Raw genomic sequence first — 57,671 nt, forward strand, 5'->3', positions numbered from 1 at the left:
GCCTCGGCCCGGATGACGGGCCCCTTGCCCCGGAGGGTGATCTCCACGCGCTGGCACTGCGAGGACTGGCGCGGGTTCTTCTCGTGGAAGAGCTCCACGTCGACGCGGAGGATCTTCAGCTTGCCGTCGAAGCGTTCGAGCTGACCGACCTTGTCCTCGACGTGCTGTCGGTAGTGCTCGGGGACTTCGACGTTGCGGCCACGGACCACGATCTCCATGAGACCTCCCGGTAGGACGGGCTGTGATCGGTTCCACGCTAGTCGCCGTTCCCGGGTCCCGACAGTCGACCTTGTCGACCACCTCGACCCGGTCCGGGACCACCCGCCGGCGCCTGGGCGGAACCCCGCCGCGGGGTCGCGGCGACCACCGCGGCGAGCACCGGAGTGCCCGGCTCGGGGGCCACCGACGCCAGCTCGGCGGCGGCTCCGGTGAGGGTCGCCCCGCTGGTCACGACGTCGTCGACGACCACGAGCACCACGCCCGGGGGCCGCGGCGGCAGGTCGCGCCGCAGGGCGAACGTGCCGGCTAGGTTCGCCCGCCGCTCGGCGGCCGACAACCCCGCGGAGTCCCGGGCCCGCCCGGCGCGCCGCAGCAGCCGGGCCTCCGACGCCGGCAGCCCCGCGACCCGCAGCTCCGCGACGGCGCGGCCGGTCAGCTCCCGCACGTGGTCGCGGCCGCGGGCGCGCAGGGCGGCCGCCCCGCTGGGCACCGGGACCAGCCACACCGGCCCCGGGACGGCGGGCAGTCCGGCGAGCACCCCGGTCACGGCGAGGGCCAGGGCCGCGCCCAGCGGACGGGCCAGCTCGGCGCGGCCGCGCTCCTTGAACGCGTTGACCACCGGGCGCACCGGGCCGGCGTAGGCCCCCGCGGCCACCGTGGGCGGGAAGCCGGCCGGGAAGCGCCGCGGCTGGGCCAGGTGCGGCACGGTGAGCAGCGCCGAGCACCGCCGGCACAGCACCGCGCCGGGCAGCTCGCACCCGGCGCACAGCCGCGGGAGCAGCAGATCGGTCAGCGCCGCCAGCAGCCCGCCGTCCACTCCCCCAGCGTCGCCGTCCGGACGCCGTCGGCCCAGGGGCGGGGAGGATGTGTGGACAACGGGCTCACACGGGGTAGAACGGCTCGTCCCCGGGCAGCGGCTGCTCGCCGCGGATGAGCGTCACCCAGGTGCCGCCGGCGACCTGCCACTGCCAGATGGTGCCGCCGGCGCTCACCAGCGGCGGCAGTCCCGGAGCCGCGGCCACCCGCGTGGGCTGGCTGGGCAGCCCTGCCGTCGGCACGGCGCTCAGCCCCCACCCGTCCACGCCGACCGTGTAGGGGACGATGCGGTCCTCACCGGCGTCCCCGGCCAGCACCAGCAGGCTGCCCGCCGTCCGCCAGGCCACGTCGGCGACCGAGGACAGCGTCGGTGCCACCGCCCGCAGGTCCCGCAGCGCCACCGGCCCCTCGTCGGAGCGCACCACCGTGCCGACGTGGAGGGCCTGGCGCTGCCCGTCGTCCACGACCACGGCGGCGCGGACGCCGTCGGGCGAGAGCTGCAGCACGGTGGCGCGCCCCAGGCCGGGCAGCGTGGGCGCGCTGACCGACTGCGGGGTGCCACCGGCCGGCACCCGCACGACCGCGCCGCCGTCCCGGATCAGCCAGAACTCCGCCCGGGTCGCGGCGACGGTCGGTGCGCTGAGGGTGGCGCCGGACAGCACGGCCGTGAGCTCACCGCCGTAGTCCCCCGCCAGCAGCGTCGGCTGCCCGTCGCGCTCGGTGGTGCCGACCATCGCGGTGGGCTCGCCGGTGCGCCGGTCGGTGGACACCGCCGCGCTGGTCAGCGCGTAGGCGCCGGTGCCGGCCGGGCCGGGTGCCGGGGCGTTCTCGACCGTGCGCAGCGCCCCGGCCTGGAGGTGGTGGCCGACCGCGCCCACCGGGACGGTGTCGGGGTCGAAGGCCGACCAGGTGTCGGTCGACTGCACCGGCGTCACGCCCTCGATGCGCAGCGGCTGCCCGTCGACCAGGATGTCCACCGAGCTGACCGGCAGCTGCTCCAGGGTCCACACCAGCTGGGCGGAGAGCTCCGCCAGCCGCGACGGCGGCGCGTCACCCAGGCCGGTGAGGTCGACGGTGACGGACTCGGCCGAGACGGTCACGGTGCTGCGCAGCGAGACGCCGGCCAGCTCGTTGTGCACGCCGGCCGCCAGCGCGTTGGACGGCCCGGCGAGCATCCGCTCGACGAGCACGGTCGGCTGCGCCTCCCCGGTGATCAGGTACCGCGGGTCGGGCACCACCCGCTGCCCGGTCGGGTCGACGAAGTAGAGGTCCCGCCGCTCGTAGAGCCGCTCGAAGTCCGGCTCGAGCAGCAGCAGCCCGTCCGGCGGGTTGGTGATCCGCCACTCGCCCTCGACGTCGGCGAGGGTGAACTCCCGGGTGTAGACCTCCTGGGCGCCGACCTCGAACACCCCGCGCTGGTCGATGGTGCCGACCAGGGTCGCGGTCACCACGACCGAGCCGGCGTCGGTGGTGACCGTCGCGTAGTCCTGGCCGAGGACGGTGATCCCGGCCTCGTCCGACCACGAGTTGGCCGGCTCGGGCGCCAGGTGCTCCCGCGCCACCGGGTGGCCGCGGACCCGGCTGGCCCCGGCGTCGAGGAAGCCCCGCACGATCTCCTCGGGGGTCGCGTCCGCCTCCGGTGACAGCGGTTCGATCCCGACGGCGCGGTCCTGCCGGGTGGGCGCCTGGGTGATCGGCACCGTCGGCGAGCTCGTCGGCACCGTCGAGCACGCGCCCAGCAGCGCGAGCACGACGGCGGCCGGGACGGCGACGCGCCGCACACCCCTGGTGCGTGCCGGCCCGCGGCGCGTCACCGCGGCACCCCGGGACGGCGGGCGACCGCCGGGCGCAGCGGCAGGGGCGAGCTGGTGAGGTCCGCGCCGGCCGACAGCGGCAGCGTCAGTCGGAACTGCGCGCCGGCGCCCGGCTGGCCCCACACCTGCAGCCAGCCGCCGTGCAGGCGGGCGTCCTCGAGGCTGATCGACAGGCCCAGCCCGCTGCCGCCGACGGTGCGCACCCGGGACGGGTCGGCCCGCCAGAACCGGTCGAACACGTGCTGGGCCTCCGCAGAGGACAGGCCCACGCCGTGGTCGCGGACGGTCACCGCCGCCGCCGTCCGGTTGGCCGCCCAGGTGACCTCCACCGGGTGGCCGGCGCCGTGCTCGATGGCGTTGCCCACCAGGTTGCGCAGGATCCGCTCCACCCGGCGGGCGTCGACCTCGGCGATGACCTCCGAGCCCGGACCGGTGACGGTCAGCTCGCAGCCGTGCCGCTGGGCCAGGGCGGACGTGCCCGCCACCACCCGGCCCACGAGGGCGCCGAGGTCGGTGGGCTCCCAGTCGAGGACGGCGACCCCCGCGTCGTAGCGGCTGATCTCCAGCAGGTCGGTGAGCAGCGCCTCGAACCGGTCCAGCTCGGTGTGCAGCAGCTCCGCCGAGCGGGCGACGTGGGCGGGGAAGTCGCCCCGGGACTCGTAGAGGATCTCGGCGGCCATCTGCACCGTGGTCAGCGGCGTCCGCAGTTCGTGGGAGACGTCGGAGGTGAACCGCTGCTGCAGCTGCGAGAGCCCCTCCAGCTGGGTGATCTGCCGCTGGAGGCTGTCGGCCATCGCGTTGAAGCTGGTGGCCAGGCGGGCGAGGTCGTCCTCGCCGCGCACGGTCATCCGCTCCTCGAGCTGCCCCTCGGCCAGCCGCTGGGCGGTGCCGGCGGCGCGGCGCACCGGGTCGACGACCAGGCGGGTGACCAGCACCCCGATGCCGACGACGAACAGGGTCAGGGCGATGCCGCTGATCACCACGGTGCTGCGGATCAGCGAGAGGCTCTCCTCCTCCTGGTCGAGGGGGAAGGCGAAGTACAGCTCGATCCGCTCCGGGGCCGCGGTGTCGGTGGGCACCGGGGCGCCGATGAGCAGCGTGGGCCGGGGCTCGTCGGTCGCGTCGGGGATCATCGCGTACTGCGAGAACTGGCCGCCCGAGGCGACGTCGGCGCGCAGCTCGGCCGGGATCGCCGGGTAGACGAACCGGCGGCTGGGGGCCGGCCGCTCGGTGTCGCCGCTGCGGTAGACCATGACGACGTCGAAGTCACCGGCCGGGCCGCCGCGTTCCTTGAGCTGCCTGACCGTGCGGTCCAGGGTCGACCGGACGCTCGCCGCGTCGCCGGTCGCGATGCCGGCCACCTCGCTCTGCGCGTACAGCACGCCGGCCTGCGCCTGGTCCACCGCGGCCTGCCGCTTCACCGACAGCAGCTGGTCGCGGATCTGGCTGAACAGCACCATGCTCACGATCACGACCACGGTGCCGGCGACCACCATCGTGATCGCCCCGACGCGCACGTGCAGCGAGGAGCGCCACGCGTGCAGCGCGCGGCCACCCGCCCGGCGCGCCAGCACCCGCGCCCGCACGACGCGGCGGCGCAGCCCGCGGCGCACCGACGTCCGGTCCGCCGGGCGCGCCTGCCGCGGCGGGGCCGGGCTCACCACCCCGGCCGAGGACGACGACGGCGCGTCGTCCACCGGCGCGGGGGTCGCCTCGGTCGCGGGCCGGGTGGTGCTCACGGTCGAGGAGGCTGCCCGCTCACGGCGCCCCGCCGTCCGCTCACGGCGGCCCGGCCTTGTAGCCGACGCCGCGCACGGTGAGCACGATCTCCGGCTTCTCCGGGTCGCGCTCGATCTTGGCGCGCAGCCGCTGCACGTGGACGTTGACCAGCCGGGTGTCGGCCGCGTGCCGGTAGCCCCACACCTGCTCCAGCAGCAGCTCGCGGGTGAACACCTGGCGCGGCTTGCGGGCCAGCGCGACGAGCAGGTCGAACTCCAGCGGGGTCAGCGCGATCGGGACGCCGTCCCGCGTGACCTGGTGGGCCGGCACGTCGATCTGGACGTCGCCGATGCTGAGGTTCTCCGCCTGGCCGGTCTCCCCGCGGCGCAGCTGGGCGCGCACGCGGGCGACCAGCTCGACGGGCTTGAACGGCTTGGTGACGTAGTCGTCGGCCCCGGCCTCCAGCCCCTGGACGACGTCGATCGTGTCGCCCTTCGCGGTGAGCATGACGATGGGCACCGTCGACTGCGTGCGGATGTCCTGGCAGATCTGCAGGCCGTTGCGGCCGGGCAGCATGAGGTCGAGCAGCACGATGTCGGGACGGGTCTGCTGGAACACGCCCACCGCGCGGTTGCCGTCGGACACGAAGGCCGGTTCGTAGCCCTCGCGTCGCAGCACGATGCCGAGCATCTCGGCGAGAGCGGCGTCGTCGTCGACGACGAGGACGCGGCCGCGGCTGGAGCCGTTCTGGGGAGCGGTGGGTGGCACGGCGCCCATTCTGCGCTGACCGCGCGCAAAAGCGGGGACACCCGCCCGGAGGTGCTCCGGACGGGTGTCCCGTGCGTGTCCCCCGTAGCGGGGGTCGTCCCTCAGTAGCGGTAGTGGTCGCTCTTGAAGGGACCCTCCACCGGGACGCCGATGTAGTCGGCCTGCACCTTGGTCAGCTCGGTCAGCTTGACCCCGAGCGCGTCGAGGTGCAGCCGGGCCACGTGCTCGTCGAGCTTCTTGGGCAGCACGGTCACGCCGGGGGCCTGGCCCTCGTAGGCGGCCCGGTTGGTCCACAGCTCGATCTGGGCCAGCACCTGGTTGGAGAACGAGGCGCTCATCACGAAGCTGGGGTGGCCGGTGGCGTTGCCCAGGTTCAGCAGGCGGCCCTCGGAGAGCACGATGATCGTGTGGCCGTCGGCGAACCGCCACTCGTCGACCTGCGGCTTGATGGTGGTGCGCTCGATGCCCGGGGTGCGGGCCAGGCCGGCCATGTCGATCTCGTTGTCGAAGTGGCCGATGTTGCCGACGATCGCCTGGTGCTTGGTCTTCCCGAGCATCTCGGCGGTGATGATGTCCTTGTTGCCGGTGGCCGTGACGATGATGTCGGCCTTGCCGATGACCTCCTCCAGGGTGGTCACCTCGTAGCCGTGCATCGCCGCCTGCAGCGCGCAGATCGGGTCGATCTCGGTGACGATGACGCGGGCGCCCTGGCCGCGCAGCGACTCCGCGCAGCCCTTGCCCACGTCGCCGTAGCCGCAGACGACGGCGACCTTGCCGCCGATCATCACGTCGGTGGCGCGGTTGATGCCGTCGATGAGCGAGTGCCGGCAGCCGTAGAGGTTGTCGAACTTGCTCTTGGTGACCGAGTCGTTGACGTTGATCGCCGGGAACAGCAGCCGGCCCTCGCGGGCGAGCTCGTACAGGCGCATGACGCCGGTGGTGGTCTCCTCGGTGACGCCGGCGATGCCCTGGCCGATGCGGGTCCAGTACTGCCCGTCGGCGGCCAGCGTGCCGCGCAGCACGTCGAGGATGACGCCGTACTCCTCGGAGTCGGCCTCGGTCGTGTCCGGGACGACCCCGTCGGCCTCGAAGCGGGTGCCCAGGTGCACCAGCAGCGTCGCGTCACCGCCGTCGTCCAGGAGCATGTTCGGCCCGACGACGTCCCCGGCCTCGTCGCGGAACTCGAACAGCCGCTGGGTGCACCACCAGTACTCCTCCAGCGTCTCGCCCTTCCAGGCGAACACCGGGACGCCGGTGGGCTCCTCGGCGGTGCCGTCGCCGACGACGATCGCGGCGGCGGCGTGGTCCTGGGTGGAGAAGATGTTGCAGCTGACCCAGCGGACGTCGGCGCCCAGCGCGGTCAGGGTCTCGATGAGGACGGCGGTCTGCACGGTCATGTGCAGCGAGCCGGCGATGCGGGCGCCGGCCAGAGGCTGCTGGTCGCCGTACTCGGCGCGCAGCGCCATGAGGCCGGGCATCTCGTGCTCGGCGAGGGTGATCTCCTTGCGGCCGAAGCCGGCGAGGGAGAGGTCGGCGACCTTGAAGTCGCCGTCGGTCAGTACACGGGTGCCAGTGCTGGCGGTCATGTCGCTCCAGTGATCGGCCCGGCCACCGAGGCGGGCGCTCGTCGGTCGCTGAGGGTCCCGGCTGCCGCCGGGGAGCGAGCATGCCGAGGCTTCGGCGGGGCTCGTGCCGTCGTCCAGGGTACGCGGGGGTGCGCCGGGCCCCCGCCTACTCGCAGCCCACGCCGTCGCCGTCGCCGTCGAAGGTGTCCCGCCAGCCCGGCTCGCCCCGGCGGATGGGCGCCGCGCCGGCCGCCCGGACCGCGCCGCAGTCGGCGTAGCCGACCTCCCCCGGGGGCGCGGCACCCCCGCCGGGCAGCGGCTCGCCGGGGCAGTCCGACAGCACGGTGGCCGCGGCGTTGCGCTCGGCGCGGGTCATCCACAGCCCGTAGGCGGACTTCACCGCGACCTGCCGGGCCACGTAGGCGCAGCGGTAGGACCGGTTCGGGGGCAGCCAGGTCGCGGTGTCGCCGTCGCCCTTCTGCATGTTCAGCGGGCCGTCGACGGCGAGCAGGTTCAGCGGGTCGTTGGCGAAGGCGGTGCGCCGGGCGGCGTCCCAGCCCTGGGCGCCCTTCTGCCAGGCGTCGGACAGCGCGACGACGTGGTCGATCTGCACGTCGTCGCTGGTGTCCTGGCCGCGCCGGAACTCGATGGTGCGCCCGGAGTACGGGTCGTCGAGGGTGCCGGTGAGGACGACGCAGTTGCGGGTCGTCTCGCCGGTCAGGTCGCGGGCCAGCACGTCGTTGCGGGTGTCGCAGCCGTTGTGGTCGACGTCGACCCAGCCGTCGCCGAAGCGGTCGCGCTCGTACCCGGTGCTCGGCGCGCGGCCCTTCACCGCCACCTCGCCGAGCACCGCCAGCGCCGAGCCCGGTGGCGCGGTGGCGATCGCGTCCTGCGCGGCGGCGTCGGACAGCACGCCGGTGGGCGGGCCGCCGGCGTCCGGGGCGAGCAGCTCGCAGCCGCCCAGGGCCCCGGCGAGCGCGAGCCCGGCCAGGGTGGACAGCACGCCGGCGCGGAGCCGGCGCGAGGGCGCGGTGGTGCGGGCGGTCACGGGCCTCCCCGGGGCGGAAGCGACGACGACGACGACGCTAGGCCGACCGCCCGCCGCGCCCGGGGCGCCACGCCCGGGTCAGGGCCTCCCGGGGTCGGTGATCCGGACGACGACCTGCTCGTTGTTGGAGGTGTAGGCCTCGTACCGCACCTGCGCGCCGGTGCGGTCCAGCCACTCCTCCCAGGCACGGAACTCGTGCTGCTCCCAGCCGGGGAAGTTGAAGAACTCGTCGAAGACCAGCACCGAGCCCGCGGCCAGCCGGGGCCCGACCAGCTCCAGCACCGTGACCGCCGAGGAGTAGAGGTCCCCGTCGACGTGCACGAAGTCGACCGTGCCGGGGTGGTCGGCCAGGAAGGCGGGGAGGGTGTCCTCGAACCAGCCCACCACCAGCTCGGCGCCGTCGACGTCCGGCAGCCCGCCGACGGCGAAGGCGCCCGCGCGCACGTGCGGCCGGTAGTCCTCGGGCAGGCCCTTGAAGGAGTCGAAGCCGACGACGTCGCGGCGCCCGCGTTCCCGCGCGATGACCTCCAGCGACCGGCCCTCGAAGACGCCGAACTCCAGGGCGAGCCCGCCACGAGGGGCGATCTGCACCCCGTAGGTCAGGGTGCTCTCCCGGTCGTGGAAGGTGCGGGCCGTCGGCATCGACCGCGCGGCGAACCGCGCCGAGCCGACGGCCGCGTCCCGCTCCCCCGCCGCCAGCAGGTCGCGGCGGGAGCGGAACTCCACCTCGTGGACGGCCGTGATCGCCCGGTCGACCTCGGCGGCGACGACGTCACGGACGACGTCGCGGACCACGTCGTGCACCATCCGCGCCAGCCGCGCCTCGGCCGGTGCGACCACCGTGCGCACCAGCCACCGCAGCGCCGCCCGCGCGACCCTGCCCCGCTCCGACCGTCCTCGCGCCATGCGTCCGCCTTCTCCTCCCGGCGGCCGCCCCCGGGCCGGCGCCGGACCCTCCGGCGAACCTAGCGGTTCCCCGGCCCGCGCCGCCCCGGGTGCGCCCCGGTCACGGGCTGTCGAACAGCCGGCCCCACGTCGCCCGGGAGGTCAGCTCCGGGACGCCGGCCCGCCACTGGTCCCGGGCCCGCTCGCCCTCCCGGGTCAGCCGCCAGAGCACCGCCGCCCCGTGCCGGCTCAGCTCGCGCATCAGCTGCCGGTCGTAGCGGCGGACCCGCACGCCCTCCTGCGAGGGGTCGGTGACCACGGCGGTCTCGAACAGCGACACGTGCCACCAGTGGGCGTCGGCGTCGGCGATGGCGGCCTTGCCCTTCGCCTTGCCCAGCAGCTGCCAGAGGACCCGCTTGACCAGCACCGACTTCGGCATCGACGGCGTCCCGGCCGGCGCGGAGCGCTCCACCGTGTCGGCGTCCACGCCGGGCACCGCCGAGGCGGGGTGGTTCTTCGTCTCGGGGTGGGCCGACCACAGCGCGCGGATCTCCCGCGACACCTGCGCGCCGCCGTCGGCGAGCACCTCCGGGCCGCGCAGGAAGTCCTCGACCGCCTTGAGCATGAGCACCGCGAGCCCGTAGCGCATCGAGACCAGGTAGTTGGCCAGCTGCCGGGCCAGGTGCTCGACGATGCGCGAGCGGTCGAACTCCCCGTGCAGGGCACTGGTGATCAGCGAGTTGCGGAAGCTGAAGTAGCGCGACCAGTCGTCCCAGTTCTTCCACGCGAAGTCCGCGTGCCACACCCCCGCGCCCGGCAGGGTCACCGTCGGGAAGCCGGCCGCGCGGGCCCGCAGGCCGAACTCGATGTCGTCCCACTGGAAGAAGACCGGCAGCGGGTAGCCGACCGCCGAGACCACCTCGGAGGGGATCAGGCAGGTCCACCAGGCGTTGTAGGCCGCGTCGACCCGGACCTCCTGCTTCTCCTCGGTGACGTCGGCGTTGGTCAGCGCGTCGGGCACGGGCAGGCCGGCCCGCAGGATGTCCAGGTCGGCGGACTCGGCGCCGACGTGCAGCCGCTCGGGGTGGAACAGGTTGAGCATCTGCCCGCCGACGAGGACCGGCCTGGTGGCGGCGTCGGCCAGGCCGGTGAGGCGCACGGCCGTGTCCGGCTCGAGCCGGATGTCGTCGTCCATCAGCAGCAGGTTGACCCGGTCGACGGTCTCGTTGCGGATCGCCTCGTAGATGCCCCGGGTGAAGCCGCCCGCGCCGCCGAGGTTGGGCTGGCGCACGTAGCGCAGGACCGGCCCGAAGGCCTCCTGCAGCTGCGGGAACGCCGCGCGGGAGTCGACGGTGTCGGTGCCCTGGTCGACGACGTAGACCGCGCTCAGCCCCGACGCGACCTCGACGTCGGCGGCGAGGGTCTGGAGGGTGGCGATGCAGTCGTCGGCCCGGTTGTAGGTGCAGATGACCACGGCCGTGGCGCGCCGGCGGCGGACCGCGGGCACCGTCCAGCGCACCTGGGTGACGGTCAGCGGGGCGGCGGCGGTCTCGAACTCCAGCCACAGGGCGCCGCCGTCGACGAACCGGTCGATGGCCGCGGTGAGGCGGACGTGCTCGGCGTCGGCGTCGGTCACCCGGGCGGTGGCCACCGTGCGCGCGACGCCCTTGCTGTCGGAGGCCCGGACGCGGACCAGCCCGGTCCCGCTGGCGACCAGGGTGATCCTGACCTGGTCGGCCGAGGTCCAGCGCTGCCAGTAGGAGGCCGGGAACCGGCCGAAGTAGGTGTCGGTCGAGACGACCGCGTGCCCCTCGAGGACGACGCGGTCACGCTCGCGCACCGCCGCCCCCTGCACCGCGACGCTGTAGAGCTCCGCGGGGGCCTCGGCGAACGGCCCGGCGAAGAGGGTGCGCTGCACCAGCAGCCGTTCACCCACCGGGGTCGCGGCGGGTGAGCGGGTCGGGGTGGCGGTGGTCGGCGTCGAAAGGACCATGGGTGCCGGGTACTCCTCTCGAGCGGTGGATGGCTGCGCGGAACGGTAACCGGGGCGGTCGCTGCCGGACCGGAACGGGGCGGCTCCGTCGGACAGTTCACCGGCTGGTGTGCTGCCGTGCCGGTCGGGTGTGGCGCTGCGTCGTCGGATGGTCACCCGATCGGAGGACGCCGCCGCCCCCACGCCCAGACGGCGGACTGGACGAGCACCACCAGGGCGGCGGCCCCGGCGGCCAGGGCGCCGGTCCGCAGCCCGGGCGCCCGGTACTCCAGCACGAGCGAGTGCTCGCCCTCGGGGACCTCGACCGCCAGCAGGCCGGCCGGACCGTCGAGCACCTCGACCGGCCGGCCGTCGACGGTGGCGGTGTAGCCGGGCCAGGCCAGGCGGGCGAACAGCAGGCGGCCCGACTGCGCGGCGCGGTAGCGGACCTCCTCGCGCGCGGCCGTGGCGGAGTCGGCGAGCACGTCGGTGCCGGGCGGCGCCCAGGACACCCGGCCCTCGTCGTCCAGCGGGTCCTCGCGCACCCACACGACCCGCACCGGCGTCTCGAGGGCCACCCGCCACCCGGGGGGCGGGTCGAGGGTGGCGACGTCCGGCCGCAGCGACCGCTGCACGACCAGCGTCGAGACCTCCATCGCGTCGACCAGGGGGACGTCGTACCCGGGGCCGGCCGGCTGCCACAGGCGGTCGAACGCCTCCGGGCAGGTGGCCCCCCGGTAGTCCATGCACAGCTCGGTGGTGAACTCGCGGAACCCGATGCCGCTGTAGCTGGTCACGGTCGGCACGCCGGTCGCCCGGGGCAGGTTGCCGAAGACGATCTCCCCCTCCCGCATCTGCCCGGTCGTGACACCGGCCAGGCCGGCGACCTGCAGGACGGTGCCCTCGTAGGCCGACATGCCCTCGGCCACGCCCGGCAGGTCGTAGGCCGGCTGGACCGGCGGGGCGGCGCCCTCCGGGCGGGGCGGCAGCACGCTGGTCTGGAAGGTGAGGACGGCGGCGGTGCCGAGGACCACCACGGCACCGAGGGCGGGCAGGCCACGACGGCGACCGGCCAGGACGGCGAGCGCGGTCAGCCCGCCGACCAGCACGAGACCGACCAGGTGGACGACGCCGAGGTCGGCGGGCCGCACCGCCCAGGCCAGGTAGTACCCGGCGCCGACGACCGCCGCGCTGACCACCGCACGCCCGCGCACCGCGGTCGTGGCCAGGCCCGCGGAGAGGACGACGGCGAACAGCACCGCGACCGGCAGCCACAGGTACTCGACCAGGCGGACCGGCCAGCGGAACAGCCAGAGGTTGGACGGCGCCAGGGTGGCGAGGAGGTACCAGGCGGCCACCACGAACACGCTGACCAGCGAGCGCGCGCGGCGGCGCAGCCGGTCCCAGCGCAGCCACGGCAGCAGCGGCAGCACGAACCAGGCCAGGTAGGTGGAGGGGACGGTCTCCAGCAGGGCGCCGTTCCAGTTGGTGATCGACGGCAGGTAGCTCGGGGAGCTGGCCGCCGCGAGGTCGCCGAGGTCGGGCACCAGGAAGGTGTCGTTGACGACGTCGGCCAGCTGCTCGCGCGAGGACACCGGGTTGGCGCCCAGCAGCGGCAGGAAGACCAGCAGGGCCACCGTGCCGACACAGATCCCCAGCACGGCCAGGTGGACCAGCCGGCGCCAGCGGCGGCGGAGGAGCAGGTCGACGCCGAGCGCCGCCACGACGACGGCCAGGCCGAGCGGCCCGTACGGGTTGCCGGTGGTGACCGCCAGGAAGCCGAAGACGAACGGCACGACCGGGCTGCCCCGGCCGCGGGTGAGCCGGTGCGCGGACCACCAGAAGTGCGTGACCCACGTGAAGGCCATGAGCCCGGCCGGCCAGCCGGAGGCCTCGTACCAGAGGGTGAACCCGGCCACGGGGACGGCGGTCGCGACGACGGCCGCCGGCCAGCGGGCCGCGCCGTAGCCACGGGCGAGCAGGAACACGCCCATGGCGAGCACGCCGAGGAACTCGACCATGACGACGAACGCGGCCAGCGACAGGTTGTCGAAGGTCGAGACGAGCACGAAGTTCAGCAGGTTGACCGGGTTCCAGATGCCGGTCAGCGCCTCGGCGGCGTAGTTGCCGCCCACCCACCCGGCGGGGTCCATGGCCGGCCACTGCCCGGCGCGCAGCTGCTGGCCGAACAGGTGCCACAGCGGGGCGAACTGCTCGTGCTGGTCGCCGACGTAGTAGAAGAAGTCGCCGCGCCACTGCGGGATGACGCCCAGGGCCCACACCAGCGCCCCGACGCCGAGGGTGACCAGCCACTCGGGCAGCGGGCGCCTCCGCCGCGGCGCGGCGGAGGCGCCCGCGCCGGCGACGACCTCGGGTGCCGCCACCGGCGGCGGGTGCTCGTGGGTGCCGGCCGTCACCGGCCGGTCTCCCCCGGGACCGTGCCGACGGGCACCGCCGGCCGGCCGGCCAGCACCCGCCGGGACAGCAGGAAGGTCACCGGGATCGCGGCGGCGGCGGCCACCAGGGGCGCGATGCGCTCACCCATGCCCAGCCACTCGACCAGGACCACCACACCCACCGTCGTCATCACGTAGTTGGTCATGTTGGTCAGCGGGAACAGCGCGAACTTCTTCCAGGTCGGCCGGGTGTGGAAGGTCCAGTAGCAGTTGAGGAAGAACGACACGACCATCGCCACCGCGATCGCGCCCAGGTGCGCCGCCAGGTAGTGCACGACCGTGCGCAGCAGCAGGTAGGTGCCGTAGTAGACCCCGGTGTTGACGACACCGACGACGGCGAACCGGAGGACGGGGCGCAGCCGGGCCGGGATCACGACCACGGTGCGGCGTCGCCCGGGACGGGGGTGGACCCGCCGTCGCCGGCCGGACGCGACGAGGCGCCCCGCGCGCTGCTCCCCCGCGGGATCCGGCGCGTGGGGTGCGCGGTCCCGGACTCCGGCGCAGCCGGGGGCGGGGCCCCCGGAGCCCGCCCCGGTGCGGGGTGGACGGGGACGGCCTCGTTCACGCCGTCCATGGCGACGTGGTTGCCGACCAGGACCGTGCTGCGCGCCGGCGCCCGGGTCCGCCGCGGGGTGCCCGTCGGCGCGTGGTTGTCGCTGGACTCGGCGACGAGGAAGTGCGGCCGCTGCTTGGACTCGTAGTAGATGCGGCCGACGTACTCCCCGATCACGCCGAGGAAGAGCAGCTGCAGGCCGCCGAGGCCGATGACCGCGGCCACCAGCGTGATGTACCCGGGCACGGTGACGCCGTCGACGATGGCCGCGATGACCAGGAACGCGGTGTAGCCGAAGGCCAGCGCGGTGACCACCAGGCCCACGTAGATCGCCAGGCGCAGCGGGGCGTTGTTGAACGACATCACCCCGTCGATGCCGTAGTTGAGCAGCCGGCGCAGCGTCCAGCGGCTGGCGTCGCCGCCGTACCGGGACTCGTTGCGGTAGTCGATCGTGGCGGTCGGGAAGCCGATCCAGGCGAACAGGCCCTTGGAGAAGCGGTTGTACTCACCCAGCTGCAGCAGCGCGTCCACCGCGCGGCGGCTGAGCAGCCGGAAGTCGCCGACGCCGTCCTCGATGCGCACCTCGACGAGGGAGTTCACCAGCCGGTAGTAGGTCCGCGAGAGCAGCGTGCGGCCGAAGGCGTCGCCGTCCCGGGTGCGGCGGGCCACCACCTGGTCGTGGCCCTGGTGGTGCAGCTCGAGCATGTCCACGATCAGCCGCGGGGGGTGCTGCAGGTCGGCGTCCATGAGCACGACCGCGTCGCCGCGGGCGTAGGCCAGGCCGGCGAGCATCGCCGACTCCTTGCCGAAGTTCCGGCTCAGGGAGACGTAGCGCACCCGGCGGTCCGCGGCGCTGAGCTGCCGGAGCACCTCGACCGTCCGGTCCCGGCTGCCGTCGTCGACCAGCACGATCTCCAGCTCCACGCCCGTCGGCGCCACCGCCGCACGCACCTGCTCGACCAGTTCCGGGAGCACGCGCTCCTCGTTGTGACAGGGGACGACGACGGACAGCAACATGTCCGCCATCCTGACGGAACGCGGGCCGGTGCGCAGTCGCCTCCCGCGCGCCGGTTCCCGGCCCGCCCCAGGTCAGCGCAGCTGCGTGGTGGTGCGGTACAGGACCGCCGGCCCGCGGGCGCTGACCGGCTCGCCCGCGGGGACGAACGCCGACTGGCCCTTCTCCAGCACCAGCTCGCCGTCGGCGGCGGCCAGCACGGCGCGCCCGTCGGTGCACAGCAGGACCTGCGGCCCCCGGGTGGTCAGGACGCCGGCCTGGTCGTCGAGCTGGACGCGGGTGAGGTCGAAGTCCTCCACGGGCACCGGGTAGCGCAGCCCGCCCGGGCCGAGGACGGGGTGGATGACCGGCACCCGGCCGTCGGTGAAGTCGAGCACCTCGATCAGCGCCGCCAGGTCGACGTGCTTGGCGGTCAGGCCACCGCGCAGCACGTTGTCGGAGCTGGCCATGACCTCCACCCCGGCGCCGCTGAGGTAGGCGTGCAGGTTGCCGGCGGGCAGGAACACCGCCTCCCCCGGCGCCAGCTTGAGGTGGTTGCACATCAGCGAGATGACCACGCCCGGGTCACCGGGGTAGGCCTCCGCCAGCGTCGCCGCCCAGCGGTAGGTGTTGATGAACTCGGGGTCGTGGGCGGCCACGAAGCGGGCCGCGGCCTCGGCGACGGCCCCGACCAGGGAGGTCCGGCGCCGGCCGGAGAGCGCGAGCAGCTGCGGGATCGCCGCGCGCAGCCCGCCGCGGGCCAGCGCGGCGATCGTCGGCTTGAGCTCGGGCAGCTGCAGCTTGGCCAGGCAGTGCAGCGACTCCTCGACCGGCCGGAAGCCGCACAGCGCCTCGAAGGTGGTCAGCGCGAGCAGCAGCTCGGGCTTGTGCCAGGGGTCCTTGAACGTGCGCGTGGGGTCGTCGTGCGGGACCCCCGCGGCCTCCTCCGCGGCGAACCCCGCCGCGGCCTGCTCCATGGTCGGGTGCGCCTGCAGCGACAGCGGGGCGTCGGCGGCGAGCACCTTCATGAGGAACGGCAGCCGCGGCCCGAACCGCTCGACCACCGGCGTGCCGAGCAGCCGCTCCGGCTCCTCGGCGATGGCGCGGTCCAGGGGCCGCCCGTCGGCCAGCACGCTGGGCTGGTCCGGGTGCGCCCCCATCCACAGCTCGGCGTGCGGTCGCTGGGCGGGGGTGGGCTCACCGAGGAGCTCCGGGATGACGGTGCGACTCCCCCACGGGTAGAAGCGGACCGCGCTGGTGAGCTGCCACATCACGGACGAGGCTACTGGTGAGTCGAGCACACCAGGTACGTCGGAACGCACACGTGCCGGATGGAGCGCGCCCCCGCCCGCCTCCCCCCTCCGGGTGGGTCAGAGGGCGTCCATCGGTCCTACTTCGCGCCCCGGTCCGCTCCTCGCCCGCCGAGCTCGCTGCGGTGCTCCCGGGGCTGTCGTCAGACGGCGGACCGCACGTCCGGTGCGCCCAGCCGGGCGGCGTCGGCGGTGCGGTCGTCGGGCATCCGCTGCGACTCCCGCTCGGCCTCGACGCGCGCCGCGTAGTGCTCGACCTCCCGCGCGATCCGCTCGGCGTCCCAGCCCAGCGGCCCGGCCATCAGCTCCGCCACCGCCGGCGCGGACTCGGTGCCCCGGTGCGGCGTGGCGATCGACACCCGCGTGCGCCGGGTGAGGACGTCGTCCAGGTGCAGGGCGCCCTCGGCGGTGACCGCGTGCACGACCTCGGCGGCCAGGTGCGCCGGCGCCCCGGGCAGCGGCCGGCCCAGAGCCGGGTCGGCGCGCACGAGGTCCAGCACCTCGGTCACCTGGTCGCCGTGGCGGTGCAGCAGCCGGTCGACGGCGTCCTCGGGCAGGCCGGAGGCGGCCGCCAGCTCCGCCGCGCGGTGCCGGACGGCGTCCCAGCCGTGCGCGCCGACCAGCGGCAGGTGCGCGGTGCGCGACGGGGGGACGCCGGGCAGCCCGGCGGTGGCGGCGTCGACGGCGTCGGCCGCCATGACCCGGTAGGTCGTGTACTTGCCGCCGGCGACCAGCACCAGCCCGGGGACGGGCGTGACGACGGCGTGCTCGCGGGAGAGCCGGCTGGTCTGGTCGGCCTCCCCGGCCAGCAGCGGCCGCAGCCCGGCGTAGACCCCGACGACCTGGTCGGCGGTGACCGGTTCGGCGAGCACCCGGTTGACCTGGTCGAGCAGGTACCCGATGTCGGCGCTGCTGGCCGCCGGGTGGTCGCGGTCGAGCTTCCACGGGGTGTCGGTGGTGCCGATGATCCACTGCTCGCCCCACGGGATCACGAACAGCACGCTGGTCGGCGTCCGCAGGATGAGCCCGGACCGCTCGCCGTCCGGGAGGTCCCCGACGTCGATCGCCGAGCGCGGCACGACCAGGTGCACGCCCTTGGAGGCGCGGACCCGCAGGCTGGGCGCGGAGTCCCCGAGCATCGCGCCGACGTCGTCGCTCCAGACGCCGGTGGCGGCCACGACGCTGCGGGCCCGCACCGTGGACGACGACCCGTCGGTCAGGTCGGACACCCGCACGCCGACCACCGGGGCGCCGCTGCCCCCGCCGTCGCGGAGCAGCCCGGTCACGCGGGCGCTGGAGAGCACGCGGGCGCCGTATCCGGCCGCCGTCCGCACGACCGCCAGCGTGTGCCGGGCGTCGTCCACCTGGGCGTCCCAGTAGCGGATGGCCCCGGTCACCGCGTCGGAGCGCAGCGCGGGGAAGGCCGCCAGCGTCGCCCGGCGGGACAGGTGCCGGTGGACCGGGACGACCCGCTCGGCGTCCAGCGCGCTGCTGAGGACGTCGTACAGCGCGACCCCGGCGCCGTAGTAGGCGCGCTGCCAGGCCGGCGCCGTGAGCGGGAGCAGGAACGACAGCGGCCGGACCAGGTGGGGGGCGATGGTCTGCACCAGCCGGGTGCGCTCGTGGAGAGCCTCCCGGACCAGCGGGAAGGCCAGCTGCTCGAGGTAGCGCAGCCCGCCGTGGATGAGCTTGCTGGAGCGGCTGGAGGTGCCCGACGCCCAGTCGCGGGCCTCCAGCAGGCCGACCGACAGCCCCCGGCTCGCGGCGTCCAGGGCGGCGCCGGCGCCGGTGACGCCGCCGCCGACCACGAGCACGTCGACCACCTCGTCGGCCAGCCGCGCCCGGTCGGCGCGCCGGCGGTCCGGCGAGAGGTGGGTGCGGCTCATGACCCCACTCTGCTCCCGCCGCCCGCCGGCCGGGGTGAGAGCTGGGTCACGGCAGCGGGGGGTTCAGTGTCCGGCCGCCGTCCCGGCCTTCCGCCGGTGGACGACGCTCATGACCGCCACGATCACGGCCCCGACGACGAGCCCGATGACGGCGCTGGCCAGGGTGTTGACGAGCCAGCCGAGGACGCCGCCGACGGCCCCGGTGGCCTCGTGGACCGCCTCCTCCCAGTGGTGCACGGTCTCGTAGAGGACGTGCAGGCCCAGCTCGTCGCTGCCCACCAGCAGGATGTGCCCGCCGACCCAGAGCATCGCGGCGGTGCCGACCACGGTGATGACGGCGAGCAGCTTCGGCATCGCCTTGACCATCCCCCGACCGAGCGCGGCCACGCCCTTCGCGCTGCGCTGCGAGAGGCTCAGCCCGGCGTCGTCCATCTTCACGATGAGGCCGACGACGCCGTACACGAGGACGGTGATGCCGATCGCGACGACGGCCAGGATGGCCGCCCGGGCCCAGAAGCCCTCGTCGACCACCTCGTTCAGCGAGATCACCATGATCTCCGCGGACAGGATGAAGTCGGTCCGCACGGCCCCGGACACGATGGTGTCCTCGTCCGGGAGTGCCGCCTCCTCCGCACCGTGGGCGTCGTCGTGCCCGCGGAGCTTGTGCCAGACCTTCTCCGCGCCCTCGTAGGACAGGTAGGCGCCGCCGATCATGAGGATCGGGGTGAGCAGCCACGGGAGGAACTGGCTGAGCAGCAGCACCGCGGGCAGCAGGATCAGCAGCTTGTTGCGCAGCGACCCCATGGCGATGCGCTTGATGATCGGGATCTCGCGCTCGGCGGCCAGGCCGTGCACGTACTGCGGCGTGACCGCGGTGTCGTCGACCACGACGCCGGCGGCCTTCGCGCTGGCCCTCCCGGCGGCGGCACCGATGTCGTCGACGGAGGCGGCGGCCGCCTTCGCCAGCGTCGCCACGTCGTCGAACAGGGCTACGAGTCCACCCGCCACGGGACGTCCTTCCGGTCGGTCAGCACGCGTGTGCCGTCTGGGTCGGGGCGGTGCCGCGCGCTCGTCCGGGAGGAGGAGTTCACGAGGACGCCCCCCTCTCGGTGTCCAGCGCCAGGGCCAGGTAGACGGCCGTGAAGTCGGCCACGGCCAGCTGCCGCGCCAGCCGGGGCAACCGGCCGTACCGCTCCGGTTCCCCGTGCTCGGCCAGTCCACTCACCGGCACGTTGGACGTCGCCGCGGTGCGCAGCGCCTCGTGCAGTGCCTCGCGCGCGGACCGGGGCTCGCGCTCCCCGGCGCCGTCGTGCTCACCCGCGTCGGTGTCGCGGATGGTCAGCAGCCGCAGCCGGCGGCCGGTGTCCTCGGCGCGGTCGCGGAAGAAGTCGTCGGCGCCCGCCTCCGGTGCCAACGGGCCGCGCAGCACCGAGCACGCGGCCACCCGCTGGTCGGGCATGCGGAACGTGGTGGCCGGCAGGCCGGCGAGGGTGGCCAGCTGGTCGGCGATCCGGCTCGCGGCGGTACCGGCCAGCGGCCCCTCCGCGACGATCAGCGGGAGCGCGTCGAGCAGCTCCAGCGCCAGGGTCTTGGCCGGGTTGACGAACGACTCCTGCGCCGGGCCGCACTCGCCGGCGACCTCGTCGAGGGCCGCCGCGATCGCCTCGAGGTCGGCCACCCCCGGCGACAGCAGCTCCAGGTCGACCGCCAGCTTCAGCAGCGGGGTGAGCAGCGACCACAGCGTGGTGTGCCGCACCCGCGACCGCGGCAGCGGGACGTAGGGGGCGCGGGCGGTCGAGCAGGCCGCGCGCAGCGGGGCGTCCTCGGCGCCGATCCCGAGCAGCGTCACCCCGCGGCGGGCGGCCTCGTAGGCCGGGGTGACCGCGTACCGGCCGGCCCCGGTGCGGGTGGCCACGACGGCGATGTCGCTGGGCCCGGTCCACACCGGCAGGTCCGGCCCGGGGACGACGTCCACCGTGACCGGGCTGGCCGGGCCGAGCAGCGCGCGCAGCACCGACGCGGCGACCGCGCCCTCGCGGCGGGCGACGATCACCAGTCCGCGGGGGCGCCCCCCGGCGGTGACCCGCTCGAGGTCGGCCTCCTCGGTGAGCCGGGCGGTCTCCCGCACCTGCGCCCCCGCACCCGCCACGGCCGGCAGCAGGCCCCGGGGGTCGCGGGCGCGCAGCACGTCGAGGTCGTCGAGGACCTCCTCGGCCAGCTCCGGCGAGGTCACGCCGGACCCTCGCCGCGGTGCCGCGCCTCGTCGAGCAGGAGGACCGGGATGCCGTCGCGGACGGGGAAGGCCCGGTCGCACGTGGTGCACAGCAGCTCGCCGGCCGCCTCGTCCACCGTCAGCGGGCTGTGGTGGGTGTCGGGGCAGGCGAGGATCTCCAGCAGGGCCGGGTCCAGGCCCAGCGGGCCGGTGGGGGTCGTCATCTGCGCACCATCTCCAGGACTCGGTCCCGCAGCTCGGTCATCCGCGCCGCGTCGGGCGCCTCGACGTTGAGCCGCAGCAGGGGTTCGGTGTTGCTCGCCCGAAGGTTGAACCAGGAGCCGTCGGCCAGGCTGACCGTCAGCCCATCGAGGTCGTCGACGGTCACCCCGTCGTCGCCCTCGAAGGCCTCGCGGACCGCCTTCGCGCGCCCGGCGGCGTCGTCGACGGTGGAGTTGACCTCCCCGGACGCGGCGTAGCGGCTGTAGCCGGCGGTCAGCTCCGACAGCGGCCGGCTCTGCTCCCCCAGCGCGGCGAGCACGTGCATGGCGGCGAGCATGCCCGTGTCGGCCCGCCAGAAATCACGGAAGTAGTAGTGCGCGGAGTGCTCGCCACCGAAGACGGCGTCGGTGCGGGCCATCTCGGCCTTGATGAACGAGTGCCCGACGCGGGTGCGCACCGGCTCGCCGCCGTGCTCGCGGACGATCTCCGGGACCGCCCGCGAGGTGATCAGGTTGTGGATGATCGTCGTCCCGTGGCCCTTGGCCAGCTCGCGGACCGCGACCAGCGCGGTGATCGCCGAGGGGCTCACCGGCTCGCCGCGCTCGTCGACGACGAACACCCGGTCGGCGTCGCCGTCGAAGGCCAGCCCGATGTCGGCGCCGGTGCGGCGCACCTCGGCCTGCAGGTCGACGAGGTTGGCCGGGTCCAGCGGGTTGGCCTCGTGGTTGGGGAAGGAGCCGTCGAGCTCGAAGTACATCGGCAGGACGGTCAGCGGCAGGTCGGCCAGGACGACGGGCACCGTGTGGCCGCCCATGCCGTTGCCGGCGTCGACGACCACCCGCAGCGGCCGGATCTGCGACAGGTCGACCAGCGAGCGCAGGTGGGCGGCGTACCCGGCGAGCAGGTCGCGCTGGGTGACGCTCGCCGTGCGGTCCGGGACGCGGTCGTAGGTGTCGTCCTCGGCCCACTCGCGGATCGTGGCCAGGCCCGAGTCCTGGCCCACGGGGGCGGCACCGGCGCGGCAGAGCTTGATGCCGTTGTACTGCGCCGGGTTGTGGCTGGCGGTGAACATCGCGCCGGGGACGCCGAGGGAGCCGGAGGCGAAGTACAGCAGGTCGGTGGAGCCCAGGCCCGCCTCGACGACGTCGACGCCGCGGCTGAGCACGCCCTCGGCGAAGGCCCGCGACAGGGGCACCGAGGAGTCGCGCATGTCGTGGGCGGTGACCACGGCGGTCGCGCCGCTCTCCTGGGCCATGAGCTCGGCGAACGCGGCGCCGATGCGGCGCGCGACGGCCTCGTCCCACTCGTCGGGTACGACGCCACGCACGTCGTAGGCCTTGATGATCGAGGAGAGGTCCGCCACGCGGGCGACCCTATAAGGACCCCGTCCTCCTCACGCTTCACACGCTCAGCGCGAGTCCCCGGACGGGGCCGGGTCCTTGCTCAGGTGATGTCGGGGAGGACCCGCAGGTGGCCGCGGCGGGTGCCGCTGCCGTCGTCGGCGGGGTTGCGCGGGGGCTCGGGGCGGGCCGCCTCGCGGACGGCGTCGGCCAGCGCGAGCAGGTCGTCGCCGGTCGGGCCGGAGTCCTCGACGTCGATCTCGTGCCGGACGACCTCCCAGCCGCGCGGCACGGTCAGCCGCTCGGCGTGGAACTCGCAGAGGTCGTAGCTGTGCGGCTCCGAGAAGGTCGCCAACGGGCCGACGACAGCGGTCGACTCCGCGTACACGTAGGTCAGAGTCGCTGCCGCCGGTTGCGCGCAGCCGCTGCGCGAGCAGCGACGTGACTGCCTCACCACCGGTTCCTCACGCCCCGCACAGTAGACGCGTACCCGGGTCGTTGGCATCAGGCACACCGCGGATCGCGCCCGTGGCGACAGCACCAGTCCCACCCTCCACGAGGGTCCCGTGCACCCCTCCAGGACGCCCCGGCGGGTCCGCCCGGGCGCGACCGGCGGCCCCGGCCGCCGCCGCCGTACGCTCCACTCGCCATGAGCCGACCCGCCCGTTCCCGCCGCGACCGGCACGGCCGCGGGCTGCGCGGGCGCCTGGTGCCCGACGGCGTCCCGCTGGCCCGCAGCCGCGGCGAGCAGTTCGACGACCTCGTCCTCGACGCGGTGGAGGACCTCGAGCGCCGGTGGGAGAAGGAGCTGGCCGGCGTCGAGTTCGCCGTCGAGGACGTCCCGTGGGTGGAGCACACCAGCCCCGACGAGGTGGTGCTCGACGCCGACGTCCTGGACGACGGCAGCGTCCCGCTGGCCCGCGTGCTGCCCGCGCACCGGGAGGGCGGACGCGAGGTGCCGCCGCGGATCGTCGTCTACCGGCGGCCGCTGGAGCTGCGCGCGCACGACCGGGACGACCTCGCCGACCTCGTGCGCGACGTCGTCGTCGACCAGGTGGCGGTGCTGCTGGGGCGCGACCCGGAGGAGATCGACCCCACGGGCTAGCGCCGGCTCAGCGCTCGGGCACCTGCACGGGGCTGCCCAGCTCGGCGGCGATGCCCCGCGCGTCGGCCAGCCGCGCCCGGCAGAAGGCGAGGTCCAGGCCGTCGCCGCGGTCGGCGCGGGTGAGCCGCCCGGCCAGCTGCTCCAGGGCGACGGCGTGCCACAGCAGGCCGACGTCGGGCTCCTCCCAGCCGGCGGTGCGGTCGAGCACCACGCGGGCGATGCGGGCGCGGTCCTCCTCGTCCGGCGTGCTGGCCCACAGGGTCAGCAGGTCCCGGTGGCGCGGCCCGGAGCGCACGCCGGCCCACTCCAGCACCACCATGCGGCCGGTGTCGTCGAGGACGGCGTTGGCGGCGCGGAAGTCCCCGTGGGTGACCTCCGACAGCGGCAGCTGGGCGGCCGCCGCCCGCACCGCGCGCAGCTCGCCCAGCCGGACGCCGCCGCGCACCAGCCGCCCGGTGGCGCCGACCGAGGTCCGGGCGCGGCGCAGGGTCGGCGGGGCCGGCGGCTGCCAGGGGCTGCCCGGGGGCGCGGGCAGCGGCGCGACGCGCATGGCGGCGTCGACGGCGGCCTCGGTCCAGCGGGGACCGCCGCCGGGCACGGGGTGGACGCGGCGGGACAGCAGCCACCGCCCGTCGTCGGCGGCGGCCAGCACCTCCGGGACGCCGATCTGCCGCTCCTCGGCCCAGCGCCGTCCCCGCAGCTCCGCCCGCAGCCGCCGTCGTCCGCTCTCGGTGACCGCGAGGTCGACGACCCGGTCGGCCAGCACGCCCTGGACCACGCCCAGCGACGCGGTGAGGTCGGTGACCCCGGTGAGCGGCTGCTCGACGCCGAGCTCGGCCAGCAGCGCGCCCACCCGTTCCCGCGCCGCACCCTCCGCCGCTCCCCCGCTGCTGCTCACCCGTGGAGCCTCCCAGCCCGCCGCCCACCCTGCACGGAGGGCGACCGGAGGGGGCCGGCGCCCCTGGGATGCTTGCGGGGATGGACTCCTCCGCGCCGGCCGCCGTGCCCTGGGTCGTGCTGGGCGTGGCGCTGCTGGCGCTGGCCGGGGTCGCCGCGTGGCTGCTGACCGGCCGCCGGGGCCGCCCCGGTGCCGGCTCGCCGGTCCGGCGGGAGCCGCCCGTCCCCCGTCCCGCGACGCGCTTCCCGCACGACGACCTGCCCGGGTTCCTCGACGCGCCGCCCGGCACCCCGCCGGTCCCCGCGGCGGTCGCGCCCCCTGCCGACCCGGCGCCGGAGGCCGAGGACCCGGACGGCGGGTCGGGGTCCGGCCGGGTGGTGGCCGGGATGGCGGCGGTCGCGCTCCTGCTCGTCGGCGCGCTCGCGGTGGTCGCCGCGGGCACGCGGGACGACGACGACCCGCCGGTCGCGGCGGAGCCGAGTCCCCCGCCGCCCGCGGCGTCGCCGACGGCGGGGACGCCCACGCCCGTCCCGGTGCCGGAACTGCCCGGGGTGCCGGCCGACCCGCTGCCGGGCGAGAGCGGCGCCGGCGCCCTGGCCGACCGGTCGGTGCCCCTCGGGGAGGACGGCGTCACCGCCACGCTCGCCTTCGAGGGGATCGTCGTCGCGCGGCACGCGGTCGGCATCACCGTCGCCGAGCCCGTGGTGAGCGTCACCGCCACCGGCGACCCGGCCGGGGACGGCGCGGCGCTGGCACACCTGGCGCTGCCGACCTGGAACTGCGTGGCCGACGAGCCCCCGCCCGACCCGGAGGAGGCCGGCTGCGTGCGGTCGACCCCCGAGTACGCCGACCTGCCCTCCCCCGCCCTGCAGGTCACGCGGGACGGCGACGACGTCCGGCTGACCGGCCGCTTCCCCACCTACACGCGGCCGATCGCCACCGCCCCGGCCTACACGGGACGGGTGTACGACCTGACGGTGACCGTCTCCCCGGCCGGGCCGGTGCGCGACGGCGGCGCGGTCGCCGAGGCGACGCTGTTCCTCGGCACCGACCGGACGACGACGGCGCGCGAGGGGTTCAACGTGGTCCGGTACGCCGGCTGAGCGGCCCGCCGGACAGCGTGAGCGAGACGACCGGCGCCCCCATCTCGTGGGTCAGGCCGCCGACGTCGGAGGTGCCCCACCAGGGCCGGCGGTCGGCGCCGTCGACGAGGGTGAGCAGCCCGGCCCTGAGCCGGTCGCCCTCGGCCAGCACGGCCAGCTCGACCTGACCGATCGCGGCGTGCAGGCGGGCGGCGGCGCGCAGCAGCAGGCGGGTGCGGCGGTCGGGCTCGCGGGCCAGCAGCTGCGGCAGCCACCGGTCCAGCTCGCGGGGGTCGCGGCTGCGGTGCACCGGGCCGGCCTCGTCGAGCGCGTCGACCAGGCGGGTGCTGCGCGCGGTGGAGAACGCCGCCTCCGGCCGCAGCCGGCCGAGCTCGCGCAGCGTGGGGTCGCCCAGGGGCAGCCCGGTGAGGCGCAGCGTCCACGGGCGGCGTCCCCGGTCGAGCAGGTCCAGCACGCCGGCGGCCAGTTCCCCGGCGGCGGCGTCGTCCCGGGCCGGCAGGCGGGCCGGTGCCGTGCCCGCGGGCACCGGGGCGTCGTCCCCGAGGAGGGTGACGGCGATCCGCGGCCCCCGGCCGGCGAGCACGAGCGGGGCCAGCGCGGCCGGCCCGCCGACGCGGTCGGGGTCGCGGTCGACGACGACGGCGACCGGCCGGGAGCCCGGCCGGCGGTGGGCGGCCGCGACGTTGAGCACGGTGGTCAGCCAGGGGCTCCGGGCGGTGACGGGGGCGCGGACGGCGGCCTGCAGGGGGACGGCGGCGCGCAGCTCACCGACCACCTCGGCCCGGCCGGTCGCGACCCTGGTCAGTGGTCCCCGCGTCGTCACCCCCGAATGGCACCACAGCCGCCGACGGCGTCGCGTCGGCGGCTGTGGTGGAGCTGCGGTGGTGTCAGGTCGTGCCGTGTGCCGTCCCCTGCGCAGGGACGGGGTCCTCGTTCAGATGGCGCGGCGACGCAGCCGGCGGCGCTCCCGCTCGGAGAGCCCGCCCCAGATGCCGAAACGCTCGTCGTTGGCCAGCGCGTACTCGAGGCACTCGGCCTTGACCTCGCAGCCGGTGCAGATCTTCTTCGCCTCGCGGGTCGAGCCGCCCTTCTCGGGGAAGAACGCCTCGGGGTCGGTCTCGGCGCACAGCGCCCGCTCCTGCCAGGACTGGGCGTCGGCCTCCAGGCCCACGCTCCAGAGCCCGGCGAAGGCCTGGCCGGCACCCTCGACGCCCCGGTCGGCGTTCCGCTCTGACGCACTGACGTAGTCGCTCAACCACGACACCTCTGCCATGACGATGCGTCCCCTCTCGCTGTCGTCCCGATGTGCGCCCTCCGGGACGATCCCGGGCCGCTCGGCACTTGCTGACACCGCCGGAATTACACGCGTGTCGTTGCGTAGGCGTCAACTTCGCGCGGTGTAAGCGGATCGCCACACCAGCCTCACCCGTCACGTCCTGTTCGTCACATCTCGTCACACCCCTCGACACGCCCGTCGAACAGTCGACAACTGCCCATGGGGCACGATGACTTTCGTGCGAATCGTCGTGCTCGCCGGAGGGGTCGGCGGAGCCCGATTCCTGGCCGGCCTCCGTGCTGCCGCCCCCGATGCCACCCTCACCGCCGTCGTCAACACCGGGGACGACGTCACGATGCACGGGCTGCGGATCTGCCCGGACCTCGACACGGTCATGTACACCCTCGGCGGCGGCATCGACCCCGACCGCGGCTGGGGCCGGCTCGGCGAGAGCTGGACGGTCAAGGAGGAGCTGGCCGCCTACGGGGCCGAGCCCACCTGGTTCGGCCTGGGCGACCGCGACCTCGCCACCCACCTGGTGCGCACCCGGATGCTCGACGCCGGGTACCCGCTGTCGCAGGTGACCGCGGCGCTGGCCGACCGCTGGGAGCCGGGCGTCGAGCTGCTGCCGATGAGCGACCAGCGGGTCGAGACCCACGTCGTGGTGGCCGACCCCGACAGCGGGCGGCAGCAGGCGATCCACTTCCAGGAGTGGTGGGTGCGCCACCGCGCGGCGCTGCCGGCGTCGGCGTTCGTGCAGGTCGGCGTGGACGCCGCCCGCCCCGCCCCCGGGATCGCCGAGGCGTTCGCCGCCGCCGACGCGGTGCTGCTGGCGCCGTCGAACCCGGTGGTGTCGATCGGGACGGTCCTCGGGGTGCCGGGCCTGCGCGAGGCGCTGCTGGCCACGCCGGGCCGGGTGGTCGGGGTCTCCCCCATCGTGTCCGGCGCCGTGGTCCGCGGGATGGCCGACCGCTGCCTGCCGGTGGTGGGCGTGGAGGTCAGCGCGGAGGGCGTCGGCCGGCACTACGGCGCCCGCACCGCCGGCGGGCTGCTGGACGCCTGGCTGGTGCACACCGGCGACCGGGCCGACGTCCCCGGCGTCGACGTCCGCGCCGTGCCGCTGCTGATGAGCGACCCGGACGCCACGGCCGCGATGGCCCGCGCCGCCCTGGACGCCGCCGGTGTCTGAGGGCATCTCGATCCGCCCGGTCCCCGGGCTGCCGGAGTTCGGGCCGGGTGACGACCTCGCCGCCGCGATCGCCGGCGCCGCGCCGTGGCTGGCCGACGGCGACGTCGTCGTCGTCACCTCCAAGGTGGTCTCCAAGGTCGAGGGCCGGCTGGTGCACGTCGAGCCGGGCACCGACCGGGAGGCCGCCCGCCAGCGGGCCATCGACGCGGAGACCGTGCGGGTGGTGGCCCGCCGCGGGCCGCTGAAGATCGTCGAGACCCGGCACGGCTGGGTGGTGGCCGCGGCCGGCATCGACGCCTCCAACGTCCCCGGCGACGCGCTCGTGCTGCTGCCGGCCGACGCCGACGCCTCCGCGCGGGAGCTGCGGGCGCGGCTGCGCGAGCTGCTGGGGGTCACCGTCGCCGTCGTGGTCAGCGACACGTTCGGCCGCACCTGGCGGGAGGGGCTCACCGACGTCGCGGTGGGCTCGGCCGGGATCGCCGCGCTCGTCGACCACCGCGGGGACGTCGACGTCCACGGCAACCGGCTGGAGACCACCCAGGTGGCCGTCGTGGACGAGCTGGCCGCGGCAGCGGACCTGGTGAAGGGCAAGCTCGGCGGGATCCCGGTGGCCGTCGTCCGCGGCCTGGCCGTCGACCCGCCGGCCGAGGACGCCGGCACCCGGCCGCTGGTGCGCCTGGGCCCCGGCGACCTGTTCCGCCACGGCACCCGCGACCTCGTGGGCTCGCGCGCACCGGCGGCGGACCTCCTGCCCCGCCCCGGCGAGCTGGACGCCGTCGCCGAGGCCTTCCGCGTCGCGGTGGCCGCGCTGCCGGAGTTCCCCGTGGTGGTGCGCTACGGCGGGGAGGGCGACGGCGTGGTCGACGTCCACCTGCCGGAGCGGGCGACCACGACGACCGCGCTCAACCTGGGGGCGCTGATCGGCGCGGTCGTCGTGCAGCTGCACGCGGAGGGCTGGACGACGCGCTGGGAGCCGGTCGGGACGCCGGGCGGGACCTCGCTCGTCGGCAGGTTGTGGCTCGGTTCACCCGACCCCTAGCCAGCGGACTGGGTAGCGTCGGTGATCATGCGCGGGATCATCCTGGCCGGGGGCACCGGCAGCCGCCTGTTCCCCATCACGCAGGCCGTGAGCAAGCAGCTGATGCCGGTCTACGACAAGCCGATGGTCTACTACCCGCTCTCGACGCTGATGATGGCCGGCGTCCGGGAGGTGCTGGTCATCACCACGCCCGGCGACCAGGAGGCCTTCCGGCACCTGCTCGGCGACGGCAGCCGGCTCGGGATGACCATCGAGTACGCCGCCCAGCCGAAGCCGGAGGGTCTGGCGCAGGCGTTCCTCATCGGCGCGGACTTCATCGGCGACCAGGCCGTCGCGCTCGTCCTCGGCGACAACATCTTCTACGGCGCCGGCCTGGGCACCGCGCTCTCCCGGCTGCCGGAGCCCGACGGCGGGCACGTCTTCGCCTACCACGTGGCCAACCCGCAGGACTACGGCGTGGTCGAGTTCGACCACGACGGGCGGGTCCTCTCCATCGAGGAGAAGCCCGCGCACCCGAAGAGCTCCTACGCCGTGCCCGGGCTGTACTTCTACGACAACCAGGTCGTCGAGATCGCCCGCGGCATCACGCCCAGCGCGCGCGGCGAGCTGGAGATCACCGCGGTCAACGACCACTACCTGCACCAGGGCCGGCTGACCGTCACCGTGCTCGACCGCGGCACCGCCTGGCTGGACACCGGCACGTTCCAGTCGCTGCGCCAGGCCACCGAGTTCGTCTCCGTCGTCGAGGACCGCCAGGGCCTGAAGATCGGCTGCATCGAGGAGGTCGCCTGGCGGCAGGGCTGGCTGGACGACGACGGCCTGCGCCGGGCGGCCGAGCCGCTGGGCAAGAGCGGCTACGGCGACTACCTGCTGCACCTGCTGGTCGAGGGTCGCTGACCCGTCGGCTCCCTGATCGGCCCGCTCGAGAACAACCCCTTCGGGGAATGAGCTCCGCTCGCTGACCTGTCGATGGACAGGGGACGCCCGCCGTACGCGGGGCCCTCGATGGACGGGACAGCATGGGGACGACGACAGGGAGCGGCTCGGTCAGCCGGAGGCGCAGGGCGCTGGCCGTGGCCGCCGCGGCGACGGTCGGGTTCAGCGGTGCAGCGGTCGTGGACGCGTTCGTCCTCTCCCCGACACCGGCCATGGCCGACGAGCTCGGGCCGGGCGACGGGCTGACCCGCCTGGTGGTGCAGACCGCCGGTGGGGTGGGCGCCGAGCAGCTGGCGGCGCTGGACGCGCTGCCGGCCGTCGACTCGGCCCAGCTGCTGTCGGACGGCTCGGCGCTGGTCGCCGGCACCGGCATCACGGACGACGACATGCGCGGGGTCGTGCCCGGCGCCGAGGTGGTGCCCTCCGTGCCCGGCGAGGTGGCCGGCGCGACCATCAGCGACCCGTACTGGAGCGAGTACGGCTGGAACCTGGAGAACACCGGGTCCAACGCCTACAGGGGGTGGGTGCCGGCGACGGCGGGCGCCGACGTCTCCGCCGTCACCGGCTGGCAGGCCGGCACCGGCCGCGGGATGGTCGTGGCGGTGGTCGACAGCGGCTACGCCCTGTCGCACCCGGACATGGCCGGTGCCCTGTGGACCAACCCCGACGAGCCCTGCGGCTCGGCCGACACCGACGGCAACGGCCGGCCCGGCGACTGCCACGGCTGGAACTTCTACCGCAACAGCCCGGACGTCTCCAACGGCGGCGACAACGCCCACGGGACCGCGGTCGCCGGGATCGTCGCGGCCCGCGCCGGCAACGGCCAGGGCATCGCCGGGGTCGCCCCGGACGCCACGATCATGCCGCTGGTGATCGGGGGCGGCGCCAGCGTGGACCTGGTGCTCGGCGCGGAGGCGATCCGGTACGCGGTGGACAACGGCGCCGACGTCGTCAACGCCAGCTGGGGCAGCAGCGAGGCGGTGTACGACCCGAGCGACAGCTCCTACGGGGCGCGCCTGCTCAGCGCGGCCATCTCCTACGCCAACAGCAAGGGCGTGGTCGTCGTCGCCGCGGCCGGCAACGACCACGCCGACCGGGACGTCGCCCGCAAGTACCCGGCCAGCCTCGACGTGCCTGGCCTGATCACCGTGGGCAGCAGCACCGCCCAGGACACCGTCGCCGCGCACTCGGCCTACGGGGCCACGACGGTGGACCTGTTCGCGCCCGGCGAGTACGTCACGGTCAACACCAGCGAGGGCGGCTACAACACGCTGGGTGCCGGCACCTCGTACGCCGCTCCGCACGTCGCCGCGGCGGTCGCGCTGTACAAGGCCCAGAACCGCACCGCCGGCGCCGTGGAGCTGAAGACCGCCGTCCTGGACGACGTCCACCACCTGGCGGCGTTCGGTGGCCGGTCGGTCACCGGTGGCCGGCTGGCCCTGGACGACCTGGGCAACACCGCCGCGCCGGTGTCCTACGTCTTCTCCGGCCTCGCCGCGGACGCCGGCACGGTCACGCCGCAGGTGGTGGCGACCGGGTCGACGCCGGCCGGCGGGTACGAGGTGGTCCTCGGGCTCGGCATGGAGCACGCCGGCCAGCTCTACGCCCTGGCCGACCACGACATCACGCTCGACGGGGTTCCCGCGACCACGGACGACAACGGGGAGGCCACGTTCTCCCTCGGCCACCGGTCCAGCCTGGGCTCGGTGGTGCTGTCCCCCACGACCGAGCTGGCGGACGGCCGCTACGTCCTGACCGCGCAGATCACCCGTGAGGGCAGCCCGCTCGGCCTGGCCTACGCGGCACCCCTCCTGGTCGGGGACGAGGCGAGGAGCACGGCGCCGCAGCCGGGCACGCAGACGCCGGGCACGCCGGTCCCGGACCCGGACCCGGACACCCAGACCCCGGGCACCCAGACGCCCGGCACGCAGTCGCCGGGCACCCAGACCCCGGGGACCCAGACGCCGGACACCCAGACCCCGGGGACCCAGTCGCCCGGCACGCAGAGCCCGGGCACCCAGACGCCGGACACCCAGACCCCGGGGACCCAGACGCCGGACACGCAGACCCCGGGTACTCAGTCGCCCGGCACGCAGACGCCCGACACGCACACCCCGGACAACCAGACCCCCGGCACCCCGACGCCGGGCACACCGGTCCCGGCCCCGGACACGCCGGCCCCGGGCACGGAGTCCCCGGTCGCGCCGACGCCGGACGCCCCGACCCCGACGCCGGGGACGCAGACCCCGGACACCGAGACCCCGGGCACGCAGACGCCCGGCACCCAGACCCCGGGCACGCAGTCCCCGGACACGGGTGACAAGAAGGTGTACGAGGAGCAGGGGCCCTACCGGCTGACGTCGATCTCGCCGACACGGGTCAGCACGGCGGGCGGCACCCAGGTGACGATCACCGGGCTGGCCATCCCGCAGGGCGCCACCGTGCGGGTCGGTGCCACCCGGGTGGCTCAGGTCTCGGACGCCCTGACGACCAGTTCGCGGGTGGTGTTCCGGACACCGGCAGCGGTGGCCGGCAGCTACGACGTCTACGTGTTCGGACCCGACGGGGAGACCTACTCCGTCCTGGCCGACGGCCTGACGTACGTGGATGCGGACACTCCGTCGACGGGCGGGGGGACGCCGGACCCCGGTGAGGAGGACCCGGCTCCGCAGACGCCAGGGACCCAGTCCCCGGGCACGCAGACGCCAGGGACGCAGACGCCGGGCACCCAGACGCCCGGCACGCAGCCCCCGGCCGGCAACGGCGGGATCGTCACCGGCCCGAACGGTGAGCGGCTCGTCCACTCGACCCGGTTCGCCTCACTGGGGTCCTCGATCTGGGGCGTCAACTGCGCGAACGGTTGCAGCGGACTGTCGCTGTAGGTACCCGCACGACAGCACCGCCGCGCACCCGATCGGGTGCGCGGCGGTGTCGTCGTCAGCAGGTGCTCAGGGGAGTTCCTCGCAGGCGATGAGGTCGTTGTCCGAGTCCAGCCGGGCCACGTCGCCGTACAACGGGTAGTAGCGGTTGAACCACTCCTGGGCCTGCAGCTGGGTCGCGAAGTCCGAGCAGTTGACGGAGTCACCCGGGTTCGAGGGAGTGGCCGGCCCGGCTGCCCGGCGGACGCCGAGGGTGTCGATCCGGTCGCCGTTCCAGTCGCCGCTGAAGACGGTGTCGGTGGGCTCGCCGTAGTCCAGCGTCCGGTCGGCGACGCCCGAGGTGAGCGAGTGCCGGAGGAAGTAGGTGGCACCGCGGCGGACACCGAGGGTGTCCCCGGCCTGCCCGGCCGACCACCGGCCGACGAGCACCCGGTCGCCCGGGTCGCCGTAGGAGAACTCGCTCGAGGCGACCCCGGTGTTCAGGTCGTTCTTCACGAAGTAGTGCCCGCCGCGGCGGACCACCAGGGTGTCGGTGCCGTTGCCGTCCCAGTCCCCCACCAGCACGGTGTCGCCCGGGTCGCCGTAGACGAACGTGGTGTCCGCCCGGCCGGTGGTGACGCTGTTCTTGACGAAGAACGTGTTGCCGCGGCGGACGGCGAGGGTGTCGGTGCCGTTGCCGTCCCAGTCCCCCACCAGCACGGTGTCGCCCGGGTCGCCGTAGGAGAAGACGACGTCCGCCCCGCCCGAGGTGTTGCTGTTCCGCGCGTGGAAGGTGATGCCGCGGCGCACCATCAGGGTGTCGGTGCCGTTGCCGTCCCAGTCGCCGGCGTAGACCTCGTCCGCGTGGTCACCGTAGGTCAGCCGGATGTTGGCCTGGCCGGTGAATGCGTCGTTGAGGTAGTACTCCGCCCCCACACCGCCGACCGTCGTCCCCTGAGCCGCTGCCGGACCCATCGCCGTCAGCAGCCCCGCCGTGGCGACCGCAGCCGCCAGCCCTGCACGTGTTCCCCGTGACATGTCCCTGCCCCCGTTCGGGCGCCCCCGTGACGCCGCGCACACCGTGCCATGGATCGGCGCGTTCCGGAACTCCCCGGCCTCAGGGACCCCAGCCGCCCCGCCGTCCTCGGCCGGGAGCAGTGGAGGAGGTCAGTCGCGGCGACGGGCGCCGACGGCCACGGTGACGGCCAGTCCGACGGTGACCAGGCCGGCGACGGACCCGGCGAGGACCCCGACGCCGTCGGCGTTCAGCAGGGCGCTGGGCGCCATCGAGGACGCGGTCTGCAGATCGGCGGCGGGAACGGCCGAATAGCGGTCCTCACCGGGAGCCACCGCCCCGGTCGGGGTCGCAGCCTGGATGGGAGCGCTCGCTCGTGCCGTCGTCCGCTGCGGCACCGGGGTGCTCGCCGCGACCGGGGTCTCGGTGGGAGCCGCGGTCGCCGTCGGGGCCGGTGTCTCCACCGGAGCCGGCGCGTCCACCGAGGCCGAGGGCTCCGCGGCGGTGGGGGTCTCGGGCGCTGCGGCGGTCTCCGTCGGACCGGACCCCCCGACCGCAGCCTCCAGCAACGGCGCCTCCGGTGCGGGGTCCTCCTCAGTGGCGGTGGTCCCGGCCGGTTCCGGGACGTCGTCGGCCGCCGGGGTCTCGCTGGGCGTGGGCGTCGCGTCGGCGGCAGGGGCGGCGTCCTCGGCGGGAGCGGCGGTGTCCTCGGCGGGAGCGGCGGTGTCCTCGGCCGGTGCGGCCTCGCTCGGCTGCGCCTCGGCGGCTGCCCCGGACTCGGGCGACGGCACGGTGGGCGCCGGCTCCAGCAGCCCGTCGAGGACCACACCGGTCGCCGGCGCCGCGAACGTCAGGACGATCGACATCGGCTCAGGACCCTCGCCGAGCCCGTCCGCCACCACCACGGCCCGGCCGGGACCCTCGGTCGGCGTTCCCGCGGCGGTCCCGGTGGCATCGACATCGAGGTCGAGCACGCGGAGGAGGGCAGCCCCGCCGTCCCCCGGGACGAGCCGCGCCGCCGGGTCGGTGGCCGCGAGCGCGGTGAGCTCCTCGACGGTGCCCAGGTCGATGACCAGCGTGCTGCCCGGGCTCACGTCGAGCCGGGTGGGCGCGGCGTCCGGAGCCTCTCCGCCGGGGACCGCGACGTCCAGGCCGGTCACGCCGTCGGGTACGTGGAACAGCAGCTCGCCACCGGTGTCGTCGTGCGCGCAGCTCACGGTCGTCCCGTCGGCCGAGGACGCGCAGATGCCGGCGGCGCCGGCGACCGCGGCGTCCATCAGACCGAGGGTGGACAGGCCTCCGACCGCGGCGAGGGCCAGGGTCGAGCGGAGCGCGGCGCGTGACACGGAGGTACTCCCGGGGTCCGGCCGCCCACCCTCCGGCCGGTCGGCCGTCGAGCGACCGGTGGCGGCCTTCGATACCGGGACGTTATGAACTCAGATCAGGACAGAGCGTGAGGACACGCGACTCAGTGGCGAGGTCGGGACTCCTGTGACGACTGGGGCGTCCCGACGGCTGATCACCGTCCGGATCGCTGCGCCGCGGCCTGCCACGCCCTGTCGGCGATGATCCGCCCGGCCGTGACCGCGGCCTCGGGGGTGGGGTGCAGGTTGTCGGGGGTGGCCCAGGGCGCCCAGGCGTCCCCGTGGGCGACCGGCGTCCAGGGGTCGACGTAGCGCCACCCCATGTCGCTGGCGAGCGCGGCGAGCCGGGAGTTGAGCAGCGCGCGCTGCGCCGGGAACTCGGTGATCGGGACGATGCCGACGAGCAGGACCTCACGGGTGCCGACGGTGGCGGCGACGGCCCGCAGGTCGTCCGCGGTGACCTCCCACGGGATGCCGCGGAGCAGGTCGTTGGTGCCGGCCAGGAGCACGAGGACGTCGGCCGGGGTGCGGGTGACGTGGGCCCGCATGTCGCCCGCGGTCGCGCCGGGCACGGCCCACCCGCCGGCGAGCTGGAGGCGGCCGGCGGTCTCCCCGCGCACCCAGCCGTGGGGGCCGGGGACACCGAGGGAGTCGTGCGGCCCGAGCCCGGCGGTGATCGAGTCGCCGACCGCGACGTAGGTGCGCACGGGCGGACCGGCTGGGGCGGGTGCCGGCGGAGCGGGCCGGTCCACGCCGCCCACGACGTCGTTGCGGCGGACGCCGAGCCCGTCGCCGTACAGGGTCAGCGGCTGCCCGTCGGCCCCGACGGTCCGCTCCAGCTGCGCGGTGAAGGCGGTGTCGGTGGGGTTGCCGAAGTGGAACGTCGACCTGGTGCGCAGCGCGTGGCCGCCGCGTCGCGCCTCCGCCGTCCAGACCTCCTCGGAGAGGAAGTAGGCGTTGCCGCGGCGGACGGCCAGCGCGTCGGCGTGGTCGCCGGACTCCCCCGGCACGCCGTACGCGGGCGACGTGGCCCAGTCCCCCACCAGGACGGCGTCGCCGGGCTCACCGAACCAGAAGTCGTAGTCGGCGACGCCGGTGGTCGTGCTGTTCTTGACGAAGTAGTGGTTCCCGCGCCGCACCATGAGCGTGTCGGTGGTGACCGGGCGCAGGGCGTCGGCGGCGCTGGTGTCGCCGTCCCAGTTGCCCACCAGGACGGTGTCCCCGGGGTCGCCGTAGGCGAAGACGGAGTCGGCGACGCCGGTGGTCACGTCGTTCTTGACGTGGAAGACGTTGCCGCGCCGGACGGCGAGGGTGTCGGTGCCGTCGCCGTCCCAGTCGCCCACGAGCACGGTGTCGCCGGGGTTCCCGTAGGCGAAGCTGCGGCCGCCCTGCCCGCGGATGGTGAAGGTGTTGCCCCGCCGGACCATCGCGTCGTCGCGGCCGTCGGCGCCGAAGGAGCCGTCGGGACGGACGAAGTCGCCGAGGTACACCTCGTCGCCCGGGTCGCCGAACCAGTACTGCTCGACCGCGACGCCGGAGGTGTTGCCGGCGCCGGAGAGGAAGTAGTGGTTGCCCGCCCCGCCGACGGGGTCGCCCTGGGCGGACGCCGCCGGGACGCCGGCCCCACCAACGCCGACGGCCAGGACGACGGTCAGCGTGCCCAGCCGCCGCAGCGTGCCGCCCGGGCGCGGGGAACCGCACCCGCGCGCTGTCGCGTCCATCTCGCCGTTCTCCCCGTGGTTCCACCGTTCCGGTCGCACCGGCGGCAGGTGGTCGTGCCGGCCCTGGACGCGTCATGGGCCCGCAGCGGGGCCCACCCATCCGGCACGGCGCCACGTGCCCGAACGGCGGGGACACGTCCGACGACCCGCTGCCGGGCTCGGCCATGGTGGCACGGACGCCTCGCGACACGGCGCCGACACGACCGAGTCCCGATGGCGGGCGGACGACCCGCCCCGCGCTCAGTACGGGGGCGGGGTGCTGACTGCGGTGAGGCCGGCGGGGGTGGTGACGGTGAGGGTGCCGTCGTCGGTGAGGTGGTGCCTCCAGCCGGGGGCCTGGTGCTTGCCGCGGTGGTGGATGGTGCAGTAGCCGACCAGGTTGGCCGCGCTGGTGGGGCCGGCGGGCCAGGGGCGGGAGTGGTCGAGCTCGCCGCTCCGCGGGACGCGGCGGCGGCAGCCGGGGAAGCGGCAGCGGCGATCGCGGGCGCGGACGAACCGGTCGAGGGCGGCGCCGGGCCGGTAGCCGGCGGCCGGGCCTGGGGCACGCAGGCCGGGCCGGCCGGTGAGGTCGTGGCTGCAACCCTGCGGGCGGCGGCGGCAGGGCGGGGTGCCGCAGTGCGCCGCGCGGCGCAGGCCGGGTGCATCGGTGAGCGCCACCAGCGCACCGGTGAGGGCGTCGGTCAGGGCGATGCGCGGCCGGTCGGCCAGCCCGCCGCCGGCGGTGGCCGCGAGCAGTCCGGTCAGCTCGTCGCGGGCGGTCTCGGTCGCGGCGCCCAGGGCGGCGAGCGCGTCGGGCGCGGCGGAGACCGCGCCGGCGGGGCTCGCGGTCCAGGCGGTCTCGTCGGCGCTGTCGGCGGCGCGGGCGGTGCCCACCATCCGCCGTGCACGACCCAGCGCCTGCTGGGCGGTGTGCAGCGCGGCACCGGCGTCGTCGACCGCGCGGTCGGCCGCCGCCCACCACTCGACCCGCTCCGGTGGTGCCGAGGTGGCCGGATCCGGATCAGGGGCGGGATCGGGCGGCGGAACCCCGTCCGCACACCCATCGGTGCCGGCCGGAGCGCCGAGCCCGCCGGAGGAGGACCAGTCGGCTGCGGCGTCGGCGCCGGTCCGCTGCTCGTCTGCGGCCGCCTCGCTGCTGCGGTCCGGTTGACCGCCGTCGGGCCGGTCGGGTCGTGGCTCGGGTTCGCTGTGGACCTCCTCGCCGAGGACGCGCCGCTCGAGTTCGGCCCACCAGCGCTCGAGTTCCTCCTGCTCGGCCTGCTGCCACGGGAGCTCCGCCGCGTCGACCGTGGCGTCGCGTGGGCCTGCGCCGAGGGAGTCAGCGGCGGTCACCGCGCGGGTGGAGGTGCCCGCCGAGGCGGCCGCCGGGGAGCGCTGACCGGCGACGGCGCGCAGCAGTTGGCGGACCATCTCCGCCGGGACGACCTGGCCGTCGACCTCGCCGGGGGTGTCACCGCCGAGCAGCGTGCCGATCGAGGCGACCACGGTGAGCAGGACCTGCACCGGCGGCAGGTCGCTCTCGCCGGGACGCAGCACCAGGTCCAGCAGGCAGTCGACCATCCTCTGCCCGCGACTCCGCCCGTCCCCGGGATCGGGATCCAGGGCGTCGGCGCAGGCACCCAGCGCCCGGTACAGCGCCTGCGCCTCGGGCATCGTGCAGACCACGGTTAGCGCCGCCATCCCCTCGGTCCGCTCCGGGCGCAGGCTGATCCCGCGCTCGCGCAACGCCGCCGCCAGCCGCCGGGCGGCCGCGCGGGCATCGCGCTGGAGCACCACCCGGCGGGCCTTGGCGCCCAGCTGCGCCGGGGTGGTCACCGACCGGCCGCCCATCCAGGCCAGCAGCTCGCCCTCCACCTCCGCCCGCAACCGCTCGTCGGCGATCGGCGCGACCTTGTCCAGCAGGTGCCACAGGTGGCCCGTGTGCAGGACGCCGGTCTCCAGGGCGGCCAGGGTCGCCGGCAGCCGGTGCACCAGCGTCAGCGACCGCTCCAGCAGCTCCTCGGCCGCCGCCGCGGTGATGCCCAGCGCCAGCGACAGCTCCGGCGCCGCCCACTCGCTCACCGCCCGTAGCACCTCGGGTCGCGCGGCCCACCGCTCGGCGCTCATCGCGCCGGGCTCACCCTGCTGGCGATCGACGCACGCCGGCCGCGACGCGGCGAACTCCGCCACCGCCCGGGCACGCACCGCGGTCTGCCGCCCGATCTCCCGGTCCGCCGCCTGCACCGCACCCAACGGCCCCGACGCCCAACCGACCGCTGGCACGCGGAGGGCAGCGCCGGGCGATCCGCCCGACTCGACCCGGTCCGCCGCAAGCTCCACGGTTTCGATCATATGTTCGAATCGACACGTGCCACAACGCCTGTGGACAGAGAACTGCAGCTCAGCCGCGTGGAGCACCCATCACGGGAGTCGGGGCGGCAGGATCGAGAGGCCTCCCGCGTCTCACAACCGCCGGTAGTTGGTCGGCGCGTTGCGCGGACCGAACCGCGGGGCGCGCGCGACGCCGCCGGCCAGCAGCAGCCGCACCACCCGCTGGCGCTGGCCGCGCCACGGCTCGAGCAGGGCCATCATCGCGTCGTCGTCGGTGCGGGCGGCGCCGGTCAGCGCGAAGCCGACCTGGTTCTTCAGGTGGTAGTCGCCGTAGCTCACGGTGTCGGGGCAGCCGAACACCCGCTGCACCACCTCCGCCGCCGTCCAGACGCCGATGCCCGGCACCGACTTGAGGCGACGCTGCAGGTCGGCGCAGTCGACCGCCACCTCCGGCTCCAGCCGGGAGGCGACGCCGGCGACGGCGCGCAGGGCGCGGCGGCGGGCGCCGTCGAGGCCGCAGCGGTGCCACTCCCAGTCGGTGACCTCCAGGACCCGCCGCGGGGTCGGGATGACCTTCATCCCCTCGGGCGCAGGGCCGGGGGCGGGCTCACCGGCCAGCCGGATCAGTGCCCGCCACACCCGGTGCGCCTCGACGACGGTGACCTTCTGCTCCAGGACGGCGGGGACGAGGGCGTCCCAGGTGCGACCGGTGCGGCTCAGCCGCAGCCAGGGCGTGGTGCGGTGCAGCCGGGTGACCAGCGGGTGCCCGCCGGGATCCAACTCATCCGGCCGGTCGTCGGCGCCGAGCCAGCCGGGCACCGCGGCCCCGGCGCGCTCGGCGCCGGGGCCCCACGCGGTCACCCGCACCTCCCCGGCGCACACGACGATGCGGACGGTGGCCGGCCCGTCGACGGTGCTCACGGTGCGCCAGGTCGCGCCGTCGACGTGCCGCAGCGTCGGGTCGCCGGCGCTGCGCTGGTGCGGGAAGAGGGTCCGGCGGAGGTCCAGCGGCCAGTCCGGCCGCCAGACGTCGGTGAAGACCGGCGCCTCGAGGGTCGTGCTCAGGTGGTGCTCCCCGGGGAAGAGGGACGGACTGTCAGCGCGGCGCCATCCGGAGCGCGCCGTCCATCCGGATGACCTCGCCGTTCAGGTAGCCGTGCTCGACGATGTCCAGGGCCAGCTCGGCGAAGTCCGACGGGCGGCCCAGGCGCTTGGGGAAGGGTATGCCCGCCGACAGGCTCTGACGGGCCTCCTCGGGCAGGCTGCCGAGCAGCGGGGTGTCGACCAGGCCGGGGGCGATGGTGCACACCCGGACGCCGACGCCGGAGAGGTCGCGCGCCGCCGGCAGTGTCATGCCGACGATGCCGCCCTTGGACGCCGAGTACGCGATCTGCCCGATCTGCCCGTCGTAGGCCGCGATGGAGGCGGTGTTCACCACGACGCCGCGCTCTCCGTCCTCCCCCGGCTCGGTGGCGGCCATCGCGGCGGCGGCCAGGCGCAGCACGTTGAACGTGCCGACCAGGTTGACCATCACGGTGCGGACGAACGGGTCGAAGTCGTGCGGCACGTTCCCCTTGCCGACGGTGCGCTGCGCCGTGCCGATGCCGGCGCAGTTGACCGCGATCCGCAGCGGCCGGTCCTTGCCGGTGGCCTCGGCGACGGCCGCCTCCACCGACGCGGGGTCGGTGACGTCGGTGCGGACGAAGGTGGTGTGCCCGCCGAGCTCGGCGGCCAGCTCCTTCCCGCGGTCCTCCTGGATGTCGAGGATCGTAACGGCCGCCCCGCGGGCGACCAGGGCGCGGGTGGTGGCCTCGCCGAGGCCGGAGGCGCCTCCGGACACGACGGCGGCGACGTCGAAGCTCTTCATGCTGCGGACCCTAGCCGTGCGCGGGGCCGACGGTCCGCCCGCGCGGCGGGGCGGGCACGGGCACCCCCGTACCCTGCGAAGGGGTATCTCCGAGAGAAGAGGCAGGGCATGTTCGAGACGCTGACCGGGGACGTCCAGGGGCCCCTCGAGGTCAAGGGTTCCGTCAAGGTCGAGGGAACTGTGCACGGTGGTGCGGTGGTCACCGGCCGGTTCGAGCTGAACGGCACCTGCAAGGGCCCGCTCGAGGTGCGACTGGACGGCCAGGCCGAGGTCCGCGGAATCGTCGAGGGCGACGTACACGCGCGCGGCGGGAAGCTGCGGCTCAGCGGCGTGGTGAAGGGCAAGCTCGGCGTCAAGGAGGGTGCGGACGTGCTCGTGGCGGTCGGCACCGTGCTCAACGGCCGCCAGCTGCTGCCCGACGGCTCGTTCAATCCTCTCCCGGGCGAGGGCACATACCGCATCCCTCGGGACGCCGCGATGCTGCGCCCCACCCAGAACGGCCCGTGGACGCCGGCGGAGTGAGCCGGCCGCCGCGCTGACGCCCCCGCCTCGGGGGGACAGCGGCACCCCGACGAGAAAGAGGGCGGTTCCCCTGAAGGGACCGCCCTCTTCGCGTCGGCGGGTCAAGCCACCCGAACCGGACACATGCCCTGTCGGCGAACTAGCGACCGCCCGTCTTTCGTCACGCGACATGTCGCTCTGTGAGACATCGCACACCGCACATCCCAGGAAACGTCCGAACCCCCGCTCGGACCGGCAGGTCCGAGCGGGGGTCCGTATGTGGCGGTCGGGCGCAAGGAAGAACACGGCGACCCCCCGCCCGCCGCAAGGATGTGCGGAACCCCCGTCCGTGCCCGGAGGCACGGACGGGGGTCCGACGGGTTACTGCGGTGGTGCGGTGCCGCTCTCAGCCCGAAGGCTCAGTGCGACGTGGGTCGAGGATCAGCCGAAGTTGCGACGGACACCCAGGCCGTCACCGGTGATCTGCAGCGGCTCGCCGGTGCCCTCGTAGGTCGGGTCGCCGTCCTCGTCGAGGATGACCTCACCCTTCAGGTGCTCCATCACCGACTCGCCACCCTTGTAGGCGGGCAGCAGTTCCCCGCCGACGTAGGTGAGCTGCTCGCCACCCTTGAAGTAGATCGGGTCGGACTTCTTGTCAGCGTCGAGGTCCGCGACCTTCTTGGCGTCCACAGACTTCGCCGTGTAGGTGTACCGGTCCTCGTCGTCCATCCCAGCGGCAACAGGGGCCCAAGCGAAGTTGGCGGCATCCGAGACCTCGAGGTCCTGGAGCTTGGCCCACTCGGCTCGCGCCGCCGTGGCCTTGTCCTCAGCGTCCTTCGCCGCGGCGTCGGCGTCGGCCTTCACCGTCGGGTTCGGGGAAGCCTTGACGCGCTCCGCCTCCCACGCAGCCGCCTTCTCCACCGCAGTGGCGGCCGCAGCATCAGCGTCGGCCTGCGCGGTCTTGGCCACGCCGTACTGAGTGTCGACAGCCGCGCTGACGTAGCGCCAGGTCGGCATGACCTGGCCGGCACGGGCCACGACGGCGTCCCCGGCCTTAGCCCGGTCAGCGGCGTACTTGTCGGCTGCAACGTACTCCGGAGCCGGCAGCGCCGGCGGGGTCGGCGTGGTGAAGACGACCTCGCCGTCCTTGTCCAGCTTGTAGTCGGCAGTCGACTGCGTCAGGACCGTGTCACCAGCGCGAGGACCGAAGTTGCCCGCGACAGCAGCCGGGACATCGACGTAGGTGGCGAGCTCGCCATCAACGCGGACGCGGAGCTCACCCTCGCGGTGGACCTGGGTCCAGCCCTTCTTGACGCTGTACTTGTTCGACTTGCCGGCCAGGTCGACATCAGGGTAGTTCTTGTTGTCAGCGTCGAGCTGGCCCCAGGTCATGGGCTTGCCATCCTCGCCACGCTTGTACGAACCATCCTCGAGCACGACCAGGTCGTCCTTGTGGTGGATGATCTCCGTGCCGTCAGCGGCGTAGGTCAGCTCCGTGCCGGCAGCGTCCACGCGAGGCTCACCGCCCCGGTAGGTCACCCGGTCGCCGGTGACGAAGACCTTCTCCTCGCCGCCCTTGGCCGTGACCGGCTTGCCGGTCACCGGGTCCTTGACGGGCTTGCCGTCGACCCAGTTGATGATGGTCTCACCAGCCTCGTAGGTGGCCGCCTTGTCCTCGTAGTAGGTGGCCTCGCGCACCTCGTCGATGATCGGGTCACCGTTCTCGTCGACCATGTCGGTCGGCAGGGAGACGACGAAGACGTTGTCGTCCGGGTTGCCGTAACCGAAGACGCGGTCGGTCTTCAGCGGGCCGGAACCGAGCTCGGAGGAGAGGTGGTACTCGAAGCCGCGCCGGACAGCCAGCTGGTCAGCACCGTCGCCACTCTTGCTCTCAGCGGCGTTCGACCAGTCGCCGACGAGGATGGTGTCGTTGGCCTCGCCGAAGACGAAGGTGTACTCGGCCTTGCCGCTCTCCGTGTCGTTCTTGACGTGGTAGGTGGCGCCACGACGGACGATCAGGGTGTCCTTGTCGTCGTTGTCCCAGTCACCGACCAGAACGGTGTCACCGGCGTCGCCGTAGTAGAACTCCTTGTCGGCCTTGCCGCTCTTCTGGTTGTCGTTCTTCACGAAGAACTTGTTGCCACGACGCACGGCCAGGCTGTCGACGCCGTCGCCGTCCCAGTCGCCAACGAGGACCTCGTCGCCGGCGTCGCCGTAACCGAAGACGTTGACGGTCTTGCCGTCCTTGTCGGCCACGTGGAAGCCAAAGCCACGGCGGATCATCGGGGTGTCGACGCCGTCGCCGTCCCAGTCGCCGAAGTAGACCTCGTCGCTCGGGTCACCGAAGACCATGACCTTCTGGGCCTGACCGGACGTGTTGCCGGCGCCGCTCAGGTAGTAGACGTTGCCCGAGCCCGCCACCGGGTTGCCCTGGGCGGCGGCCGGGGAGAGGGCGCCAGCCAGCAGACCGGCAGACAGCCCCGCGGTCAGGACGCTGACCGTAAGTGCTCGCTTGCTCATGGATCCTCCATCAGTCGCGCCCCGTGTTGGGCGACTGACAGAAAGTTAGCAGTGAGCGAGCTCTGCACAAGGACGCCGCACGGCAACTTCCACCGCCATGTCGCCATGTCGTCGTGAGCACTTGATGCCCGAATCGAGTCGGAAAGCACCGACACGGGTGACACTCACCAGTGTGGGTGTCGACTCCTCGTCACTCTCCGACATGCGGAACCACTCCAGTGACCTAATGGGGTTCCTGGGAGCTCCCTGAGGGCCCGACGGGCGACGCGGCCGAAATTTCCCGCCGTCGTCACATGAGTCACATCCGACCCCAGACGCCTCGCGCGTGTCGTCACAGGCGTCCCACGCGTACCGGAGGACCGCCCGACGAGCTCCGATCACCCGCCCTAGGGTGGTCAGCGAGCGCCGTCCGGCGCGGACGAAGGGGGAATCGGGTGGCGAGCCAGCTCTCCGCCGTCACCCGGCAGGTCGGGCCGGTGGCGATCGGCCTGGGGGTGCTGGGCCTGGCGTCCTTCGCCTTCCTCTCCGTCAGCGGCCGCGCGCTCGGCCCGGCTGAATTGGCGCCGCTGGGCACGCTGTGGGTGCTCATCAACGCCCTGGGCCCCGCGCTCTTCCAGCCCCTGGAGCAAGAGGTGGGCCGCGCCGTCGCCTCCCGCGCCGCGCACGGGCAAGGCGCGCGTCCGGTCTTCCTGCGCGCGTGCGCGCTCGCGGGCGGGCTGATCGTGCTGGCGGGCGCCGTCCTCCTCCTCGCGCGCGAGCCGCTGGCCGACGAGGTCTTCGCCGGGCAGGACGTCCTGGTCGCCGCCCTCTTCCTCGGGCTGGTCGGCCTGGGCGCCGAGCACCTCACGCGCGGGGCGTTCGCCGGCGGCGGCGCCTTTCCCCGCTACGGCGCGCAGCTGGGCATCGACGGGGTGCTGCGCATCGGCAGCGCCGCCGTCCTCGCGGTCGTCGGCGTCAGCACCGCCGGCTGGTACGGCGTCTTCCTGGGTCTCGCGCCGATCGCCGCCGTCCTGCTGACCGCCGGCTGGCTCGGGCCGGCCAACCAGCCCGGCCCCCACCACTCCTGGGGCGAGCTCTCCCACGCCGTCGGGTGGCTGACCCTCGGCGCCCTGGCGAGCCAGTTCGTCATCAACGCCGCCCCAGTGGCCGCCAACCTGCTCGCCGGCCCGCAGGAGCAGGCCCGCGCGGGCATCTTCATCAGCGTCCTGGTGCTCGCCCGCGTGCCGCTGTTCCTCTTCGCCGCCATCCAGGCGTCGTTCCTGCCCGGCATGGCCGCACTGGCCGCCGAGGGCGACACCGCCGGCTTCCGCCGCCGCCTCAACCTCATCGCCGGCGCGGTCACCGCCCTCGGCGCCGCCGGGCTGCTGGTCATCCTCGCCGTCGGGCCCTGGCTGGTGCGGCTGGTCTACGGCGCCGAGTACGTCACCACCCGCGCCGACCTGTGGCCCCTCGCCGCGGCCAGCGGCCTGTTCATGCTCGCCTCGGTGCTGGCCCAGACCCTGGTCTCCGTGCGCGGCTACCGCGCCTCAGTCCTCGGCTGGCTCGCCGGCACCGCGGCCTTCCTCCTGGGCCTGCTCGTCCCGTTCCGCCTGGAGCAGCGGGTCGGGTTCGCCTTCCTCGCCGGCAGCGCGGTCGCCGTGCTCGTGCTGGCGATCGCCATGCGCCGGCGCCTGCGCTCCCCGCTGAACGCGGGGATGCCGGCGTCCACCCGAGGAGAGGACATCCCCTGGACCTGACCGCGGTCGTGCTCGCCTACGGCGAGCAGCCCTATCTCTACGACGTCGTCGACCGGATCCTCGCCTCGACGGGGGTGTCGGTGCACGTGGTCGTCGTCGACAACGGCTGCACCAGCCCGTCCCTGGAGCCGCTGCGCGAGCGCCCCGGCGTCACGCTGCTCGAGCCGGGCACCAACACCGGCTTCACCGGCGGCTGCAACCTCGGCGCCACCGCCACGGACTCCGAGTACCTGGCGTTCATCAACTCCGACGCCCTCGTCGAGCCCGACGCGCTGGCCGAGCTGGCGAAGGTGGCGTCACGGCCGGAGGTCGGCATCGCGTCGGCCAGCCTGCGCCTGGCCGAGACGCCGGAGCTGCTGAACTCCGCGGGCAACCCGGTGCACGTCCTCGGCCTGTCGTGGTCGGGGCACCTGGGCGAGCCGGCCGCGGACTTCCCGGTCGAGCGCACCGTCACCAGCGCCACGGGCGCGGCCTTCGTCCTGCGGCGGGAGGTGTGGGACGCCCTCGGGGGCTTCACCGAGCGCTTCTTCGCCTACTCCGAGGACGCCGACCTGTCGCTGCGCTGCTGGCAGCAGGGCTGGGAGGTGCACTACGTGCCGGGCGCGGTCGTGGCCCACCACTACGAGTTCAGCCGCAACACCGCGAAGTTCTACCTGCTGGAGCGCAACCGGCTGGCCATGGTGCTCAGCCTCTACGAGGGCCGCACCCTCGCGCTGCTCTCCCCCGCGCTGCTCGCGTTCGAGGTGGCGATGCTGGCGGTCGCCGTCGTCAACGGCTGGCTGCCGGCCAAGCTGCGCGGCTACCGGTGGCTGCTCGCCGAGCGGCGGTGGCTGGCGCAGCACCGGCGGGAGGTCCAGGGCGCGCGCCGGCGCCGGGACCGGGAGCTGGCCGAGCTGCTCACCGCGCGCTTCGACCAGTCCGTGCTGCCGCTACCGGCCGGCGGTGGGCTCCTGAACACGGTCATGAACGGCTACTGGGGCCTGGTCCGCCGCCTGCTGTGACCGAGCCTGCACCGCCTCGACGTGGCGCAGCGCGGCGTCGGCGAGCGCGACCTGGCGGGCCAGCAGCACCAGCCGCGCCTCCTGCTCCCGGAACCGGACGCTCGTGCTGCCCACCAGGTAGATGATCACCAGGGCGAGGCCGTAGAGCAGCAGGTCGGTGCCGCGGGTGACACCGGTCCAGTCCGCCAGGGCCTGCAGGGTGTCGGGGAAGAGCACCGCGAGGACGCCGGCGACGATGGTGAGGACGGCGAGGATCTTCCGCCGGGCCTGCCCGCGCAGCGAGGTGCGGGAGCGGAGGGAGCTCACCACGGCGAAGACGAGCGCCGGGACGAGCAGCAGCTGGATGATCACTTGCGACCCCAGTTCGTGACCCGGTGCGCGGCCACCTCGGTCAGGATGTTGACGCTGTTCAGCAGCGGCTGGCCCTTGGACCGCGAGTAGTCCGTGTACAGGATGTGCACGGGGTACTCGACGATCCGGTACTCGGGGCGGGTCAGGTACCGCTCCAGCTCCGAGGCGTAGGCCATGCCGGCGTGCGAGAGCCGGATGTCGGCGGCGACGTGCCGGGCGACGATCCGCAGCCCGTTGTGCGCGTCGGTCAGCCGGGTGGCGCCGCCGCGGTTGAGCAGCTTGGCCGCCGTCCGCAGGATCGTCCGGCGCAGCCAGCTCATCTGGGTCGGCCCGTCGCCCTCGAGGAACCGCGAGCCCATGACGACGTCGTAGCCCTCGCGGATCTTCTCGATCATGCCGAGCAGGTCGGCGAGCTGGTGCTGGCCGTCGGCGTCGAAGCAGGCGATGTAGCGGGCGTCGGTGAGCATCAGCGCCGACTCGAACCCGGTCTGCAGCGCGCCGCCGGCCCCCAGGTTGATCGGGTGACTCACGCGGAACGCGCCGGCCTTGTCGATCTCCTCGGCCGAGTCGTCGGTGCTGGCGTCGTCGACCGCGATGACCGACAGCCCGGCGGCGACCAGCTCGGCGATGACGCCGCCGACCACGGGGCCCTCGTTGTAGACCCGGACGATGACGACGGTGTCGTCCCACGACGGGTCGGCAGGGTTCGGCGCGCCGACCGCCTGGGTGCCCAGCGACGAGTCCATCGCCTCGGATGCTAGGGCCGGCGGGGTCGCGCCCGCACGGAGAGCAACCGAGTCATACGTCACTGTCATCGTTTCGCCACTCCGTCGAGTCTCGGCCGCGGTCCAGCGGTGCGCGGGACGACCGGACGGGTGCTCCCCCGTGTCCCTCTCGGCAGCGTCGCGGGACGGACCGGTCCGATCCCCCCGCCACGCCGACGGTTGGTGAGGAGAACGCCACGTTGGGCAACATGCTTCCCACTGGTCCCGTGGAACCGGTCACGTCCACCGGCCGCCGCGGGACCCCGGCGGTCAGGAGAAGCGGGACGCGTGGGCGGCCTCCACCGCGGCCAGCAGCTGCTTGACCCGCTCGGCGTCGGCCATCGGGCAGACCATCGTCACGTCCGCGGTGTGCACCACCACGCTGTCGCGCACGCCGACCAGCGCCACCAGGTGGTCGGGGTCGTCGCTGAGCACCACGTTGCGCTCGCTGTCCAGCAGCACGGTCAGCCCGCGCAGCGCATTGCCCGCGCCGTCGGCCTCCAGCGTGCCGGCCAGCGCCGGCCACGACCCGACGTCCAGCCAGTCGACGTCGAGGTCGACGACCAGCACCCGCCCCCGCTCGGTGGCCGCCGGCTCCAGGACCGCGTAGTCGACGCTGATCTTCGGCAGCGACGGGAAGACCTCGGCCAGGACGGCGTCCCGCTCCGGACCCGCCGGGGCGGCCACCACCCGCGCCAGCCCGGCCGCCGACTCGGGCAGGTGCTCGGCGAGCGCGTCGAGCACCGTCCGCGCCCGCCACACGAACATGCCGGAGTTCCACAGGTACTCCCCCGACGCCAGGTAGGCCTCGGCGGTGGCGCGGTCCGGCTTCTCCCGGAACGAGGCCGCCTCGGCCGCGCCGGGGACCTCCGTCGGCGCGCCCCGCTGGACGTAGCCGAAGCCGGTCGCCGGCGCCGTGGGGGTGATGCCGAGGGTGACCAGCGCGCGGGGGCGGCGGGCGAGGACGTCGTAGGCGGTGGTGAGCGCGGCCGCGAACCGCTCGACCGGGCGGATGACGTGGTCGGCGCTCACCACGGCCAGCTCGGCGTCCGGGTCGACGTCGGCCACCAGCGCGGCGGCCAGGCCGACGGCGTTGGCGGTGTCGCGGGCGGTCGGCTCCAGGATCAGCCGGTCGGCGCCCAGCTCGGGCAGCGCGGCGCGCACCTGCTCGCCGTAGCGGGCCGCGGTGCACACCCAGATCTGCTCGACGGGCAGCACGGCCCGCAGCCGGTCGAACGCCTCGGCCAGCAGGCTGTGCGCGCCACCGCCGTCGTCGGCGACCACGTCGAGCAGCTGCTTGGGCCGGGCGGCGCGCGACAGCGGCCACAGCCGCGTCCCCGAGCCGCCAGCCATGATCACGGCGTGGCGCATCAGCTCTCCCCCGGTCCGCCCACGTCGTCGGCCCGCCGCTGGAAGCGGGCCCCCGCGGCCACCCGGCCGTTGACGTAGGAGACGAGCATCCGGGCGCCGAGGCCACCGCGCAGGGCCAGCCGCAGCGGCGCGTTCCGCCGTCCCGGGTACTGGCCGGACAGGTAGCGCAGGGCGCTGGTGTGGTGCACCCGCTGCATGCGGTGCGGCTCGCGCCGGGTCGAGTGTCCGCCCTCGTGCTCGACCACGGCCGAGGGCGCGTACACGTTCAGCCAGCCGCGGCGGCCCAGCCGCTCGGCGAGGTCGACGTCCTCGAAGTACATGAAGTAGCCCGGGTCGAACCCGCCGACCGACCAGAAGGCGGCCAGGTCGACCAGCAGGCAGGAACCGGACAGCCAGCCGGCCGGACGCTCCCGCGGCGCCTCACGCTCGCGCCGGTACCGCGCCGTCCACGGGTTGGCCGGCCAGGCCCAGCCCAGCAGCGCGTGCCCCGCACCCGTCGACAGCTGCGGCAGGTCGCGGGCCGAGGGGTACAGCTCGCCGTCCGGCGTGCGGATCGCCGGGCCGACCGTCGCCGCGCGGGGCCACCGCGCCGCCACGGCGAGCAGCTCGTCGATCGACCCGGGGTGGAACCGGACGTCGGGGTTGGCCACCACGGCGTACCCCTCGGTCAGCCCGGCCAGCCCGGCGTTGACCGCGGCGCCGTAGCCGATGTTCCCGCCGGTGCGCAGCAGCCGGACGTGCGGGTACCGGGCCGCGGCCCGCTCCGGCGCGCCGTCGGTGGAGCCGTTGTCGGCCAGCACGACCTCGACCGGGCGGGTGGTCGCCGCGGCCAGCGACTCCAGGAAGCCGTCGAGGGCCTCCCCGGGTGAGTAGGTGACGGCGACCACGCGCAGCGGCGTCGTCCCGGGGTCGTCGTGCACGGGCCAACCCTAGGCGGGCGCCGGTCCGGCCGATCGCGGCAGCCCGACGTCCCGGCCACCACGCAGTCCTGCGGACGCTTGCGCTCTGCCCACGACGGTGGGCAGAGCACGAGCCTGCGCGAGGCCACACCTGCCGGCGGTGACGGGCGGGCGCCGGGCCGCGGTCGGGGTCCCCGTGCGGGCCCCTGTGGCGCGTGGTGCGCCGGTGACCGGATGGCCGCCGTCGGCGGGCCGGTTGGTCACAGGACGGTATCGTCGCGAGGCGTGACTTCAGCCAGACCTGACCTCGTCGTCGTGGGCTCCGGCTTCTTCGGACTGACCGTCGCCGAGCGCGTCGCGAGTCAGCTGGACAAGCGCGTGCTCGTCATCGACCGCCGCAACCACATCGGCGGCAACGCCTACTCCGCGCCCGAGCCCGAGACCGGCATCGAGGTGCACGTCTACGGCGCGCACCTGTTCCACACGTCCAACCAGCGCGTGTGGGACTACGTGAACCAGTTCACCGAGTTCACGAACTACCAGCACCGGGTCTTCAGCATCTTCAAGGGGCAGACCTACTCGCTGCCGATGAACCTGGCCACGATCTGCCATTACTTCGGCAGGAGCTTCTCCCCCGAGGAGGCCCGCGCCCTCGTCGCCGAGCAGGCCGCCGAGTTCGACACCGCCGAGGCCGCCAACCTCGAGGAGAAGGCGATCTCGCTGATCGGCCGCCCCCTCTACGAGGCGTTCATCCGCGGGTACACCAAGAAGCAGTGGCAGACCGACCCGACCGAGCTGCCCGCCGCGGTCATCGCCCGCCTCCCCGTGCGCTACACGTTCGACAACCGGTACTTCAACGACACCTACGAGGGTCTGCCGAAGGACGGCTACACGGCCTGGCTGACGCGGATGGCCGACCACCCGAACATCGAGGTGCGGCTGGACACCGACTACTTCGACGTCCGCGACGAGCTGCCGGCCGACGTGCCCACCGTCTTCACCGGGCCCATCGACAAGTACTTCGACTACGAGGCCGGCGAGCTGGGCTGGCGCACCCTGGACTTCGAGACCGAGGTGCTGCCGATCCGCGACTTCCAGGGGACGTCGGTGATGAACTACGCCGACGAGGACGTGCCCTTCACCCGGATCCACGAGTTCCGGCACTTCCACCCCGAGCGGGACTACCCGGAGGACAAGACGGTCGTCGTCCGCGAGTACTCCCGGTTCGCGCAGACCGGCGACGAGCCGTACTACCCGATCAACACCCCCGAGGACCGCGCCAAGCTGGAGCGCTACCGCGAGCTGGCCAAGAAGGAGGCCGCGGAGAAGCGGGTTCTCTTCGGTGGCCGCCTGGGCACGTACAAGTACCTCGACATGCACATGGCCATCGGGTCGGCGCTGAGCATGTTCGACAACCGCATCCGGCCCTTCTTCGACCAGGGCGAGTCGCTCGACGGCCGCCTCGACGACTGAACCCCCCGCGAGGACTGACGCACCGATGACCACGACCACCTCCCCGGTGTCACCCGAGCGCGTCACCGACGCCTCGGCCGCCGACCTCGCGTCCGGCAAGGCCGTGACGCTGCTGCAGCGGGTGCTCCTGCCGCGCTCCGGTGACCCGCTCAAGGTCCGCGCCCTCTACGTCGACGAGAGCGGCACCGGCACCAAGCGGGTCGTCTCCCGCTCCCGGTCGGAGGCCAGCGTCGCCCCCGGGAACGAGGTCTCCTTCGCGACCTACTTCAACGCCTTCCCGGCCAGCTACTGGCGGCGGTGGACGGTCCTGCAGACGGTCGTGCTCGGCATGCGGGTCTCCGGGCCGGGCCGGATCGACGTCTACCGGTCCAAGGCCGACGGCAGCATCATCCACGTCACCGGGGCCACCACCTCCGGCGACGAGCGGGTGCTGGAGTTCGAGCTCGACCTCACCCCGTTCGAGGACGGCGGCTGGTACTGGTTCGACGTCACCGCCGACGACTCCCCCCTCGTGGTCCACGAGGCCTCGTGGTCGGCCGCGCAGGCGCCGGAGCAGGACACCCGCCTGTCGATCGGCATCTGCACCTACAACCGGCCGACCGACTGCGTCGCCGCGCTGGCCGCCCTGGCCGACGACCCCGTCGTCGAGGGGGTCATCTCCAAGGTGATCGTCGCCGACCAGGGCAACAAGAAGGTGCGCGACGACGCCGGGTTCGCCGCGGCGTCCGCCGGCCTGGGCGAGAAGCTCATGCTGGTCGAGCAGGGCAACCTCGGTGGCAGCGGCGGCTTCTCGCGGACGATGTACGAGATGCTGAAGAACACCGACGCGACGCACCACATCCTGCTCGACGACGACGTGCAGCTCGAGCCGGACAGCATCGCCCGGGCCTACGCCTTCGCCCGCTTCACCAAGGCGCCGATGCTGGTCGGCGGCCAGATGCTGGCGCTGCAGGACCGCTCGGTGCTGCACACCATGGGCGAGGTCGTGGCCCGCGACAAGTTCTTCTGGCGGGCCGCCCCCAACACCGAGTACGCCCACGACTTCGCCAAGAAGAGCCTGCGCGAGTCGCCGGACCTGCACCGGCGCATCGACGTCGACTACACCGGCTGGTGGATGTGCCTCATCCCCCGCCAGGCGATCGAGCAGCTGGGCCTGGCCCTGCCGCTGTTCATCAAGTGGGACGACGCCGAGTACGGCATCCGCGCCGGTGAGCACGGCTTCCCCACCGCGACCCTGCCCGGCGTCGCCGTCTGGCACCTGTCGTGGAGCGACAAGGACGACACCGCCGGGTGGCAGGCCTACTTCCACACCCGCAACCGGCTGGTCGCGGCCGCGCTGCACACGCCCTACAAGCGGGGCGGCCGGCTGCTGCTGGACACCTTCAAGTTCGACCTGAAGTTCCTGATCATGCTGCAGTACGCCACGGCGTCCCTGCACCACCGCGCCTACGAGGACTTCCTCGCCGGGCCGGACCGGCTGTTCCCGATCCTGCCCACCGCGCTGCCCACGGCGCTGGAGCACCAGGGCGACTACCCCGACGGCCGGGTCGTCGGGTCCTCCTCGGACCTGCCGCTGCCGTCGATGGGCGCGATCAAGGCCGAGAAGTTCATGAAGCCCCCGACGACGCCGCTCACCATCGGCCGCACCCTGCTGGCGGCGCTGGTGCACAACCTGCGCCCGCCGAAGGCGGACGCCGCCGAGCGGCCGGAGATCAACATCAGCGCCCAGGACGCGCGCTGGTTCCTGCTGTCGCGGCTGGACAGTGCCACCGTCGGCACCGCCGACGGGCGCGGGGTCACCTTCCGCCGACGGGAGCCGGACACCTTCTGGCGGATGCTCAACCACTCGGCGCGGGTGCACGTCCGGCTGATGCGGGAGTTCCCGAAGCTGAGGAAGCAGTACCGCGAGCACATGCAGCAGCTGACCTCGCCGGAGAGCTGGCAGCAGGCCTTCGACGGGCAGCTCCCCACCCGCTGAGCCGCTCCGTCGACAGCTCCGTCGGACCGCCCCGGACCGCAGGGTCCGGGGCGGTCCGCCGTCTACCGGGGTGCCGGTGCGGCGGCCAGCTCGCGCAGTTCGTCGAGCCAGCCGGTGAGCAGGACCCAGGTGGCACCGGCGTCCGCGTACGTCGCGGGGTCGGTGCCGGCCGGCGCGGCGACGACGACGTCGGCGGGGGCGTCGGGACGGGCGGCGACCTCGGCCACCGCCTCGGCCGGCAGCACGTCCATCCCGCCGTCGGCGGTCATCGCGCCGAGCAGGACGCCGTCCCAGCGGGCGGCCCGGCCCAGCGTGCGCTCGTTGCGGGTCATCGCCGACACCCACACCGGGATCCGCGGCTGCTGGCGCGGCGGCGGCAGGAACTGCACGTCGTCGACCGTGTAGTGCGGCCCGGAGTGGCTGAACGGGCGGCCCGACCACAGGCCCGACACCACCTCCAGCCCCTCGTCCAGCATGGCCGCCAGGGCGCGCCGGTCGGCGCTGCGGCCCAGCGCCGTGTACTCCGAGGGCGGCTCACCCAGGCCGACGCCGAGGACCATCCGCCCGCCGGACAACCGGTCCAGGGTGACCGTCTGGCGGGCCACCTCCTGGGGCTGGTGGCGGGGCAGCGCCGTGATCGTCGTGCCCAGCCGCACCCGCTGCGTCCGCGCCGCGAGCGCCCCGAGCACCACCCAGGCGTCCGCGACGGGCATCGGGAGGTCGGGGGTGCCCACGACGTGGTGCCAGAGGAACACGCCGTCCCACCCGTTGGCCTCGGCGGCGACGCCGAGGTCGACCAGCGAGGACGGCTCGTCCATGACCGGGACGCTCAGACCCACGCGCACGCGCCGACCGTAGCCAGCGGGTACGACGGACCGGTCACGGACGCGTGAAGCGCTCCCGCCGCCCGGCCCGGGTCAGGCGCAGCCACTCGCGCCAGGCCCCCGGGTCGCGGCGGTGGACCAAGAAGAAGTAGCCGAAGCGGACCCACTCCAGCGGGAGCAGCCAGCGCATGCCCGGCTGGGCCATGAGGTAGCCGCGGTTGCGGTAGGTGAAGTAGCGCTTCACCTCGTTGGCCGGGTACTGCGCCGACAGCCGGCCACCCAGGATCGGCTCGAACTCCGTCGTCCCCTCGGGGTGCAGGTAGGCCGCCTGGGGGCAGGTGCCGAAGGGCAGCCCGGAGCGGACCAGCCGGCGGTGGATCTCGGTCTCGTCGCCGCGGAAGAACAGCCGGTAGTCCGGCACGCCCACGACGTCGAGGGCCTCGGCTCGGAACAGCGCGCCGTTGAACAGCGACGCGTAGTGCGGCAGCAGGTCCAGGCCGGCGAAGTCGCTGCGCCGGCGCCGCCAGCGCAGGCCGCGGCGCAGCGGGAAGGCCAGCCGGTCGGGGTCGGCCATGTCGGTGACCAGCGGGGAGACCTCGGCCAGCCCGTGGCGCCGGGCGCTGTCGAGGAGGGTCTGCAGGACGCGGTCGTCGGCGGGCCGGCCGTCGTCGTCGGCGCACCACACCCAGTCCGCCCCGGCGGCCAGCGCCGTCAGCATGCCCAGCGCGAAGCCGCCGGCGCCGCCGAGGTTGCGCTCACTGGGCAGGTACGTCACCGGCAGGCCGCTGGCCCGGACGACGTCCTCGGCGGACTGGTCGGGCCCGTTGTCGACCACGACGACGGCGTCCACGCGGCGGGTCTGCCCGGCGATGGCGGCCAGGCTCTGGGCCAGCTGCTCGCGCCGGTGCCGGGTGACGACGACCGCGACGACGCGTTCGGCGACCGGGGCGGCGGTCACGCCGGCAGGCCCTTGTAGGCCTGCAGGACCTCCTCGAGGTCGCCCTGCATCTTCACCCGCCCGTGCTCCATCCAGATCGCGGTGTCGCACAGCTCGCGGAGGAACTCGTCGGAGTGCGAGGCGAACACCAGCAGGCCCGAGCGCTCCACCAGGTCGGCGAGGCGCTTCTTGGACTTGTCGAGGAACGCCGCGTCGACCGCGCCGATGCCCTCGTCGAGCAGCAGGATCTCCGGGTCGATGCTGGTGACCACGCCGAGGGCGAGGCGCACCCGCATGCCGGTGGAGTAGGTGCGCAGGGGCATCCGGAGGAAGTCGCCGAGCTCGGTGAACTCCGCGATGTCGTCGATCCGCTGCTCCATCTGCTTGCGGCTCATGCCGAGGAACAGGCCCCGGATCATGATGTTGTCCAGGCCCGAGATCTCCGGGTCCATGCCGACGCCGAGGTCGAAGATCGGCGCGACCCGGCCGTTGATCTCCGCGACGCCGCGGGTCGGCTCGTAGATGCCCGACAGCAGCCGCAGCAGCGTCGTCTTGCCGGCGCCGTTGTGGCCGACGAGCGCGACGCGGGCACCGTGCTCGAGGTGCAGCGTGACGTCGGTCAGCGCCTCGATGATCGGCACCTTGCTCGTGCTGGCGATGTTGCCGCCGACGAGGCCCATGACGGTCTTCTTCAGCGACCGGCTCTTGGCGTCGAAGATCGGGAAGTCGACGCAGGCGTCCTTCGTCGTGATGCTGACCCGGTGGTTGGACTCGGACACGTTCACACCCAATACGAGACGCGGGACCGGTACCGGCGGACGACGAACAGCGTCACGGCCCAGCCGACCACCGTGATGACGAGGACGACGACCCAGTACCGGAGGAGCTGGTCCTGGCCCAGCAGCGGACGCCGCACGATCTCGACGAAGTGCAGGAAGGGGTTGAACTCCGCCAGCCGCGCGCGCTCGGCGATCGTGGGGTTGGCGCTGTTGAGCAGGTCCTCGTAGATCCAGACGATCGGCGTCAGGAAGAACATCAGCTGCACGATGCTCTGGGTGATCGGGTTGATGTCCCGGAACCGCGTCGTGATGACGCCCAGGAGCAACGCGACCCAGACGCCGTTGACCATCAGCAGCGCGACGGCGGGGAGCGCGTACACCACCGTCCAGTGCAGCGGCTGGGGGAAGACCACCAGCATGATCAGGTAGACGATCATGTTGTGCGCGAACAGCAGCGTCTGCCGCCAGACCAGGCGGTAGACGTGCACGCTCAGCGGTGAGGGGAGGTGCTTGATCAGCCCCTCGTTGGCGATGAAGACGTCGGCACCCTCGAGGATGCAGCCGCTGATGAAGCCCCAGACGATGAAGCCGACCAGGATGTAGGGCAGCTGGACCGACAGGTCGTTGCCGAAGAGCCCGGCGTAGAGGATGCCCAGCGCGATGGCGGTGACCGCCATGCTGATGGTGATCCAGATCGGGCCCAGCACCGAGCGGCGGTAGCGCTGCTTGATGTCCTGCCAGCCGAGGTGCCCCCACAGCTGCCGCTGCGCCCAGCCGCCGGCGAGGTCCTCGTAGGCGCGGGACCACGAGCGGGAGTCCGAGCGGGGCGGTGCGGTTGACACGTGGGAGAACGGTACCCGTCCGCCGCGCGGCACCCGGGACCACGGAGCCAGGTCGTGAACGACCGGTCACACCGACCGCACCGACCCCAGCGCCCCCATGCGCGCACCCCCGCGGCGACTACCCTCGCAGGTGACCGCGGGCCGACGCGGGGCCCGGCGCGCCCGCCGTCCCGCCCGGTCGACCTGCCGCACCGATCCAGACGGGACCCGCGCTCGTGCTCCTTGACGCGCTGCCGGTCCTGGTGACCCTCGGCGTCCTGTTCGTCCCGGGCGGCGTCGTCGCGGCCGCCGCGGGCCTGCGCCCGGCCGTCGTGCTCGCCGCCGCACCCCTGCTCTCCTACGGGCTGGCCACCGTCGCGGCCACGGTCGCCGCCCTGGTCGACCTCACGTGGGGGCCGGTCTTCCTCTCCCTCGAGGCCGCCGCCCTGGGCGCGGCCCTCCTCGCGGCGCGCCGGCGCCTCCCCCGGCCGCGCCTCCGGTGGCCCGGCCGCCGGGACGCCGTCACCGCGGCCGGGGTGCTCGCCGGCGGCGCGCTCTCCGGAGCCGTCCTGCTGACCGGGTTCGGCGGCCTGGACCGGCCCAACCAGGACTGGGACTACACGTTCCACGCCAACGCGACCCGGTTCATCTCCGACACCGGTCAGGTCGCCGCCTCGGCGCTGCGCGTCCTGAACGACTGGGAGGCGCCGTCCTTCTTCTACCCGAACGCCCACGCGGCGCTGGCCGCGGTGGTGCGCGACCTCACCGCCGCCCCGGTCTTCCCGGTGCTCAACAGCCAGACGCTGCTCATCGGGGGGCTGGCCGGCCTCGGGCTCGCCGTCCTGCTGCGCGACCTCGGCGCCCCCCTCGCGGTCACCGCCCTGACGCCGGTGCTCCTGGCCGGCTTCGCCAGCTATCCCTACGACCTGCTGTGGCGCGGTCCCCTCCTGCCGTTCGCCACCGGCCTGGCGCTGACCCCGGCGTTCCTCGTCCTCGTCCGCACGGTCACCGCGCACCGCGGGGTCGGGCCCGTGGTGTGCGCGGCCCTCGGTGCGGCGGCGCTGTTCGGGCTGCAGCCGAGCACCGCCCTCAGCGCCGCCGTCCTGGCCGCGCTGATGACGGCCCAGCAGTACTGGGGCCGCCGCGGTGCCGACGCCGGCGAGGTGGGCCGCCTGGCCCTGGCCGCCGGGCTCGCCGCCGTCGTCGCCGCGCCCGCCGTCCTCGGCTCGGTCCGCGCCGGCACGGGACAGGCGGAC

The 57,671-nt window shown here is 74.5% G+C and carries 49 protein-coding genes (2 of these 49 running past the window's edge); 12 read left to right on the top strand and 37 right to left on the bottom strand.

Annotated features, from left to right (window positions below; translation table 11 throughout):
• The 19 genes from hpf to ACI79E_RS04625 all read right to left on the bottom strand — a co-directional run.
• Nucleotides 1-218: the start of a ribosome hibernation-promoting factor, HPF/YfiA family gene (hpf, locus tag ACI79E_RS04535; RefSeq protein WP_456931348.1), read on the bottom strand. 460 nt of this gene lie to the left of the window's left edge; only the first 218 of its 678 coding nucleotides appear in the window; it begins with the start codon at nucleotides 216-218; its stop codon lies off the left edge, out of view.
• Between the two features lie 38 nt (nucleotides 219-256).
• Nucleotides 257-1,036 carry a ComF family protein gene (locus tag ACI79E_RS04540; protein ID WP_456931349.1) on the bottom strand — a complete coding sequence of 260 codons (780 nt, stop codon included), beginning with the start codon at nucleotides 1,034-1,036 and terminating at the stop codon, nucleotides 257-259.
• 64 nt (nucleotides 1,037-1,100) lie between these two features.
• Nucleotides 1,101-2,816: an LpqB family beta-propeller domain-containing protein gene (locus ACI79E_RS04545; protein WP_456931350.1), complete on the bottom strand. Its 1,716-nt coding sequence runs from the start codon at nucleotides 2,814-2,816 to the stop codon at nucleotides 1,101-1,103.
• A gap of 29 nt (nucleotides 2,817-2,845) precedes the next feature.
• Complete coding sequence (gene mtrB / locus ACI79E_RS04550) at nucleotides 2,846-4,588, bottom strand: MtrAB system histidine kinase MtrB (protein WP_456931351.1); 1,743 nt, start codon at nucleotides 4,586-4,588, stop codon at nucleotides 2,846-2,848.
• A 40-nt stretch (nucleotides 4,589-4,628) separates the two neighbouring features.
• Nucleotides 4,629-5,345 carry an MtrAB system response regulator MtrA gene (gene mtrA, locus ACI79E_RS04555; protein ID WP_419753948.1) on the bottom strand — a complete coding sequence of 239 codons (717 nt, stop codon included), beginning with the start codon at nucleotides 5,343-5,345 and terminating at the stop codon, nucleotides 4,629-4,631.
• 92 nt (nucleotides 5,346-5,437) lie between these two features.
• Entirely contained in the window at nucleotides 5,438-6,922 is a 1,485-nt protein-coding gene (ahcY, locus tag ACI79E_RS04560) for an adenosylhomocysteinase (protein ID WP_456931352.1), read from the bottom strand.
• A 145-nt stretch (nucleotides 6,923-7,067) separates the two neighbouring features.
• The gene (locus tag ACI79E_RS04565; RefSeq protein ID WP_456931353.1) at nucleotides 7,068-7,949 is read right to left on the bottom strand and encodes a GmrSD restriction endonuclease domain-containing protein; all 882 of its coding nucleotides are present in this window, start codon (nucleotides 7,947-7,949) and stop codon (nucleotides 7,068-7,070) included.
• Nucleotides 7,950-8,027: 78 nt separating this feature from the next.
• Nucleotides 8,028-8,855, bottom strand: coding sequence for a class I SAM-dependent methyltransferase (locus tag ACI79E_RS04570; protein ID WP_456931354.1), 828 nt, complete (start codon nucleotides 8,853-8,855; stop codon nucleotides 8,028-8,030).
• A 100-nt stretch (nucleotides 8,856-8,955) separates the two neighbouring features.
• Entirely contained in the window at nucleotides 8,956-10,827 is a 1,872-nt protein-coding gene (locus ACI79E_RS04575) for a glycosyltransferase (protein ID WP_456931355.1), read from the bottom strand.
• A gap of 152 nt (nucleotides 10,828-10,979) precedes the next feature.
• Nucleotides 10,980-13,223 (bottom strand): hypothetical protein, encoded by a 2,244-nt coding sequence (locus ACI79E_RS04580; protein ID WP_456931356.1) that lies wholly within the window; start codon nucleotides 13,221-13,223, stop codon nucleotides 10,980-10,982.
• Complete coding sequence (locus ACI79E_RS04585) at nucleotides 13,220-13,642, bottom strand: GtrA family protein (RefSeq protein WP_456931357.1); 423 nt, start codon at nucleotides 13,640-13,642, stop codon at nucleotides 13,220-13,222. Before ACI79E_RS04585 ends, ACI79E_RS04580 begins: the two co-directional genes overlap by 4 nt.
• Nucleotides 13,633-14,832 (bottom strand): glycosyltransferase family 2 protein, encoded by a 1,200-nt coding sequence (locus ACI79E_RS04590; protein WP_456931358.1) that lies wholly within the window; start codon nucleotides 14,830-14,832, stop codon nucleotides 13,633-13,635. Before ACI79E_RS04590 ends, ACI79E_RS04585 begins: the two co-directional genes overlap by 10 nt.
• A gap of 72 nt (nucleotides 14,833-14,904) precedes the next feature.
• Nucleotides 14,905-16,080: a mannose-6-phosphate isomerase, class I gene (gene manA / locus ACI79E_RS04595; protein WP_456931359.1), complete on the bottom strand. Its 1,176-nt coding sequence runs from the start codon at nucleotides 16,078-16,080 to the stop codon at nucleotides 14,905-14,907.
• Nucleotides 16,081-16,262: 182 nt separating this feature from the next.
• Entirely contained in the window at nucleotides 16,263-18,005 is a 1,743-nt protein-coding gene (locus tag ACI79E_RS04600) for a glycerol-3-phosphate dehydrogenase/oxidase (RefSeq protein WP_456931360.1), read from the bottom strand.
• A gap of 63 nt (nucleotides 18,006-18,068) precedes the next feature.
• The gene (locus ACI79E_RS04605; protein ID WP_456931361.1) at nucleotides 18,069-19,013 is read right to left on the bottom strand and encodes a DUF808 domain-containing protein; all 945 of its coding nucleotides are present in this window, start codon (nucleotides 19,011-19,013) and stop codon (nucleotides 18,069-18,071) included.
• A 79-nt stretch (nucleotides 19,014-19,092) separates the two neighbouring features.
• Nucleotides 19,093-20,238 carry an SIS domain-containing protein gene (locus ACI79E_RS04610; protein WP_456931362.1) on the bottom strand — a complete coding sequence of 382 codons (1,146 nt, stop codon included), beginning with the start codon at nucleotides 20,236-20,238 and terminating at the stop codon, nucleotides 19,093-19,095.
• Complete coding sequence (locus ACI79E_RS04615; protein ID WP_456931363.1) at nucleotides 20,235-20,441, bottom strand: Trm112 family protein; 207 nt, start codon at nucleotides 20,439-20,441, stop codon at nucleotides 20,235-20,237. The genes ACI79E_RS04610 and ACI79E_RS04615 overlap by 4 nt, the downstream gene beginning before the upstream one ends.
• Nucleotides 20,438-21,802, bottom strand: a complete 1,365-nt coding sequence (locus ACI79E_RS04620) for a phosphomannomutase/phosphoglucomutase (RefSeq protein WP_456931364.1) — start codon at nucleotides 21,800-21,802, stop codon at nucleotides 20,438-20,440. The genes ACI79E_RS04615 and ACI79E_RS04620 overlap by 4 nt, the downstream gene beginning before the upstream one ends.
• Before the next feature lie 80 nt (nucleotides 21,803-21,882).
• Nucleotides 21,883-22,284: a DUF3499 domain-containing protein gene (locus tag ACI79E_RS04625; protein ID WP_456931365.1), complete on the bottom strand. Its 402-nt coding sequence runs from the start codon at nucleotides 22,282-22,284 to the stop codon at nucleotides 21,883-21,885.
• A gap of 144 nt (nucleotides 22,285-22,428) precedes the next feature.
• On the opposite strand from ACI79E_RS04625, the gene ACI79E_RS04630 reads away from it, so the two are divergent.
• Complete coding sequence (locus ACI79E_RS04630) at nucleotides 22,429-22,884, top strand: metallopeptidase family protein (RefSeq protein WP_456931366.1); 456 nt, start codon at nucleotides 22,429-22,431, stop codon at nucleotides 22,882-22,884.
• 7 nt (nucleotides 22,885-22,891) lie between these two features.
• On the opposite strand, the gene ACI79E_RS04635 is transcribed toward ACI79E_RS04630, so the two are convergent.
• Nucleotides 22,892-23,782, bottom strand: a complete 891-nt coding sequence (locus ACI79E_RS04635) for a phosphotransferase (RefSeq protein WP_456931367.1) — start codon at nucleotides 23,780-23,782, stop codon at nucleotides 22,892-22,894.
• A gap of 80 nt (nucleotides 23,783-23,862) precedes the next feature.
• On the opposite strand from ACI79E_RS04635, the gene ACI79E_RS04640 reads away from it, so the two are divergent.
• Nucleotides 23,863-24,885, top strand: coding sequence for a hypothetical protein (locus ACI79E_RS04640; protein WP_456931368.1), 1,023 nt, complete (start codon nucleotides 23,863-23,865; stop codon nucleotides 24,883-24,885).
• Here ACI79E_RS04640 and ACI79E_RS04645 read toward each other — a convergent pair.
• Together ACI79E_RS04645 and ACI79E_RS04650 are read right to left on the bottom strand one after the other, a co-directional pair.
• Entirely contained in the window at nucleotides 24,860-25,708 is an 849-nt protein-coding gene (locus ACI79E_RS04645; RefSeq protein WP_456931369.1) for a hypothetical protein, read from the bottom strand. The genes ACI79E_RS04640 and ACI79E_RS04645 overlap by 26 nt on opposite strands.
• Before the next feature lie 111 nt (nucleotides 25,709-25,819).
• Nucleotides 25,820-26,158: a WhiB family transcriptional regulator gene (locus ACI79E_RS04650; RefSeq protein WP_456931370.1), complete on the bottom strand. Its 339-nt coding sequence runs from the start codon at nucleotides 26,156-26,158 to the stop codon at nucleotides 25,820-25,822.
• A 232-nt stretch (nucleotides 26,159-26,390) separates the two neighbouring features.
• On the opposite strand from ACI79E_RS04650, the gene cofD reads away from it, so the two are divergent.
• From cofD to ACI79E_RS04670, 4 genes are all read left to right on the top strand, one after another.
• Nucleotides 26,391-27,350 carry a 2-phospho-L-lactate transferase gene (gene cofD, locus ACI79E_RS04655; protein ID WP_456931371.1) on the top strand — a complete coding sequence of 320 codons (960 nt, stop codon included), beginning with the start codon at nucleotides 26,391-26,393 and terminating at the stop codon, nucleotides 27,348-27,350.
• Nucleotides 27,343-28,389 (top strand): coenzyme F420-0:L-glutamate ligase, encoded by a 1,047-nt coding sequence (locus tag ACI79E_RS04660; RefSeq protein WP_456931372.1) that lies wholly within the window; start codon nucleotides 27,343-27,345, stop codon nucleotides 28,387-28,389. The genes cofD and ACI79E_RS04660 overlap by 8 nt, the downstream gene beginning before the upstream one ends.
• Nucleotides 28,390-28,416: 27 nt before the next feature.
• Nucleotides 28,417-29,286 (top strand): glucose-1-phosphate thymidylyltransferase RfbA, encoded by an 870-nt coding sequence (gene rfbA, locus ACI79E_RS04665; protein WP_456931373.1) that lies wholly within the window; start codon nucleotides 28,417-28,419, stop codon nucleotides 29,284-29,286.
• Between the two features lie 122 nt (nucleotides 29,287-29,408).
• Nucleotides 29,409-32,207, top strand: a complete 2,799-nt coding sequence (locus tag ACI79E_RS04670) for a S8 family serine peptidase (protein ID WP_456931374.1) — start codon at nucleotides 29,409-29,411, stop codon at nucleotides 32,205-32,207.
• A 66-nt stretch (nucleotides 32,208-32,273) separates the two neighbouring features.
• On the opposite strand, the gene ACI79E_RS04675 is transcribed toward ACI79E_RS04670, so the two are convergent.
• The 6 genes from ACI79E_RS04675 to ACI79E_RS04700 all read right to left on the bottom strand — a co-directional run bounded on the left by ACI79E_RS04675 (nucleotide 32,274) and on the right by ACI79E_RS04700 (nucleotide 40,460).
• Nucleotides 32,274-33,119 carry a hypothetical protein gene (locus tag ACI79E_RS04675; protein ID WP_456931375.1) on the bottom strand — a complete coding sequence of 282 codons (846 nt, stop codon included), beginning with the start codon at nucleotides 33,117-33,119 and terminating at the stop codon, nucleotides 32,274-32,276.
• A gap of 231 nt (nucleotides 33,120-33,350) precedes the next feature.
• The gene (locus ACI79E_RS04680) at nucleotides 33,351-34,544 is read right to left on the bottom strand and encodes a hypothetical protein (RefSeq protein WP_456931376.1); all 1,194 of its coding nucleotides are present in this window, start codon (nucleotides 34,542-34,544) and stop codon (nucleotides 33,351-33,353) included.
• Nucleotides 34,545-34,717: 173 nt separating this feature from the next.
• On the bottom strand, nucleotides 34,718-36,283 hold the full coding sequence (locus ACI79E_RS04685; RefSeq protein ID WP_456931377.1) for an SGNH/GDSL hydrolase family protein: 1,566 nt from the start codon (nucleotides 36,281-36,283) through the stop codon (nucleotides 34,718-34,720).
• A 240-nt stretch (nucleotides 36,284-36,523) separates the two neighbouring features.
• Nucleotides 36,524-38,506, bottom strand: a complete 1,983-nt coding sequence (locus ACI79E_RS04690; RefSeq protein WP_456931378.1) for a DUF222 domain-containing protein — start codon at nucleotides 38,504-38,506, stop codon at nucleotides 36,524-36,526.
• A 219-nt stretch (nucleotides 38,507-38,725) separates the two neighbouring features.
• The gene (locus ACI79E_RS04695; RefSeq protein ID WP_456931379.1) at nucleotides 38,726-39,514 is read right to left on the bottom strand and encodes a DNA-3-methyladenine glycosylase family protein; all 789 of its coding nucleotides are present in this window, start codon (nucleotides 39,512-39,514) and stop codon (nucleotides 38,726-38,728) included.
• 175 nt (nucleotides 39,515-39,689) lie between these two features.
• Complete coding sequence (locus ACI79E_RS04700) at nucleotides 39,690-40,460, bottom strand: SDR family NAD(P)-dependent oxidoreductase (protein WP_456931380.1); 771 nt, start codon at nucleotides 40,458-40,460, stop codon at nucleotides 39,690-39,692.
• A 108-nt stretch (nucleotides 40,461-40,568) separates the two neighbouring features.
• Between ACI79E_RS04700 and ACI79E_RS04705 the strand changes: the two genes are divergently transcribed.
• Nucleotides 40,569-40,982, top strand: coding sequence for a hypothetical protein (locus tag ACI79E_RS04705; RefSeq protein ID WP_456931381.1), 414 nt, complete (start codon nucleotides 40,569-40,571; stop codon nucleotides 40,980-40,982).
• A gap of 420 nt (nucleotides 40,983-41,402) precedes the next feature.
• Here ACI79E_RS04705 and ACI79E_RS04710 read toward each other — a convergent pair whose 3' ends face one another.
• Nucleotides 41,403-43,481, bottom strand: a complete 2,079-nt coding sequence (locus ACI79E_RS04710; protein ID WP_456931382.1) for a hypothetical protein — start codon at nucleotides 43,479-43,481, stop codon at nucleotides 41,403-41,405.
• A 434-nt stretch (nucleotides 43,482-43,915) separates the two neighbouring features.
• Here ACI79E_RS04710 and ACI79E_RS04715 point away from each other — a divergent pair, with 434 nt between their 5' ends.
• Nucleotides 43,916-45,217 carry a lipopolysaccharide biosynthesis protein gene (locus ACI79E_RS04715; RefSeq protein WP_456931383.1) on the top strand — a complete coding sequence of 434 codons (1,302 nt, stop codon included), beginning with the start codon at nucleotides 43,916-43,918 and terminating at the stop codon, nucleotides 45,215-45,217.
• 8 nt (nucleotides 45,218-45,225) lie between these two features.
• Nucleotides 45,226-46,218 carry a glycosyltransferase family 2 protein gene (locus ACI79E_RS04720; protein WP_456931384.1) on the top strand — a complete coding sequence of 331 codons (993 nt, stop codon included), beginning with the start codon at nucleotides 45,226-45,228 and terminating at the stop codon, nucleotides 46,216-46,218.
• Here ACI79E_RS04720 and ACI79E_RS04725 read toward each other — a convergent pair.
• The 4 genes from ACI79E_RS04725 to ACI79E_RS04740 all read right to left on the bottom strand — a co-directional run bounded on the left by ACI79E_RS04725 (nucleotide 46,147) and on the right by ACI79E_RS04740 (nucleotide 49,624).
• A complete protein-coding gene (locus tag ACI79E_RS04725; protein ID WP_456931385.1) occupies nucleotides 46,147-46,569 on the bottom strand; it encodes a DUF2304 family protein in 423 nt (140 codons plus the stop codon). The two genes, ACI79E_RS04720 and ACI79E_RS04725, sit on opposite strands and share 72 nt — an antisense overlap.
• Complete coding sequence (locus ACI79E_RS04730; RefSeq protein ID WP_456931386.1) at nucleotides 46,566-47,315, bottom strand: glycosyltransferase family 2 protein; 750 nt, start codon at nucleotides 47,313-47,315, stop codon at nucleotides 46,566-46,568. Before ACI79E_RS04730 ends, ACI79E_RS04725 begins: the two co-directional genes overlap by 4 nt.
• A 288-nt stretch (nucleotides 47,316-47,603) precedes the next feature.
• Nucleotides 47,604-48,704 (bottom strand): mannose-1-phosphate guanylyltransferase, encoded by a 1,101-nt coding sequence (locus ACI79E_RS04735; RefSeq protein ID WP_456931387.1) that lies wholly within the window; start codon nucleotides 48,702-48,704, stop codon nucleotides 47,604-47,606.
• Nucleotides 48,704-49,624: a glycosyltransferase family 2 protein gene (locus ACI79E_RS04740; RefSeq protein WP_456931388.1), complete on the bottom strand. Its 921-nt coding sequence runs from the start codon at nucleotides 49,622-49,624 to the stop codon at nucleotides 48,704-48,706. Before ACI79E_RS04740 ends, ACI79E_RS04735 begins: the two co-directional genes overlap by 1 nt.
• Nucleotides 49,625-49,888: 264 nt before the next feature.
• Here ACI79E_RS04740 and glf point away from each other — a divergent pair, with 264 nt between their 5' ends.
• Together glf and ACI79E_RS04750 are read left to right on the top strand one after the other, a co-directional pair.
• Nucleotides 49,889-51,076 carry a UDP-galactopyranose mutase gene (gene glf, locus ACI79E_RS04745; protein WP_456931389.1) on the top strand — a complete coding sequence of 396 codons (1,188 nt, stop codon included), beginning with the start codon at nucleotides 49,889-49,891 and terminating at the stop codon, nucleotides 51,074-51,076.
• Nucleotides 51,077-51,101: 25 nt separating this feature from the next.
• Nucleotides 51,102-53,054 carry a glycosyltransferase gene (locus ACI79E_RS04750; protein ID WP_456931390.1) on the top strand — a complete coding sequence of 651 codons (1,953 nt, stop codon included), beginning with the start codon at nucleotides 51,102-51,104 and terminating at the stop codon, nucleotides 53,052-53,054.
• Nucleotides 53,055-53,116: 62 nt separating this feature from the next.
• Here the strand turns inward: ACI79E_RS04750 and ACI79E_RS04755 are convergent, their stop codons facing one another.
• The 4 genes from ACI79E_RS04755 to wzm are packed head-to-tail and all read right to left on the bottom strand — an operon-like array spanning nucleotide 53,117 to nucleotide 56,436.
• Nucleotides 53,117-53,899: an LLM class flavin-dependent oxidoreductase gene (locus ACI79E_RS04755; RefSeq protein ID WP_456931391.1), complete on the bottom strand. Its 783-nt coding sequence runs from the start codon at nucleotides 53,897-53,899 to the stop codon at nucleotides 53,117-53,119.
• Between the two features lie 34 nt (nucleotides 53,900-53,933).
• Nucleotides 53,934-54,836, bottom strand: a complete 903-nt coding sequence (gene glfT1, locus ACI79E_RS04760) for a galactofuranosyltransferase GlfT1 (protein WP_456931392.1) — start codon at nucleotides 54,834-54,836, stop codon at nucleotides 53,934-53,936.
• Nucleotides 54,833-55,594 (bottom strand): galactan export ABC transporter ATP-binding subunit Wzt/RfbE, encoded by a 762-nt coding sequence (gene wzt / locus ACI79E_RS04765; protein ID WP_456931393.1) that lies wholly within the window; start codon nucleotides 55,592-55,594, stop codon nucleotides 54,833-54,835. Before wzt ends, glfT1 begins: the two co-directional genes overlap by 4 nt.
• A gap of 2 nt (nucleotides 55,595-55,596) precedes the next feature.
• Nucleotides 55,597-56,436 carry a galactan export ABC transporter permease subunit Wzm/RfbD gene (gene wzm, locus ACI79E_RS04770; RefSeq protein ID WP_456931394.1) on the bottom strand — a complete coding sequence of 280 codons (840 nt, stop codon included), beginning with the start codon at nucleotides 56,434-56,436 and terminating at the stop codon, nucleotides 55,597-55,599.
• A 215-nt stretch (nucleotides 56,437-56,651) separates the two neighbouring features.
• On the opposite strand from wzm, the gene ACI79E_RS04775 reads away from it, so the two are divergent.
• Nucleotides 56,652-57,671, top strand: the 5' portion of a protein-coding gene (locus ACI79E_RS04775) for a DUF6541 family protein (protein WP_456931395.1). It continues 921 nt past the right edge of the window; the window shows 1,020 of its 1,941 coding nt (coding positions 1-1,020); its start codon is at nucleotides 56,652-56,654; its stop codon lies off the right edge, out of view.

It is taken from the genome of Geodermatophilus sp. SYSU D00079, from assembly GCF_054050635.1.

Coding starts and splice junctions, on each gene's coding strand:
- mtrA (WP_419753948.1), bottom strand. CDS start 5,345: ATGGGCGCCGTGCCACCCACCGCTCCCCAGAACGGCTCCAGCCGCGGC.
- ahcY (WP_456931352.1), bottom strand. CDS start 6,922: ATGACCGCCAGCACTGGCACCCGTGTACTGACCGACGGCGACTTCAAG.
- ACI79E_RS04570 (WP_456931354.1), bottom strand. CDS start 8,855: ATGGCGCGAGGACGGTCGGAGCGGGGCAGGGTCGCGCGGGCGGCGCTG.
- ACI79E_RS04575 (WP_456931355.1), bottom strand. CDS start 10,827: ATGGTCCTTTCGACGCCGACCACCGCCACCCCGACCCGCTCACCCGCC.
- ACI79E_RS04590 (WP_456931358.1), bottom strand. CDS start 14,832: ATGTTGCTGTCCGTCGTCGTCCCCTGTCACAACGAGGAGCGCGTGCTC.
- manA (WP_456931359.1), bottom strand. CDS start 16,080: ATGTGGCAGCTCACCAGCGCGGTCCGCTTCTACCCGTGGGGGAGTCGC.
- ACI79E_RS04600 (WP_456931360.1), bottom strand. CDS start 18,005: ATGAGCCGCACCCACCTCTCGCCGGACCGCCGGCGCGCCGACCGGGCG.
- ACI79E_RS04615 (WP_456931363.1), bottom strand. CDS start 20,441: ATGACGACCCCCACCGGCCCGCTGGGCCTGGACCCGGCCCTGCTGGAG.
- ACI79E_RS04625 (WP_456931365.1), bottom strand. CDS start 22,284: ATGCCAACGACCCGGGTACGCGTCTACTGTGCGGGGCGTGAGGAACCG.
- ACI79E_RS04630 (WP_456931366.1), top strand. CDS start 22,429: ATGAGCCGACCCGCCCGTTCCCGCCGCGACCGGCACGGCCGCGGGCTG.
- ACI79E_RS04640 (WP_456931368.1), top strand. CDS start 23,863: ATGGACTCCTCCGCGCCGGCCGCCGTGCCCTGGGTCGTGCTGGGCGTG.
- ACI79E_RS04650 (WP_456931370.1), bottom strand. CDS start 26,158: ATGGCAGAGGTGTCGTGGTTGAGCGACTACGTCAGTGCGTCAGAGCGG.
- cofD (WP_456931371.1), top strand. CDS start 26,391: ATGACTTTCGTGCGAATCGTCGTGCTCGCCGGAGGGGTCGGCGGAGCC.
- rfbA (WP_456931373.1), top strand. CDS start 28,417: ATGCGCGGGATCATCCTGGCCGGGGGCACCGGCAGCCGCCTGTTCCCC.
- ACI79E_RS04670 (WP_456931374.1), top strand. CDS start 29,409: ATGGGGACGACGACAGGGAGCGGCTCGGTCAGCCGGAGGCGCAGGGCG.
- ACI79E_RS04685 (WP_456931377.1), bottom strand. CDS start 36,283: ATGGACGCGACAGCGCGCGGGTGCGGTTCCCCGCGCCCGGGCGGCACG.
- ACI79E_RS04700 (WP_456931380.1), bottom strand. CDS start 40,460: ATGAAGAGCTTCGACGTCGCCGCCGTCGTGTCCGGAGGCGCCTCCGGC.
- ACI79E_RS04705 (WP_456931381.1), top strand. CDS start 40,569: ATGTTCGAGACGCTGACCGGGGACGTCCAGGGGCCCCTCGAGGTCAAG.
- ACI79E_RS04710 (WP_456931382.1), bottom strand. CDS start 43,481: ATGAGCAAGCGAGCACTTACGGTCAGCGTCCTGACCGCGGGGCTGTCT.
- ACI79E_RS04730 (WP_456931386.1), bottom strand. CDS start 47,315: ATGGACTCGTCGCTGGGCACCCAGGCGGTCGGCGCGCCGAACCCTGCC.
- ACI79E_RS04735 (WP_456931387.1), bottom strand. CDS start 48,704: ATGCGCCACGCCGTGATCATGGCTGGCGGCTCGGGGACGCGGCTGTGG.
- ACI79E_RS04750 (WP_456931390.1), top strand. CDS start 51,102: ATGACCACGACCACCTCCCCGGTGTCACCCGAGCGCGTCACCGACGCC.